The sequence below is a fragment of the Kitasatospora purpeofusca genome (assembly GCF_034043715.1).
In the GTDB taxonomy this organism is placed as follows: domain Bacteria; phylum Actinomycetota; class Actinomycetes; order Streptomycetales; family Streptomycetaceae; genus Kitasatospora; species Kitasatospora purpeofusca_A.
In genome coordinates this window covers 1-57004 of the sequence record NZ_JAXCLC010000032.1, presented here as the reverse complement: position 1 = coordinate 57004, position 57004 = coordinate 1, and the positions used below count along the sequence as shown (strand labels likewise).

Here is a 57004-nt window from a genome sequence, read left to right as displayed (position 1 = left end):
TCATCCCACAGAGTGAGATTCCCTTTCATTCCAAGGAGGTTGACATCATGAACGCTCGTATCGCAGCTCTGATGGTCGCGGCGGCAGGGATCATGGCGGCCACGGTCGCTCCGGCTTCGGCCGCGACGGTCACCGCCGGGAGCACGACCTCGGTCACGAACGGGGCGGGCGGCGTCTCCTGTACTACGGTGCTGAACCAGCCGTGCGTCTGGCAGGAAAAGGACGGCGGAGGAGTCGTCGGCGTCGCCCAGGTGTCCGCCGACCCCGGGCAGCTGACGATAGTCAAGGTCGAGGTGCGCACCCAGCGCGCCTGGGGCAGCCCGTGGCTGCCCGCCGCCTCGGCGACCACCGTCACCCAGGGCTCCGCCAAGGCCGTGACCCCCCGCGTGGTCACCGGCGACCTCAAGATGGTCTGCGCCACCGCCGGCCCGGCCCTGGAGGCCGCGCAGCAGGTGACCACCTGCACCTACCCCTTCTGAGGCCCCGTCGGGCGAGGAAGGGGTGACGCGGTCGGGGCCCCGCAGCCCCGGCCACGGCCGGCCGCCGGGTCCGCAACCGGCGGCCGGACCGCTTCCCTCGCAGCGGCACCCGTCCCCGCTCCCACCGGCAATCACCACCGGCAATCGCTCAGGATGCTCCCAGCCGTCGCACAGGCCGCCGGCGCGGAACCGAATTCGCCAACCTCTCACCGGAGCCCGTTCGCACCGCACAACCCGGTTCGGAGCATGGGTCTTTGCACTATCTTGGGAATTCGTGGACGGGGCGGGCCGCCCACCGGGCAGACCCTGTGCCGAACGGCCGGAACTGCCCGTGCGACGCGTTCCACCCCCGCCGCCGCAGCATCACACGGGGAGGAGGGGGGAGCGTGTCCATGCCCGAGGGGACGGCACGTTCGACCGGGACCGCGCACGGGCCGAGCGCCGGAACAGCCGGCGGAACAGCCGGCGGAACAGCCGGCGGAACAGGCACCGGAACAGCCGGCGGAACGGCCGGCGGAACGGCCACCAGACCGGTCCCGGCACCGACCGGGGCACCGGCAGCGCCACCGGCCACCGGCCCGCGCAGGGCACGGCTCGCCGGCCGTCGCGCCACCGTCGACGCCGTCCTGCGCAACTCGCCGCTCCAGCCGCTGTTCCGGCTCGCCGCCACCCGGCGGCTGGCCGTCCTCGCCTACCACGGGGTGGACGACCCCCGGGTGTTCGCGCTCCAGATGGAGCGCCTGGTCCGCGTCGCCCGCCCGGTCCCGTTCGCGGCCGTCGAGGAGGCCGTGCGCACCGGCCGGGCCCTGCCGCCCCGCAGCGTGCTGGTCACCTTCGACGACGGCGACCGCACCGTGCTCACCGAGGGCCTGCCCGTACTGACCCGGCTCGGCATCCCCGCCGCCGCCTTCGTGGTCACCGACCTCATCGGTGGTGACCAGCCCTTCTGGTGGGCCGAGGCCGCCTTCCTCGCCGCCCACGGCGGCACCGCCCGCAGCCTGGCCGACTGCCCGCCGGGCGAGGCCGTCCGCCGGATGAAGGCCCTCACCGACGGGGAGCGCCGGGCCGCACTGGCCGAACTCCGGGAGAGCGCCCGGGCCCGCGCCCCCCGCCAGGAACAGCTCACCCCCGCCGATCTGCTGACGCTCGTCCGGAACGGCGTGGCGGTAGGCAACCACACCGCCGGCCACCCGTGCCTCGACCGCTGCGAGGGCGGCACCGTACGGGAGGAGATCCGACGCGCGCACGACGCGCTCACCGGCTGGCTCGGCGGCACGGAACCCACCGCCTTCGCCTACCCCAACGGCAACGTGGACCCGCGCGCCGAGGCCGAGTTACGGCGCCTCGGCTACCGGACCGGCTTCCTCTTCGACCACCGCCACGACCGGCTGATGCCACCGCACCCACTGCGGATCAGCCGGCTGCGGGTCAACTCGACCACGGGCCGGGACCGGTTCGACACCATCCTGTCCGGGCTCCACCCCGCCGTGCACCACCTGCGCGGCGGCCACTGACCGCCTGCGGCCCTGCCCGCCAACTCCTGCGCCGGTGAAGCCCGGTAACGGCAGGGAGCAGACCGAACCGCGTCACCCGGGGCCGGGAATCCGGGAGAATACGGACCTGACCGCGACCGGAGCGCCGACCGGCGGCGCACCGGGGCGGCGGAGACCTGGAGGCACAGGCGTGCGGACAGGAGACTTGGGGGCAGGAGACTTGGGAGTCGAAGGGGTCGGGGCGGCGCATCGGAGGCCGGCCACGGCGCGCGCGGTGCCCGTCCGCCACCGGACGCCCGCGCTCCCGGCGGAGCTGGTCGACGGCTGGCGCGAACTGGCGGCGGGCGAGGCCGGCGGCGCGTGGTTCAGCACCCCGGAGTGGACGCTCGCCTGGTGGGAGACGCTGGGCGCGACCGCCGGTGACGGCGAGATCGTGGTGTGGCGGGACGGGGACGGCCGGATCGACGCCGTGCTGCCCCTGCTGCGCACCGTCCAACGGCTCCACCCGCGCGCGCCGCTGCCCGTCCCCTGCCTGACGGTGCTCGGCTCCGGCGCGGGCGCGGCCGACCACTGCGGCTTCGTCGTCGCACCGCACCGCCGCGCCGAGGTGGCCGACTGGCTCGCCCGGCGCGGGCGGCGGACGAGCCTGCTGCTCACCGACCTGGATCCCGGACAGGCCGACCTGCTGCCGCCCGGCGCGGTGCAGATCGGGCGCACCGCGTGCCCGCGCGCCGATCTGGCGGCCGGTCCGGAGGCGCTGGGGAGCCGCCGGTTCCGCGCCAATCTGCGCCGCTACGGCCGGAAGCTGGCGGCCGAGGGGATCACCTTCCGGTGGGTGCCGCCCGCCCTCGCGGCGGCCGAACTCCCGGAACGCTTCGAGCTCCTGCACACCGCCGTCCGGCTGCACCGGCTGCGCCGGGCCGCGCTGGGCCGGCCGACCACCTTCGACGAGGCCAGGGCGCCGCTGCACCTGCGGGTGATCGAACGGGCGGCCGACACCGGACGCGGCGAGGGCCCGGCGTTCCTGGTCGCGGAGCGGGCGGGCGAAGTGGTCGGCGTGCTCTACGGGTTCCAGTGGCGGGACACCTTCGCCTACTACCAGATCGGCTGGGACCAGAGCTGGGCGCCGCTGCGGCTCGGCACGGCGGTGATCGCCGAGGCGGTCCGGGCGGCCGCCGGGCAGGGGCTGAGCACCTTCGACTTCCTGCGCGGCACCGAGCCGTACAAGTACCGCTTCGACGCGGTGGACCGGGAGGACGTCTCCTGGCTGGTGCCGCACGGCCTGCCGGGGGCGCTGCTCGGGCTGAAGTACCGTGCCAAGGCCGCCCGTCGGGAGTCCTCGGCGGAAGCGGCCCCGGCCCCGTCACCGTCACCGGCGACAGAGGCGGAGGCGGAGGCCGAGGCGGGCCCGGCCGCGCGCTGACGACGTCCCAGGGACGAGGCCTCAGTACCGGCCCTTCAACCAGGCGGCGAAGGCGTCCAGCGCGGGGGCCGGGTCGCGGCGGCCGAGGCCGATCCGGAACCGGTCGGCGGGCGTCGGCGTCAGCTCCGAACGGAAGACGGAGGCCGGCAGCAGCAGGACGCCGGCCTCCTCGACCAGCCCGGTGCAGAACGCCTCGACGCCTTCCGCGCCCAGGTAGCGCGGATAGGCGACGCAGCCGCCGTCCGGGGCACGCCACTCGAACAGGCCGTCGAAGCGGGCGAAGAACTCGTCGAAGAGCGGCAGATTGGCCGCGAGGATCGCCCGGTTGCGGGCCAGGATCGACTCGCGTGCCTTGATCGCGATCCTGGCGAGGACCTCGCTGGGAGCGGCGTTGCAGATGGTGGTGTAGTGCTTGGCGCGCTCCAGCCGTCCGCGCAACTCCCGGTCGCGGCAGGCGATCCAGCCGATCCGCAGGCCGGGCAGGCCGAGCGACTTGGAGGTGACGTTGAGCGAGAGGCCGCGCTCGGACAGGTCGACGGCCTGGGGCAGCGCGCGGGCCGGGTCGCGCTCCAGGCCCCGGTAGACCTCGTCGCTGAAGAGGTGGATGCCGCGCTCGTCGCAGATCTCGGCCAGCCGGACGAAGTCGGCGGCGTCGATCACCGCCCCGGTGGGGTTGTTGGGGAAGTTGACGGACACCACCCGGGTGTTGGGGCGCAGCGCGGCGGTGAGTTCGTCGAGGTCGAGCGCCCAGTCGCGGCCGGGGTCGAGGGCGACCCCGGTGACCTCGCAGAGGGACATCGGGATGCTCTCGGCGGACTGGTAGTTCGGCGTGAGCACCACGGCGTGGTCCTCGGGGCCGAGCAGCACCTGCATCGCCAGGTTGAGCCCCTCCTGAGCGCCGCCGAAGCAGATCACGTCATCCGCGTCGGCCCGCTCGTAGAGTCCGGCGATCGCCTCGCGCAGGGCCGGGTCGCCGAAGGTCTCGGTGTAGCCGAGCGCGAGGGTGTCCCAGGCGTGGCGGTCCTCCGGGTCGGCGAGGGCGAGGAGTTCGGACATCGCCATGGTCTGCGCGTCGGAGGCCGTGAGGTGGTGGCGGGCGGTGAACTCCCAGCGCGAGAAGTACGTCTCCAGGCGGAAGTCGGGGAGCCGGGTCATGGCGGGTCTCCTTCGTCGGTGGGGGTCAGTCGGCCCGGCGGGCAGGCGGGCCGGAGGTCTCGGGTGCGCCGGGCACGCCCGGGTCGTCGGCCGGCCCGGAGGTCTCGGGTGCGTCGGGCACCCCTGAGCCGTCGGCTGCCCCAGGGGTCTCCCGCAATTCGGCGAGCAGGGTGTAGACGGTGGAGCGGGACACCCGCAGCGCCGTGGCGACGGCCGGGACCGCGCGCCGGACGGCGAGCACCCCGGCCCGGTCGAGCTCGCGGAGCACGGCGAGCCGGTCCTCGCGCCCGAGCCGCTCCAGGGGCCGGCCGTGGGCGCGCACATAGTCGCCGACGACCTCGTTCATCCGCTCGGTCCAGTCCTGCTCGAACAGCGGTTCGGGGCGGGGGGCGGTCGGCGCGGCGAAGGCGGCGAGCAGGGCGGCGGCGTGTTCGAGCGGTCCCCGGTCGAGGTTGACGCACAGGACGGCGGCGGGTCGGCCGTCCTCGTCGCGGAGCACCGCGCTGACCGAGGAGAGCCGCCGGCCGTCGGGCAGCAGCTTCGGGTAGGGGCCGTAGACGTCGGGGGCGGCCTGGTCCAGGGCGTCCAGTTCGCCGAGCAGCGAGGGGTCGCCCGGCCCGCGCCCGCCCATCGGGTTCCAGATGGCGAGGACCTCGTCGCGGGCGGCGTCGTGCAGCACCACTTCGGCATAGGGCCCGAGCAGCAGGGCCACCGCCTGGCAGGCGGGGGCCCAGGCGCGCAGGCGCGGGTCGGGGGTCTCGGAGGTCATGATTGGACTGTACGTCCAGACTGGACGTTCCGTCCAGTACGGGTCGTGGCTCGGGCCTGCCCCCTGGGTGCGGAACCCCGGGGGCAGGCCCGTAACGGATCAGGCGGGAGGGGGTCAGCCGCAGGTGATCTGGAGCAGCGCCACCTTGCAGCTACGGCTCGCCGAGTCGTTGCCGGGCACCGGGTCGGCCGGGGCGCCGGCGGTCCGGGCGGTGGTGACGGCGAAGGTCCGGCCGAGGTCGAACAGGCCCACCTGCACGGTGAAGTGCCGGGTGACGCTCGCACCGACGGCCAGCGGCCCGGCGATCGCGCAGGTCAGCCGGCCCGAGGCGATGACGCAGTCACCGCTGGTGGCGATCATGCCGCTCGGCAGCGCGGCCGTGACGGTGGCGGCGGTCACCGGGTCGGGGCCCCGGCCGGTCACCGTCAGCGTGTAGTCGACCCGGCCGCCCAACAGGCCGGACACCGGGGAGGCGGCGAGCGCGACGGCGGCGTCGGCGGTCGGCGCGAGGTAGCCGAAACGGTCGGCGGGCACGACGGCGCTGGTGCCGCCCGCCGTGGTGACCCGGACGTCGACCGTCCCGGCGACCGACGAGGCCGGCGCGGTGGCGGTGCAGGAGGTCGCGGTGCAGGAGAACGACGCGGCGTTGCCGGCGGCGCCGAAGCCCACCGCGGTCGCGCCGGCCAGGTCGGTGCCGGTCACGGTGACCGCCGTGCCACCGGCCTGCGGGCCCGTGGCCGGGCTGACGCCCGTGACCACCGGCGCGGGCGGCGGGAAGTCGAGGACGCTGACGGCGGACCCGTCGAAGTCGGCCAGGTAGCCGTGCCTGCTGTCGGGCGTGACGGCCAGGCCGAACGGGCTCGCGCCGACCTGGACGGTGCCGGTGACGGTGCCGGTGGCGGCGTCGATCGCGGTGAGCGTGCTGTCCGCGTAGTTGCTCGCGTAGAGGGACCGGCCGTCGGGGGCGGCGGCCACCGCGTACGGGTTGGTGCCGACCTGGACGGTGGCGGCGACGGTCCGGTGCGCGGTGTCCACCGCGCTGACGGTGGAGTCGCCGCCGTTGGCGGTCCACAGCCGGGAGCCGTCGGGAGCGAGGGCGAGGCCGAACACGCCGTGGCCCACCGGTATCGAGGCGCCGACCGTGGCGGTGGCGGTGTCGATCACGTCGACCCGCTGGTCACCGGAGGCGGCGACGTACACGGACGCGCCGTCCGGGGAGACGGCCACGCCGTGCGGCTCGGCGCCGACCGGGACGGTGGCGGTGACCGTCGCGCTCGCGGTGTCCAGCACGCTGACCGTCCCGGCCTCGGCGTTGGTCACATAGGCGTGGGCGCCGTCGGGGGCGACCGCCACGCCGAAGGCGCCGGCGCCGACCGGGACGGTGGCGGCGACCGTGCCGGTGGCGGTGTCGACCACGCTGACCGTGCCGTCGAGGTGGTGGGTGAGGTAGGCGTGCCGGCCGTCCGGCGCGACGGCGGCGGCGTAGGAGCCGGTGCCGGCGGTGAAGCTGCCGGCGACCGTGCCGGTGGCGGTGGCCAGGACGGTGACCGTGCCGCTGCCCTGGCTGGTCACGTACACCCGGGCGCCGTCCGGGGTCACCGCGACGCCCGCCGGGTACGGGGCGACGGTGACGGTGGCCGACACCGCGGGCGGCCGCCCGGCGGCCGCGGCGCCGCCCGTGGTGTCGGCGGACGCGGCACCGGGCTGGGCCAGCAAGGCGGCCGTGGCCGCGCCGACGGCGGCCACGGCCGTTAAGAACCGGCGCGGGGACGGGCGTGTTGTCACGGGATCTCCAGACTCGTCGGGATCGTCGGATCCGGACGCTTCACGGCCGCACCGGGCTTTCCGGGCGACCCGGGGGGACCGTCCGGATCGCCCGAAGCGTAGAAGGTCGATTGACGAACCGTCAGGAGATGACCGGGATTGTTGCCAACCGTTCAAGTCTGTTCAATTGGTCACTGTTCGAACCGTCCGGTTCCTTCACCCCCCGCCCTCGCCTCTCGACACCGTCCACCACAGGACCGACCGATCGTCACCAGGCGTCGAGAAGGTCGGTCAGGCAGGCGGCGGCCCGGGCGCCCCGGGCCTCCGGAGCCTCGGCGGGGACGGGGCCGTCCGAGCCGCGGACACCGCGCTCCCGGTGCGCGGCGGCCCGGTCGTGGACCCGCTCGGTGAGGGTGGTGACGACGGTCGTGTAGCGGTCGGGGTCGGCGTGGAACGCCAGGGCCGCGGCCGGGACGAGGAGCCCGGCGCCCGCCGCGGCCCCGGGCGGGAGGGGAGCACGGCGGAGCAGGGCGTCGGCCGTCGCGCGGAGCAGCGCGTCGGGGACGACGGGGAAGAGGCCGAGCAGGGTGCTGCCGCCGAGCCCGTCGAGCGGGGTGGTGAGCAGTGTGCGGACGGTCGGCCGCAGCACGTCGGGCGCGGCATCGCTCGCCGCCACCTGCCCGTTCCAGAGGGCGCGCAGTTCCGCCGCGGCGTCCTCGTGCCCGGCCTCGGCCAGGGTGTCCGCGACCAGCGCCACCCGGACCTTCGGCACCGGATAGCGGTCGCTCGGCGGACCGCCCGGGGTCAGCGCCACGAAATCGGCCAGGATGAAGGCGAATCCGGAGCCCGCGCAGAGCGTCCCCCAGAGGTCGGCGAACACCTCGTGCAGCCGGTCCGTCCACCACGTGGCACCCGCTGTGGTCCGCCGCAGCAGGTCGCCCAACTCATCGGCGAGACCGAAGGCGTCCAGGACGCAGTGCCCCACCTCGTGCGCCGTGAGCACGGCCTCGGGCAGGTGCCGCGACTGCGCGAACGGCAGTCCGACCAGCGGCACCGGAAGCGCCCGCTGCAACTGGCCGACCTTCGCCGGCCGCCCGTCGGCTGCCGGTCGGGGCAGCGCGAACGGCACGGCGTGCCGGGTGAGATGGACCAGCGGCGGTTCGGCGGCCGGCGGGTCGGCGGCGGCGACGGACCGGGCGGCGGTGAGCGCGGGCAGGTAGCAGGACCACGCGAAGTCGTCGGCGAGCGCGAGGAACGGCGCCGTGGAGGCGTCCCAGCGCTGGGCCAGCGCGTCGCGCAACCGGCACCACACCTCCTGGATCAGGCTCAACTCTACGTCGGAGCGGCGTGGTTCGCCGTCCCGGACGCGGGCGAGCAGCGGGCGCAGCGCGGCGTCGAGCGCGCGCACCTGGGTGTGGTGGTGGGGGAACGGCGCGGCGGCGTCGGCGGTGAGGCCGAGCCAGTGGTCGAGGTCGGCGGCCAGCCCGTCGGCCCGGGCGAGCAGCGCGGCACGGCGCCGCCGGTCGGCGGGAGTCATCGCACCTCCGCCCAGAGGGGGACGAGGAGATCGGTGGGCACGGCGCTGAACAGCGCGGGCAGCGCGATGCTCGGCGGGCCGGGCTGCTGCAGCAGTGCCTGCGTCAGCCCCCGGACGGCGTCCGCCGGATGCGCCCCGGTGACCAGCGATTCGACGAACTGTCGCCGGGCCCGTTCACTGTCCGGCGTGGGTCGCAGGAACGGGCCGATCGCCAACACGGCCGAGACCCTGCCGCAGGCGAGCAGATCGGCGGCGAACAGGTTCCGCAGCAGCAGCTGGCGCATGGCCTCGTGGTGCGAGCCGGGGTGCATCGCCTCCAGCACCACCAACGGGTTGGGGCCGGTCCTGGTGCCGAGGTACTCCCCCAGTCCGGCGGCGCTGCTCTTCCCCCGGGTATCCCAGCCAACACTCGGTTCGGACGCCTCCTTGTGGAAGCTGCCCTGGATGTGGAGGAGCTGGGGGACACCGCGACGGTCGACCCGCCGGGTCGGATCGACCATCCGCACGGAGCGGTGGTTCTCGTAGAGGGGGAGGACGGGCGGCAGCGCCGACCGGCCGCCGGTGTGCTCGGAGCTGTCACGGGACCGTCGCCGTGCGAGCACACCCACCCGGACCTGCTGGTGCGGACTCCTCCAGAGGTTCAGGGCGAACTCGCGGAGGTCCGTCGACGGGGAGGAGCTCGTCGTGTCCTGCTCCAGGGCCCGCAGCCGGCGAAGTGCGGCCGCCTCCGCAGGGTGGTCGACGAGCGCCCGGTAGACGTATTCCCGGTCGGGCCGGAGCACGGGAAGGACGCCGTCCTCGGTCGCGGCCTCCCACGGCGCCGCGAGCAGGGGCTGCTGACCGAGGGCAGCCTCCAGGCGGAGGTCCGTGGGCGCCGGCTCGTCCGCCGCCACCTGGCCGGTCCGGTCGGGCAGTACCGCCCCCAGCAGGACGCCGGCCTCCCGCGCCCACTCGGCCGCCGAACCGGACAGCGCGGCCTGGAGCGCGTCGAGACCGCCGGTCCAGTCCGAGGGAACCCCATGGGACTGGGCCAGCCTGCTCCGGCTTTCCGGACCGGTGGATTCGAAAAGTTGGAACGACAGGTGACCGGCGGGCCTCGACGTGAGTGGGTCACCGTCGATCCTGAGGACCGACTCGCGCCAGCTCACCGCCGGTTCCGCGGCTCCGGCGCAGAGGTACTCGGGGACGTAGCGGGATTCGGGCTCGCGGCCCAGCTCGCGGTACAACTCGTGGGCCAGGTCGGCCAGAACCCGGACCTCCGCCTGCGGCTGCCCCGCCCACACCGCGACCGTCGCCGTCACCCCCACGCACCGCGCCCTGGTCAGGCTCGCCGGGCGGTCCTCCACCAGGCTCCAAGCGCGCGGGGCCAGGTGCCGGGCGTCGGCTTCCCGTCCCTCCTCGAGCGCGTGCAGGGCCCGGTCCGTCAGCACCGCGGCGGCGGCCTCCGGGAACTCCCCGTAGTACCCCGCCAGCACGTCGGCGAGGTCCTCGGGGAGCCGGGCCGGGCCCCGGTCCTCGGGCGCGGTGCGGGCCAGGTACGGCAACCAGACTGCAGGCTCCGCCCGGGCCAGCGGCTCGGCGCACACGTGGGCCAGGTCGGCGGCCTCCCGGGTGCGGCCCAGGACCCGCAGGAGTTCCGCGAAGGTGAGCCCGAGCGCCGCCGCATCGGGGGTCTCGGTCCACCACACGTCCGGGGTGCAGAGCTCCGTCAGCCGGTCAGCCGTCCCCCGGGAGACCTGCAGCCTGCGGCGTACCCGATGCAGCCGTTCCAGGGCGACGAGCCGCGCCTCCGGGCTTCCCAACGGCCCGAGCGCGTCAACCAGTTCGCCCGTCAGTTCCTCGTCGGTGCCGGGGTTCGCCCGCGCCAGCGCGCCCAGCAGCCAGACGACCCGGACCGGTGGCGGTGCGTCCGCACGGCGGTCGGCGCCGGGCACGGTCAGCTCGGGCCACAAGGGCTCCGGCCACCAGACGAGTTCGGCAAGTACCTCGGGCGGTGCGTGGAGCACGACCTGGTTCCGCCGGGAGTCGGCCAGTTGCTCGACCTGGGAGAGCAGTCGGTCCACCTCCGCCTTGCTGCCTCCGGCCGTGTCGAGGAGTTGTGCCACTCGTGCCAGCAGCAACAGCGTCTCCGGACTCGGCGACATACGGGCGAGAACCAGCGACGTCAGTCGGGTCACCGCCGCCACGGGCGCGTGGAGCAGGGCGAGCGCGGCCGCGCGTGTCATCTGGACGTCGACCCACAGCTCACGGGGCTCCGAACCTTCGGGCCACTCCCCGCCCCACTCGGCCGTCAGCGCCAGTACCGCGCCGGGCCGGTGCAGCCGCAGTGCTGCCAACGTGGCCTGTTCCAATGGCAACTCACGGACGTCCGGTTCGTGGAGAAAGCGAACGGCCAGCTCCAGGGCCTCGGCGGGACGGCCCGTGGCGAGCAGCAGACGCAGGTACAGCCTGGGGGCGGCCCGTGCGGACAGGCGCGGGAGCCAGCGGGCCGCGTGGCCGACCCAGCCGGCGTCGAGGAGGCTCACCACGTCGGCCAGGGTCCCGGCCGTGAGCTCGCCCCCGTCGGGGCTCAGCACGCGGTCCGCGTGCTCGAACGCGTCCTGGGCCTCGTCCCCGCGCCCTTCGGCCAGGGCCAGAGCGCCGGTGATGCGGTGGTACTCGGCCACGACAACGGGGGCGGCGAGGTCGAGCTCCGGCGCCACGGCGTCGAGTCGTGGGCGGGCATCGGACGGGCTACCCCGGCGCAGCATCATGCGGGCACCGGTCAGCTCGATCGCGCGCCGTACCTCCGGGTCCCCCAGCTCGATCCCGGCCGTCCCCAAGTCCAGGACGGTGAGTTCTTCCTCGGAGAACCCGGACCCGTTGCCCGTACGCTCCCGGTAGGCGAGGAGGGCCGCCCGGGCCAGGGCGGTCGGGGGGACCGTCGACTCGCCGGTGCGGTTCAGCTCGATGATCCTGCGGGCCAGGTCGGCCAACGACGGGTCCGGCGCGTCGAAGCGGGGTTCACCGATCAGCCGGGCCCAGGCCTCCGCACCGTTCTCCTGATCCTCCGCGAAGCGGTGGTAGAACTCCTCCACCGTCCACCGGACCCACTCCGGGGGACTCTCGGCCTCGGACGCCCGGCGCGCGAAGTGCTCGGCCAGGTCCCGGTTGAGAAGCTTCGACACCGTGTGGTCGGCGAGCAGTGCGCGCAGCGGGTCGCGGACGGTCCGGTCAATCACCAGCACCTCCGGGTCGGCCGGGTCGCGGCCGACCCAGACCGAGTCACCGGCGTAGCGGGTGAGGGCGGCCCAGAGGTCCGGGAGTTCGGCGGCCCCGTCTGTGAACCCGGGAAAGGCCGGCTGGAAGATCTGGAGGCGCATGACTGGACGGTCGTCCCGGCTGGGGTCGTCGGCCGTGCCGGTGCCGCGGATGCCGTCGCGCAGGTGCGGGAGCATCACCTCGCGGACGATCCGCAGGGACAGCCGCCGGGGGATCACCCCGTACCGCAACAGCCAGCGGAGGCGGTCGTCGTGGACGCGTTCGAGGACGCGGTCGATGGCGTAGAGCAGCCCGGGCCCGGAGGCCGAGCGGATCTGCTCGGGGGTGAGGTCCTCGGCGAGATCGGCGAAGAGGGCGAGGGTGTAGGGCAGGCCCGCGCTGCTCTCGCTCATCGCCCGGCGCAGCTCCGGCTCGCCGACGGCGCGGACGTCGCGCAGATAGGCGTCGGACTCCTCCTCATCGAACGGGTCGAGCCGCAGGACGCGGGCCGGAAGCGGCAAGGCGTCGCCCAGGTCGTAGCGGCCGGAGAGGACGATTCGCAGGCCGTGGACCCGCCCCGCGAGCCCGTTGAGCATGGCCGTGAGCTCTCCGAGTCGTGCGCCGTCCCGGAGCAGGACCTCTTCCAAGGTGTCGAGCACCAGGACGGCACGTGTGGCTTGGCGGTCGAGGGTCTCGCTGAGGACGGCGGCGAAGTCGGCGACAACTGCCGTACGCCGTCCGACGATCTGGACCGACAGGAAGGCGTCGGCGGCCCGGCTGCGGTTGCGCGGGAGCGCGGCGAGTTCCTTCCGGTAGGTGGCGAGGAACGCGTCGAACGGCGATTCGAGCAGTTGGCCGTTGAGCTGCTCGGCGGCCTCCAGGACGAGCAGCCACGGATGGGTGACAGCAAGGGCCGGGTCGGTGTGGTCGAAGTCCAGGTAGGCACAGGGAACCGGCACCGGCCGGTCCTGGCAGTGCCGGGCCATGAACCAGCGCAGCAGCATGGACTTGCCGGAGCCGCCGGTGGCGTGGATGCGCAGTGGCCGACGGTCGTCGGACGTGAGCAGGGTCCGCAACGGCTCCTCCACCCGTGGCCGCGGGAAGTAGCCGGCGGACTGGTGGTAGGCCGGTCGCCACAGCGCGCGTGCCCTGGCCCTGGCGGCGGCCTCGGCGACGGTCCGGCCGAGGTCGGGCCGGAGCAACGGAGTTACCTGGGGGTCGGACACCGCGTTGACGAGGTCCTGGCAGCGGGCCAGGTCGAACCGTCGGTCGGCCGCGTCGAAGGCGGTGCGGAAGGCGTCGGCGTCGAGGTCGCCGGCGATGGCGAGGAGACGCAGCCGTCCCGGCTCGTCCTCGGCCGCCGCGTACGCACCGGCCAGCCGCACCGCGAGGTTCCGCAGCGGCTCCGGAGCGGTCGTGGCCGGGACGGGGCTGTCGTGCCACCAGGAGTCCCAGCAGGCGAAGCGCAGCAGCTCGGCGATACGGTAGTGCCCGGGGCGGGCGGTGTGTTCGAGCAGGCCGTGGTCGAGCAGTTCGGCGACGGTGGGTCCGCCGGGCGCGGGGCACAGGACGGCACCGTAGAGGTCCTGGGTGAAGTCGGGGACGACGCTGCAGTGGCGCAGGACCTCGCGCCACTCGGGTCCGATCCGGTCGAGCAGGATCCGCTCCAGTGGCTCGCCCCGCTCCAGGCGATCACCGAGCTCGAGGAACGAATCGGCCGGACGGTCCGTCATCGCCGCCCCACCCTGTCTCTAAAGCCCATCGCGGTCCTGAGCTGATCGGGCACCAGGCCTCCGTGCTGCTCCCGGTAGATGTCCGTGATCCTGGCGAACCTGAGCGCTTCGTCGTCGGACAGGTCGTGGGCCCTGCCGTAGTCGCCGACCGCCGCGTCGAGATCGTCGGCAGCGAAGGTCTTGAGGGTGATCCACCGTGCGGTGTCGGACAGCGGGAACGGCACCAGTTCTGCCTCCTCCTCGTTCGCGACCAGGACCACCTTGGCGCGTCCGCCGGCCTGGGCGGCCAGTGGTTCCACCAGGTGCGGGACCAGCAGTTGCTGAACGGTCAGGTGTTCCAGAGCACCGAGGCTCCTGAGCGCGAGGACGAGGCCGGTCTCCGAGCCGATCCGGAGGAGCGCGTCCGCCAGGTGGCGCAGTGCGGTGTGACGGCGGTCGGCGAGGTGGCCGACACTGTTGCCGGGAACGAAGTCCTGCCAGATCCGGTCGGGCCCGAGGGTGAGAAGGGGCTCCTTGTCGTCGGTGGCCCACTGGGTGTGCAACTGGGCCAGCCGGTGTTCCAGGAGGCGGAGTTGCGGGTGGCCGGGCGCGGCCTCGCCGAGCCGGTCGACCACCTTGAGCGCGAGGTCGAGCCAGGTGGCGGTGCGGCCGACCTCCTCCAGGTCGGTCCAGAGCGTCAGGGCGCCGTTGCGGTACCAGGTGTGCAGGACGGAGCGGACCAGGGTGGCCTTTCCGGTCCCGGGGCCGCCGGTGACGACGGTGACCGGGGCGTCCGGCCCGGTCGGCGCGAAGCCGTCGAAGAGCGCGCGCCGCTCGGTGACCCGGTCGACGGCGTACCGGAGGTTCCACCGCTTGTGCGCGAAGCGCTTGTCGGTCTCGTTCGCCACGCGCAACGCGGGCAGACGGGTGAGGACGGTGTCCCGGGTGTCCCGGACCACGAGCACCGGGCGGGCCCAGTCCACCCGGGCGAGGTCGGCGCGCAGCAGGGCCTGGCGGGCGGTGAGGACGGCGCGGTCGACGGTCTCGGCCCGGCCGAGGGCGGCGTAGAACTCCTCGGCGAAGCGCCCTGCCGGTCCGGACTCGATGCCGCCGCTCATCCCGACCACCGCAGCGACGCCGCTGCTCATCAGGCCGGTGAGCAGCGGTTCGGCGGCGTGGCCGGCGGTGTCGCAGGCGTTCAGCACGACCAGGCGAGGCACGTGGGCGGTGAGCACGCCGTGCACGGTAGCGCCGGTGATGTCCCACGGCTCCTGGTGGGGCGGGCGCACGGTGAGCACACCCGCGCCCGTACCGTCACGCTGCTGGTGGCCGATGAAGTGAAGGACGTGCGGAGTCAGATCCGCGAGCCGCGAGGCGAGTTCGTCCGAGGTCGGGGTCCGCACCACCTCGACGTGCCATTCCCCGAACGGCTCGGTCAACCCGGCGCGGATCCGTCCTGCCTCCTTCTCCGCACCGAGCCGGGGATCGGTGTCGCCGATCACCACGAGCAGGCGCAGCGGCAGGTGGAGCGGGTCGAGCCGGGTGTTCAGGAGGGCGGACGCGGGCCGCAGCAGCCGGGCGAACGTGAGCCCGGGGCCGACGCCGACGCAGAGCGGGACGGGGTCCCCGGGGGCGGCGACCAACTCCCAGGGGAGGGTGCGCAGGCGCGGGCACCGAATGTCAAGCAGGGTGTGGGCGGGGCGGCCGTCGGCGTGGCACTTTCGGATCGCGTCGAACCAGGGATCCAGCAGGTCGGCCGCGAGGAGCGCGTCGCCGAGCAGCCCGCCGGCCGTACGGACGGCTTCGGACATCGGGGTGTCCGGGTCGAACAGCTCCCGGCAGGCGCGGAGCTGATTCTGGTCGAGGAAGCCGTCCGGGAGCGGGCGGCCGTGGTGGACAGCGCCCGACGGGTCGCCGCCACCGAGGGCGAGCAGGGTCGGATGGCCGCTGCCGTCGGCCGCCGGGGTGCCGATCCGGATCAGCGCCGTGCGGGGCGGGAGCCGGGCAGGGGCGTGCTGGTCGGGCACCGTCAGGATGTCCGTCGGCCGGCCGCCTTGCGTTCCTGCAGGGTGCGGGCGAACTGCTCCAGTTCGACCATGCTCCAGCTCCGCGCCGGTGCGGCGAGCGGGCGGGCGCCGTGGGCGCCGGGCGGCAGCTCGGCGGTGCGGGCGGCGTCGCCCCCGTCGGTGCCCGCACCGCCTTCGGCACCCGCACGTTCGGCGGCGGCGCCGAGCTCGATCGTGCTGAGCAGGGTGTCGAGGACGTCGTTGTTGTCGCGCCCCGCCTCGGCGGCCTCGGCCTGGCGGCCGGCCTCCGCCCGCGCGGCCGCCGCGTCCTCCCGGGCCGCGTTGAGCGCGCCGCGCTGGACGGAGCCGCCGAAGGCCAGACCGGCGGCGGCGAAGACGATGGCCTCCAGGCCGGAGAAGAGGAAGACCAGGCGGTCCCAGTTGGCGTCGCCGCGCTTGAGCGCCAGGAAGGTCATCATCGCCGCGTAGCCGACGAGGACCGCGCAGATCAGAACGTAGATGCTCCAGTGGATCGGCGGCGGGGACGACGACGCCGGTCCCGGTGAGCGGGAGGAATCCCCGCCCGGCTCCGCCACAGGCTCCACTGCCGACATCGCGCGCCCCCCTGTCGTCCGTACCACGATGTGCAGGGGCGAGTATGCCAGAGCTTGAGTGATCGTCTTCCTGCTTCGCGGACAGGGGAGTTGGGCGGACGGCGGGACCGTCCCGGCTCAGCGCTTGACGGCCACGCCGCCGTACATCGCGATGTCCTGGTCCCGGATCGGCGCGGCGTCCGGGTCGGGGTTCCACTGGTGGACCAGGGTGACCCCGGGGTCCAGCAGCTCGTAGCCGTCGAAGAAGGCCAGGGTCTCGGCCCGGTCGCGGATCTGCAGCGGGATGCCCCGGGCGTTGTACTCGCGGCCCACCCCGCCGACGCCCACCGGGTCGGTGTCACCGGTGAAGACGGTCAGCGCGAGGAAGCTCCCCGGCGCCAGCCGGTCCATCAGCCGCCGCACGAGGCCCTGCGGGTCGTCCGCGTCGAGGACGAAGTGCACGATCGCGATCAGCGACAGCGCCACCGGCCGGGAGAGGTCGATCACCTCGCGCAGCGCCGGCGAGTCCAGGATCGAATCGACGTCGCGCAGGTCGGCGTCCAGGTAGGCGGTGCGGCCCGCCGGCCCGCTGGACATCAGCGCACGGGCGTGGGTCAGCACGATCGGGTCGTTGTCGACGTACACCACCCGGGACTCCGGGGCCACCGCCTGGGCGATCTCGTGCACGTTCGGCGAGGTGGGGATGCCCGTGCCGATGTCCAGGAACTGCCGCACCCCGTGCTTCTCGGCGAGGTGGCGGACCACCCGCTCCATGAAGGTGCGGGTCGTCCGCATCGAGGTCGGGAGGGCCGGCCAGGCCTGCACGGAGGCGTGGGCGGCGACCCGGTCCGGCGCGAAGTTGGTCTTGCCGCCGATGAGGTAGTCGTACACCCGGGCCGAGTGCGGGACGTCCATCCGGAGGTCCACCCCCGTCCAGGACTCCCGGCCCGGCTCGCCCGGCCGCTCCCCCGACACCCAGTCAGCGCGTCCCATGTCGCTCTCCCGCTCTTCCCCGTCCGACGTTCAAGTCCGGCCCCCGCCGGCGGCCCGCCGCGTCAACTCGGCGGTGGGCACGCCTTCGTGCGCACGGTAACCGACCGTACACCAGGCGGCCGGGCGGTGCCTGAACGGACGGCGCGATCGGGCAGCGGCTCAGATCTGCCCGAACAGCGCCGCGAAGGCCGCCTCCAGACCGGTCACCGCCGCCGCCAGCACCGCGACCGTGCGCAGCGCGTCGACCACCGTGCCGACCCGTCGGCGCAGCGGGCCTTCGCGGGGCTCGTCGAGTGCCGTCTCGGCGAGGATGCCGGCCAGGGCGGCGTCCGCGTCCTCGGCGTCGGCGTCCGCGACGGTGCCCGGCCGTTCGGCCCGCAGCCGGGCGAGCGCGGCGCGCAGCGCCTCGGCCGCCGCCCGCAGGGCCTCGGGCCCGGCCGGGGCCGGCCGGGCCGCGTCCGCGCCGATCCGCACGGTCGCGCCCTGGCCGCCGGCCACCGGGCCGTGCACGGTGGAGCCCACCACCTGGACCCCGCCGGTGTTCCAGTTGGCCCCGGCGGGCGGCTGGTCCGCCTCCGGCCCGGCGGCGTTCGCGTCCTCGGTCACTTGCCCTTCCCCTTCTCCTTGCCGATGTCGACCTTGGCCCCGGCACCGCCCGCGACCGGGCCGTGCACGGTGGAACCCACCACCTGGACACCACCGTTGTTGATGTTGGTGATGCTCTGCGACTGCTCCTCGAAGGCCGCGCTGTCGTAGCCGCGCGCCTTCAGCTCGCCGCCGACCGCGCTGAACACCCGCTCGGTCACGGTGCTCAGGAAGCGCTGCACGTCGTGCTCCTGGAAGATGTTCTGGTACGCCGCGCCGCCGCCGAGTTCACGGACGCTCGACCGGGGCGCGTAGTCGACGGCGTAGCCGGCCCGGGTCAGATGGCGGTACCGGCGGGCGAGCCGGGCGGTCCGGCGGCGCGACTGCCAGACCTGCCGGACCTGGCCGACGGCGATCGCCGTGTCGCCGCCGAGCCGGCGCGCGGACCAGCCGAGCGCGTTCATCCCGTGCATGAAGCCGGAGCGGTGGCCCAGCAGGTCGACCACGTGGTACTCCTGCGCCACCGGGCCCAGCACGTACGGCAGCCACTCCAGGTACAGCAGGCCGCCGCGGGTACTGGCCCGGACCAGCACGGTGACCACGACCTCCTCCTGCCAGGAGCCGACCCGGATCGCCAGGTAGTGCCGGAGCCGCTCGTGGCCGGACCGGCTCAGCAGGTCGGCCCAGGCCGGTTCGAGCAGGACCTGCTCCCCGGCCCGGCCGGACATCGCGCCCAGCCAGCTGTCCGGGGCGTCGTCGCGCAGACTGGGGCGGAACACCCGGTCGGTGACGGAGAGTCCGCGCAGGGAGTCCTCCGGGTAGCGCTGGTCCTGGGCGAGCGCGCGGACCCGCGCCGCGACGGAGCGGTAGAGCGTAGTGCTGTCGATCACGTCCGGCGCCCGGCCCTGCGCGGCCCGTTCGGCGGAGGGGCGCAGCTCGAAGGTCATCCGCCAGATCCGGCCGGCCGTGCCCAGGCCGACCAGGGGGGCCTGGCGGCGGTAGAGCAGCTCCGGTCCGGCCTGCTGCTCGCCCAGCCGCTCGTACACCCGGGCGGCCCGCGAGCCGCGGGGGCTCGGCGGCGGCACGGGGGTGGGGTCCATCCCCGCGAGGGCGGACAGCCGGCGCCGCAGCCGGTAGCGCAGCAGGGCGGCGGCGAGCCAGAGCAGGGCCAGTTCGACGAGCAGGCCGGCGCCGGTCGGGCCGGACAGGTCGGGGACGAACACCCGGTTCAGGTCGGACTCCTGGAGCGGGCCGTAGAGGTAGCCGGCGACGGTGGCCACCAGGGCCAGGGTGGCGAGCAGCCGGCCGAGGCCGGCGACGGTCCCGCGCCAGCCGGTGGCGCGCGGCGACCGGGGGGTGATCATCAGCCGCTCGATCTCCAGGCCGAGCCGGTGGTCCATCCGGCCGGACCCGAGGCCGCCGCCGGCCAGGGTGAGCAGCAGGAGCAGCGCCAGGGCCGCGAGTCCGGCGCCGAGGCCGAGCACCGGGAAGGCCAGGACGATGACGAGGACGCAGAACAGGCCGGTCCTGGCCTCCCAGCGGCGGGCGGTCAGGGCCTCGTGCAGCACCCGGACGAGGTCGGTGCCGGGCGAGGGGGCGGGGATCCGGAAGGACTGCTCGACCAGTTCCTCGATCAGCGTGGCGCGGAAGCGCCGGTCCAGCCAGGCGGCGGCGCACAGGTAGCGGGTGGCGTCGCCGGGGACGGTGCCCGCCTGGTGGTGCAGGTTCTCGGGCGTCGCCGGGACGGCGGGGCCGGGTGCGAAGGCGGAAGCGGGAGCGGATGCGGGGCCGGGAACGGGGGCGGGAGTGGGACCGGACGCGGGGCCGGGCGCCCCGGGGCCGCCGGACGCGGGACCGGGCGTACCGGCGGAGGTGAACGAGGGGCCCAGGTACGTCGGGGTGTCGTACTGCTCCGGCGGCTCGGCGGGCACCGGCTCGGGTGGTACCTGCCGGGGGCGCACCGGTTCCGGCTGCGGCGGCACCCGCCTCGGCGGGAGGACCGGTCCGGTCCGGACCGGCGGGAGTGGCGGAGGCGACGGCGGCGGATACCCCTGTGGCGGGGCGGGCGGGCGCGGCGGCGGGTAGGGCGAGGGCGGCGGGTAGGGCGGTGGTGTCCGCGAGGGTTCCTGCGGCGGAGGTGACGGTGGGGTGCCACTGTCCATGCTGTCCCCATTCCCCAGGTCGAATTCCGGCGAACGAGCTTGGCCAGTAAAGCAGTTGACCTGCCCGACGGACAGCGTGCCGGACGCTTCGGCGGGTAACGGTTCGGCTCCGCCGGGTGGCGCGTGCAGGAAATTGGAGTCGTGGAGTCGTATTCGCTAGCCTTTCGAACGTGAGGCTGACCAAGAGCACCGACATCGCCCTCCGCATCGCCATGCGGCTGGCCGTCCTCGACGAGGAGGCCAACCCGACCACCCGCGAGGTGGCCGAGGCGGTCGGCGTGCCCTACACCCACGCCGCCAAGGTGGTCAGCCGACTGCGGCACCTCGGCGTGGTGGAGGCGCGGCGCGGCCACGGCGGGGGCCTGTCCCTCACCACCGCCGGCCGCACCGGCTCGCTCGGCCCGCTGCTGCGCGAGCTGGAAGGTGTGGGCGACGTGGTCGGCTGCGAGGAGGAACCACCGTGCCCGCTGCGGGCGGCCTGCCGACTGCGCGGGGCACTGCGCACCGCGCAGGAGGCGTTCTTCGCCACTCTGGACCCGCTCTCGATCGGCGATCTGGTGGCCGCGCCGACCGGACCGGTCCTGCTCGGCCTCACCACTCGACCGGACCCCGGCCCGGGCCCCGGCCCCTCCGGCTGAGCCACCCCGGCCGACCCCACCGCACCACCACCCCACCGCCCACCGGTCCGCGCAGCCGCACGGCCGTGAATACGACTCTCAGATACCAATTTGGAGCGCCTCCGATGCTGTCCGCCAAGTCCGCCGAGGTCGTCGAAGCCACCCTGCCCGTCGTGGGTGGCGCGATCGGCGACATCACGCCGCTGTTCTACGACCGGATGTTCGCCGCCCACCCGGAGCTGCTGCGCGACCTGTTCAACCGCGGCAACCAGTCCAACGGCAGCCAGCGACAGGCGCTCGCGGGCTCGATAGCCGCCTTCGCGACCGCCCTGATCGCCGCCCCGGACACCCGCCCGGACGCCCTGCTCGCCCGCATCGCGCACAAGCACGTGTCGGTCGGCATCAGCGACGACCAGTACCGGATCGTCCACGAGCACCTGTTCGCCGCCATCGTGGAGGTGCTCGGCGAGGCCGTCACCCCCGAGGTCGCGGCCGCCTGGGACGAGGTCTACTGGCTGATGGCGAACGCCCTGATCGCCATCGAGGGCCGGCTGCGCGCCGAGGCCGCCGCCGCCCAGCACCTCGACCCCGCCGACCTCTGGCGCCCGTACACCGTGGTCGCCCGCTACCCGGAGACCGACGACGTCACCACCTACCTGGTCCGCCCGGCCGACGGCCGCCCGATGCCGGCCGCCAGGCCCGGCCAGTACCTCTCGGTGCGCGCCGAACTCCCGGACGGCGCCCGGCAGATCCGGCAGTACAGCCTCTCCGGGGTGGCGGACGGCGCCTTCCGGTTCACCGTCAAGCGGGCCACCGCCGAGGCCGCCGGCGGCCCGGTCGGCGAGGTCTCCAACCACCTGCACGAGCACCTGCGCGCCGGGGACGTCCTCGAAGTCTCCCCGCCGTTCGGCGATGTCGCGCTCGCCGAGGGCGAGGGTCCGGTGCTGCTCGCCTCGGCCGGCATCGGCAACACGCCGATCACCGCCATGCTGGCCCATCTCGCCGCCACCGGCTCCACCCGCCGGGTCGTCACCGTGCACGGCGACCGCGACCAGCTGTCGCACGCCTTCCGGGCCGACCTCGCCCAGCTGACCGCCAAGCTGCCCGACGCCGACGCCCACGTCTTCTACGAGCGTCCGCTCGGCGACTGGCCGGCCGACCGGACCGGCCTGGTCGACCTGTCCACGGTCGACGTCCCCGCGGGCGCCACCGCCTACCTCTGCGGCCCGCTGCCCTTCCTGCGCTCGGTCCGGGCCCAGCTCCTCGCGGCGGGCGTCCCGGCCGCCGACATCCACTACGAGGTGTTCGGCCCCGACCTCTGGCTCGGCCAGGACGCCTGACGCCGGCCCCTGACCGCGCCCCCGCCCCGTACGCCGGGCTGTCCGACCGTCACCGCTGCTCAGTGCGGCCCGACGAACGGTGGCCCGGCGTTGAGGGTCACCATCGGCACCTTGCCGGTCTGGGTGCAGAAGAACGGCGTCCCCGTCGTCCCGGAGCACGTGTTCCACAGGTAGATCCACACTTCACAGGTGTCCCCCGGGTTGATGTCGAAGACGACCGGGAACAGGCGGCTCCCGGGGAAAGGTCCGCCGGAGAGCCCGACGAGATCGGTGATCCCCAACCGCACCGTCTCCCCCGAGACGGGCGACATCCCGACGCGGTTCCAGAGCGTGATCTCGGTCTTCACGTCCTGCACCGTATTGCGGAAGACGATCGCCCCGGCTCCGCCGCGGGTCTGCAGGTTGGGGTGGGTCTGGAGGTCGAAGAAGGAGTGCTCGTACGTCCCCTGCGGAGTGACGACGACCGAGGCACGCGCCGTGGCCTGGACGAAGAAGCTGAAGCCGGCGCCGGAGAACGTGTCGCCCCCGATCAGCGTCATGTGTCCGTCGAGGCGTGACAGCGGAAGCCCGAGGCCGGTCTGCCAGCTGTTGTCGTAGGGAGCGGCAACCACCTGGCTGCCGGGCTGGAGGTTGACCGTGAGCTCGGCGAGTTCCGGTCGGACGCGGTCGGCGTAGCTCTCCAGCAGATCGCGCTTGAAGTCCTCCACCAGCTCGCCGCCGCCCTGCGGCGGCGTAATCGCGGCCGCGAGGTCGTCGGGATACCGGCGGCGGCCGCGCAGCTCGGCCAGCTGGGCCGCACCGAATTCCGTGAGGAGACGCTCGAATTCCTCGGCCGAGGAGTACTGAGGTAAGTCGTCGGGGACGACCCGGCCGACCGGCCGGGAGAGCTCCCGGTCCAATGCCCTGGTCATGGTGCCACCTCTGATCTGAAAAATGCGCGCCCGCGGTCCGGGGAGTGACGGCGATGTTCCGTTCCGCCGTTGTTCGGACCACCTGGCGGCGTGCAATCCCTGTTCCCAGCCTGCGCGCATCCCAAGGCGATTGCCAGTAGCATCCGGCACGAATCGGCCCGGCTTCGGCGCCGGGAGCACGGGGTGGCGCCGTCCGGCCCCTGCGTGGCGGCGGTGCGCACCGCCCACCTGCGGACCGCCGCCCGGGCCGGCGGCGGACTGGCGGCCTCCGTCGGCGAGTTGACGCTCCGGGTGTACGAGCCGAGCGAGTCCCTGGTCGACGTCCTGGGCGTCGAGGAGTGCAGCGGCTTCGGCGGCACCTCCACGGTGAAGGACCAGGCGGTCCCGGCCGCGACGGCCGCCGCCACCTGTGCGCTCGACCGCCCCGGTCCGCTGCGGGCCGGGGCGGTCGAGTCGGCGCCCGCACCCGGCGGCTCGACCCGCGCCGGCTCCCCGGCCCGTCGGCCACCAGCGACATCGAACTCACCCGGGGTGGAGGGCGTGCACGGCCCCCGCATCCTGGAGGTCGTGCCGGTGCGGGACCGACCTCCGGCGGGGGCGCGGGGGCGTGGGGGCGCCGAAGCGGGACCTCAGGGCCGGAGTTCGAGCGTGCAGCACTTGGGGCCGCCGCCGCCCTTGAACAGCTCGGAGAGGTCGACCGGTATCGGCTCGAAGCCCTCGTCGGCGAGGCGGGCGGCCAGCGCCTTCGCGGCCTCCGGCAGCAGCACCCGGCGGCCGTCGGAGACGGCGTTCAGGCCGAACACCTCGGCGTCCTCGCGATCGGCGAGGACGGCGTCCGGGTAGAGGCTGCGCAGCAGCGCCTGGCTGTCCGGGGTGAACGCCTCCGGGTAGTACATGACCAGGTCCTCGTCGAGGACGGCGAGCGCGGTGTCCAGGTGGTAGAAGCGCGGGTCCACCAGAGCCAGGGTCAGCACCTGGAGGCCGAAGAGCTCACGGGCCTCGGCGTGCGCGGCCGGGTCGGTGCGGAAGCCGCTCCCGGCCAGCACCCGGCGGCCGGCCACCAGGTGGTCGCCCTCGCCCTCGTTGACGTGCGCGGCCCGCCGCACCTCGCGGTAGCCGCCGGCCCGGAACCAGGCCTGGTGGGCGTCGGACTCGCCGGCCCGCTCGGGGTGGCGGAAGTTCGCGACCAGCACCCGGCCGTCGATCACGGTGGCGCCGTTGGCCGTGTAGACCATGTCCGGCAGGCCCGGCACCGGATCGATCAGCTCCACGGTGTGGCCGAGCTGCCCGTACAGCGCGTACAGCCGCTCCCACTGCCGGACGGCGAGCGCGGTGTCGGTCGGCCGCCCCGGGTCCATCCAGGGGTTGATCGCGTACTCGACCGTGAAGTGCGTCGGCCGACACATGAGGTAGCGCCTCGGCCTCGCGGTGCGCTCCGGGATTAGGTACGGCATACGGCGACCTCCGCGGTCGGGAAGCGGTCGGGAACGGGACGGGGCAGGGGCGGGGCAGGGGCGGAGCGGAAGAGGCGGACGGAGCCGGACCGGGGGCACACCGACGCGGGCTCCCGGTACGGGGCACGGGCGCCGCCCACCGCCTACGTCCGTACGGTCCAGAAAGCGGCTGCCCCGGCCGCGCCGTCCCCACACCCGGGTGGGCGCGCCGGATGGCGCAGTACCCCGCGCATCCGGCGCGCCCGCCCGCGCGCCCCTGGCGCACAAGGGCGCTCGCGAGCCGTTCCGGAACGTCCGAACCCGTCGTTCCCGCTCCGGCGGGACTCCCCCCGGCTCCTCCCGGCCCTTCCGACCCTTCCCTCCCGGGCTGTCCGACCGGACGTGGCCGATCTCACGTCCCGCTACCGGCCACCTACGGTGGCGTAGGTCACTTGAGACAGTGAACTATCTCCTTCATGTCGTACCTCCAGGAGACTCTTGACCTCAATTCGTACGTCGCCCTCGGGGACAGCTTCACCGAGGGCCTGAACGACCCCGGCGCCGGCGGTGCTTTCGCCGGCTGGGCCGACCGGCTGGCGGGGCTGCTCGCCGGCGACCGGCCGCCGGGCGGGTTCCAGTACGCGAACCTCGCGGTGCGCGGCCGGCTGCTGGACCAGATCATGGCCGAGCAGGTGCCGGAGGTCCGCCGGATCCAGCCCGACCTGGTCAGCTTCTGCGCGGGCGGCAACGACATCCTGCGCCCGGGCAGCGATCCGGACGAGGTGGCCGAGCGCTTCGAGGCCGCCGTCGCCCAACTCGTCGACGCGGCCGGAACGGTGCTGATCTGCACCGGCTTCGACACGCGCGGCGTGCCGCTGTTCAAGCACCTGCGCGGGAAGATCGCCACCTACAACGGCCACATGCGCGCCGTCGCCGACCGGCACGGCTGCAAGGTGGCCGACCTCTGGTCGCTGCGGGCCGTCCAGGACCGCCGTGCCTGGAGCGAGGACCGCCTGCACCTCTCCCCCGAGGGCCACCAGCGGGTCGCCCTGCTCGCCGCCCGCTCGCTGGGGCTGCGCACCGAGCAGGACCCGGAGGCGCCCTGGCCGTCCACCCCGGCGCTCTCCCCCGCCGAGCAGCGCCGGGAGAACCTCCAGTGGGCCCGCGAGTTCCTGCTGCCGTGGGTCGGCCGCCGGCTGCGCGGGGAGTCCTCCGGTGACAATGTCGAGCCCAAGCGCCCCGAGCTGATGCCGCTCTGACGGACCGTCACCTGACGGATCGTCGGACGGCGGCCGGTCGTCCGGTCGCCCTCGTGCCCGCGCGGACCCCCGCGTGCGCGAGGGCGGCCAGACCGGCCCCGACCAGGTACCAGAGCAGATCCGGCGGGTTGAAGGTGGAGCCGAGCACCAGCCGGGCGAGCGCGCTGCGCCGGGCCAGACCGTCCGGGACACCGGTGAGCTGGAACAGCTCGACCGCCCAGCTCAGGCCCGCCGCCCAGGCGGCCGCGACCGGCGGCCTCAGCCGCGGCGCGACCAGCACCGCGAGCGCGTACAGCAGCACCGTGTAGAGGGCGTCGCCCGCGTACTTGGCCGCCTCGCCGCCCGCCACCGTCCGCATCGCGAGCCCCGCACCGACCGTCAGCACCGCCGCCACCGCGGCCGCGCCCCGGACCGCCCACCGCCCCCGAAGATCGTCCATCCCCGCACCCTACGGCCGGCCGGCGCCCTCGCCGACCGTCCACGACCCGCCCCCCGACCCGCCGACCCGCTACGACCGGCCCACTTGCCACGACACGACCCGCCGACCCCGGTGGGAACCGCGGTCGCCCCCGGCGCGTCCCTCCCTGCCGGAAGACCGGACGGACGGACGGTACCCTGCTGGCCGGCCCGGTTCCGGGCCGGCGCCCGCGCAGGCCGCGGACGGGAACGACAGAGACAGGGCGGGGCGCAGTGACGCAGCTGACCGAGACGGTGAACGGGTCCGGGATACCGGTGGACGTGGCGGGGGCCGGGCAGGGGCCCGGACGGCGGTTCACCGTCGAGGGCTTCGCGCCGCGCCAGGACGGCGAGGCGCGCGAGCGCGGCAAGGCCCTGCGCACCCGCACCCCGCGCGAGCGGCACGCCGAGTTCCCGGCCGTCACCGACCGCCCGACCGCCGTCCAGGCGATCGAGGCCTCCAACGACGGCCGGCTGGCCGAGCTGGTGCCGATCCGGCTGGGCCGGATGGCCGCCACGCCGTTCGCCTTCCTGCGCGGTTCGGCCGGGCTGATGGCCACCGACCTCGCCGCCACACCGGCCAGCGGCACCGTCGCCCAGCTGTGCGGCGACGCCCATGCCGCCAACTTCGGCCTGTACGGCGACGCGCGCGGCCGGCTCGTGATGGACATCAACGACTTCGACGAGACCGTCCCCGGCCCGTGGGAGTGGGACCTCAAGCGCCTCGCCACGAGCCTGGTCCTGGCCGGCCGGGAGATCGGCGCCGACGGGACGACCGCCCGGCAGGCCGCCTTCGACGCGGCCGGCGCCTACCGCCGGACCATGCGCACCCTGGCCAAGCTGCCCGCGCTGGACGCCTGGAACGCCGTCGCGGACGAGCAGTTGGTCTCCTTCGCCCAGGCGCACGACCTGACCGAGCTGCTGGAGAAGGTCGGCGCGAAGGCGCTCGGCAACACCAGCGCCCGGTTCGCCGCCAAGTCCGCCGTCCGCTCGGAGGACGGCGCCTGGCGCTTCACCGCGGCACCGCCGGTACTCCGCGAGGTGACGGACGCCACGGCCACCGCGGTCGCCACCGCGCTCGGCGACTACGTGCGGACCGTGCCCACCGAGCTGCACCCGCTGCTGTCCCGCTACCGGGTGCAGGACGTGGCGTTCCGCGTCGTGGGTACCGGCAGCGTCGGCACCCGCTCCTACGTCGTCCTGCTCACCGACCACCGTGAGCAGCCGCTGGTGCTCCAGGTGAAGGAGGCGCGCCCGTCCGTGCTGCTGCCGCACCTGGCCCGGGCCGGGCACCCGGTCGCCGCGGCGGACGGCCACGAGGGCCGCCGGGTGGTGCTCGGGCAGAAGCGGATGCAGGTGGTCAGCGACACCCTGCTCGGCTGGACCACGGTCGACGGGCTCCCCTACCAGGTGCGCCAGTTCCGCAACCGCAAGGGCAGCGTGGACCCGGCCGCCCTGCTGCCCGCGCAGCTGGACGACTACGCCCGGATCACCGGCGCGCTGCTCGCCCGCGCCCACGCCCACACCGCCGACCCGGGGGTGATCAGCGGCTACTGCGGCAAGAACGAGGCCCTGGACGAGGCGGTGGCCACCTTCGCGGTCGCCTACGCCGACCGCACCGAGGCCGACCACGCCGATCTGCTCACCGCCATCCGCGCCGGCCGCCTCCCGGCCGAGCACGGCGTCTGAGGCCCCTCCCGGATCCCGACCCCGGCCGTCGGCCGGGGTCGGCGGCCTGGGCGGTCGGCCGGGGCGTCAGGGTGCGAGGAACGGGGCCACGGCCGCGACGAACTCCGCGGGGCGGGTGCGGTGGACGAGGTGGCCGGCGTCCACGGTGACCAGCCGGCAGTCCCCGATCAGTCCGGCCAGTTCGGCCGGTCCGTCCTGCGGGACGTGGCTGGTCGGGCCGCCCGCGACCAGGAGGGTGGGCGCGGTGATCGTGCTCATCCGCTCCAGCCACCGCGGGTCCGGCCGGTCGATCTGGCCCTTGACCGCCCGGACCACCCCCCAGTCGAAGTCGACGGGCTCCTCGGGGGCGTCCGCCACCTGGCTGGCCGGGCGGGGACGCGGGGCGGGGACGTCCTCCAGGACCAGCCGGCCGACCCGCTCCGGCCGCTCCTGGGCGACCAGGTAGGCGACCACGCCGCCCATCGAGTGGCCGACCAGGTCCACCCGGTCCAGGCCGTGGGCGTCCAGCAGGGCGAGCACGTCGTCCCGCATCGCCTCCAGGCTGTACCGGCCGGGACGGCCGCTGTCACCGTGGCCGCGCAGGTCGAGGGCGTGGACGCGGTGGTGCGGGGCGAGGCCGGGGAGCACCACGTCCCAGTCGGTGGCCCGCTCGCCGAGGGCGTGCAGCAGGACCAGCGGCGGGCCGCCGGCCGGGCCGCTCTCCCGGCAGGCGAGGGAGAGGCCCGGTAGTTCGACCGTCAGATGTTCCGTCATGCCTCCCACGCTAGGACGTGCGCCCCGGATCGCGCCCGGCGTTCGCGCAGCGCTCAACGCTCAACGCTCAACGGGCCGGCGTCGTCTCGCGGACGGGGCCGCCGCCCGGCGCGCCCTCCCCGGCCACCGCCGTCTCCCGCGCCGCTTCGCGCGCCGACACCCGCCCCGCCAGCACCGAGGCGACCACCGCCAGCGCCGCCAGCGCCGCGCAGACACCGCTCGCCCACGCGTACGCCGCCCGGTGCCCGCCGCCCCCGCCGGTCGCCCGCAGATAGACGCCGGACAGCGCCGAGACGCTGACCGCCGCCGCGATCCGCTGTGCCATCTGCAGGATTGCCCCGCTCACCCCGGCCGCCTCGGCCGGCGCGTGCCGCAGCACGAACGCCTGGTTGGAGGCCGCCATCAGCCCGACCGAGGCGCCGCCCAGCAACTGGAGCAGCGCGAGCAGCCAGGGCAGCGGACCGGTCGGCGCCCAGCGCGCGACCAGGCCGCCCGCGAGCATCACCAGCGCCGAACCCGCCATGCCCGCGGTGACGGTCCGCCGGCCGAAACGCTGGACGACCCGCCAGGCGAAGGCCGAGGCGAAGCCCATCGCGACCGCCGACGGCAGCGCGACCAGGGCCGCGCCCATCGGCGAGAGGCCCAGCCCGTCCTGGAGGAACATCGTCAGCACCAGCCCGGCGGCCAGCGAGGAGCCGAACTGCGCCATCGCCACCGCCGTCCCCAGCGCGTAAGGCGCGGAGCGGGTCAGCGCCGGGTGGATCAGCGGGTGGCCGCCGGACCGGGCGTAGCGGTGCTGCCACCGGGTCAGCGCGCCGAGCAGCGCGGCCGCCGCGGCGGCGAACCCGAGCCAGCCGGCCCAGCCGGGAGGCTGGACGAACGGCAGCATCAGCGCCAGGGTCAGCGCGGCGACGAGCAGCAGTCCGACCAGGTCGAGGTCGGCGTGCCGGGCGCTGGGGCGCGGGCGCGGCAGGTGGCGGACCGCCAGCAGCAGGGTGGCCAGCCCGAACGGCACGTTGAGCAGGAAGGTCAGCCGCCAGCCCTGCTCCGGTCCGACGGCGGCGAGCACCGCGCCGCCGATCGGCGGGCCGAGGGCGAAGGCGAGGCCGCCGGTCACGGCGTACATCCCGAGCGCGCGGGCCCGCAGCTGGCCCTGGAAGACGTCCTGGAGGGTGCCGATCATCTGGGAGTTCACCAGTCCGGCGCCGGCGCCCTGGAGCAGCCGGGCGGCGACCAGCACCCCGGGCTCGGTGGCGGTCGCGGAGAGCAGGCTGACGAGGGTGAACAGGGCGAGGCCGCCGACGAAGAACCACTTGCGGCCGCGCACGTCGCCGAGCCGCCCGCCGGGTATCAGGGCCAGTCCGAAGGCCAGCGAGTAGCCGGCGACGATCCACTGCAGGTGCGCGGGCTGGGCGTGCAGCGACTCGCGCAGCGCGGGGATCGCGGTGTTGAGCACCGACTGGTCGATGAGGGTGGTGAAGCCGCCCGCCACGCAGACCAGCAGCACCCGCCGCCCGGCCGCGTCGAACCGCTCCTTGACCGGCGGTGCCGGTATCGCGCCGGTCGCGCTCACGGTTCGACCACCACCAGCGCGTACCGGGCGCCGGCCGGGCCGGGGCAGTGGAAGCGGCTGGTCTCGGCGGTGAACCGCAGGCAGTCACCGGCCTCCAGCAGGTGTTCCGTGCCGTCGACGGTCATCGACAGCAGGCCGTCCAGTACCCAGAGGTGGTGCTCCCGGCCGGTGTCGCAGGGCTTGTCGTAGGCGATGTCGGCGCCGGCCGGCAGCCGCCCCTCGATCACCTCGGCGCGCAGCGAACCGTGCGGCGGCGAGACGGAGCGCCGGACGTACCCGGTCGCCTCGTCCCGCCAGACCCGCTGGTCCCCGGCCCGCACCAGCCGGGCGGGCGCCGCCTCGACCTCGGCGAGCAGCCGCGACATGCTCCGCCCGTACACGGCGCAGAGCCGCCCGAGCAGCGCCGCCGTGGGGCTCACCTCGGCCCGTTCCACGCGTGACAGGGTCGAGCGGCTGACCTCCGCCCGCCCGGCCAACTCCTCCAGCGTCCAACCGCGTTCGACCCGCAATTCGGCGAGCCGTTCCGCCAGCCGCTCGTCGGCGGCCGTGTCGATTCCCATATCCGTGATGCTATCCCGAATATGGGACGCCCTTGGGTGGGGCCGACCGGCCGCCCTTCCGCGGCGGCCGTCAGGCCAGGGCCTCCAGGCGGGCGCGCGGCTTGTCGAGGTCCGGCCGCCGGTCCGGGTAGGCGTTGGTGATGTGCAGGGCCGCCTCCTTCAGGGTGGCGGCCAGCTCCCTGCGGACGTCCGGCGGCACCGGTGTGCGGCCGTGGACGGTGCGCAGCAGCTCGACGTCCTCCGCGAAGTACTCGGCGAGGCCGGCCAGGACCTTCCGGTCCACCTCGTCCGGCAGTTTGGCCACCGCGGGGATGTCCTTCGCCAGGCGCTCCCAGCGGGACCGCAGGTCGGCGAGGACGGCGGCATCGAGTTCGACGGCCAGGGCGGCCCACCGGTCGGCGCTCGGCTGGACGGCCGGTACCGCCGCGAAGATGCTTCGCAGCGTGGCGACGCCCTGCCGCTCCACGTCCCGGTCCTGGTCGACCAGGGCGCGGACGAGTTCCCGCGCCCGCTGGGCGAAGGGCTTCGCCGCCGGCAGGGCGCCCGTGCCCTCGATCAGGGCGTCCAGCAGGAGTTCGGCGAGTGCCAGCGGCGCGCGGTCGACCGTGCCGCGCGGGACCCGCAGGGCGCCGGAGGCCGGGTCGAAGGTGATCCGGTCGCCGCGCTCGACCAGGACCGGGTCGATCCGGTCCACCGCGTACTTGAGCTCTCTCAGGTAGGGGAGGAGCTGGGCCACCACGGCCTGGTCCCTGGGGAGCAGGCCGGCGACGCCGCCGCGGACGGTCCGCTCGGTGATGTACCCCCAGGAGGCCAGCTGGTTCTCCAGGGCGAGCAGGCGGGCGTGGCGCTTCCAGACGGACCACTCCGGCGTCTTCCACTTGGCCTCGGTGAAGGTCTTCCGGGCGAAGCCCTCACAGTCGTCGGCGCGGACCCAGGCCCGGTTGACCATGACGTCCAGCCAGGCCAGCGCGCCGCCGAGGGTGGTGGTGCCCGACCGCCGGGCCAGCTGCCCGCGCCGGGCCGCGAGCCGCCCGAACACCTGGTACTGGCCCCAGGCGTTCTCGCTCCGCTCGACGAGCAGTGCGGCGGCCTCCGCGTAGGTGTCGGCGTTGCTCCGGGCCACCTCGGCGGACAGGTACGTCCAGGCCCAGCCGGTGCGGTACGCGTAGTCCTTGACCGGGTGGCCCCCGACGCCCTCCGCGAGGCTGTGGGACAGCTCGTGCACCAGGGTGAGGGCGCGGTCGGTGAGGCCCCGGGTGCCCGGGCCGACCAGGCCCGGACGGAGCTGGACCTCCAGGACCTCGGGGAGTTCCTCGTCGGTGATCACCGTGTTCGCCCCCATCGTGGCGGGCAGGTCCTCCCGGACCACGAACCGCACCTCGCGCGTCCGGCGGCCCAGCCGGGCGAAACGCTGCTGGAAGGCCGGGTAGTCGGGGGCGGCTCCCGGGCCGTTCAGGACCGCGGTCGCGGTCAGCTCCGCCACGGTGCCGAGGGCGACGATCGCGTCGATCCGGGCGGTGATCGTGGCCAGCACCTTCTGCTCGGCCGGGGACAGGTCTCGGGTCAAGGGTGGTACCTCCGCGGCTCGGTTCGCCAACCGGCTTTCCTGGCGGGCCGGTTCACTCGGCGACGTGCGGACGGAATGATGACGGGCGGGAATGGACAACGAATAAACACCGGACACCCGGTTTTCGTCCGCACCCCGACGGACCGGGCCGGGCGGGGTCCGGGGCCGGTCCTCGGTTCCGGAAGAACGGGCCGCCGATCATATGATATCCGCGATCGAGGGCCTGGTGGCCCATGCACAACACGGGGGAACCACATGTTCGGCATCATCAGACCGTGCCGCCACCGGCTGTCGGAGCGGCTCCAGGCGAGCTGGATGGCCCATCTCTGCGGCCTCTGCCTGGCCCTGCGCGACGACCACGGGCAACTGGCGCGCACGGCCACCAACTACGACGGGCTGATCATCTCCGTCCTGGTCGAGGCCCAGGCCGCCGCCGGGCACACCGCCGCCGGGGCCGGGCGGCGGACCGCCGGACCGTGCCCGCTGCGCGGCATGCGGACGGCCTCGGTCGCGCGGGGCGAGGGTGCCCGGCTGGCGGCCGCCGTCTCGCTGGCGCTCGCCTCGGTGAAGATACGTGACCACGTCGAGGACCAGGACGGCGTGTTCGCCCGGCGTCCGGTGGCGGCCGGCGCGCGGGCGGTCACCCGGCGCTGGGACCGCAAGAGCTCGGGCAGCGCCTCGGTGGTCGGCTTCGACACCTCGGTCCTGCTGGACGCGGCCGCCCGCCAGGGCGAGTTGGAGCGCGAGCTGCCGGCCGGCGGCTCGGTACTGCTGGTCACCGAGCCCACCGAGACCGCCACCGCCGCCGCGTTCGCACACACCGCCGTGCTGGCCGGACGGCCGGGGAACGAGGCGCCGCTGGCCGAGGCCGGGCGGCTGTTCGGACGGCTGGCGCACCTGCTGGACGCCGCCGAGGACCAGGAGGCCGACGCCGCGAGCGGCGCCTGGAACCCGCTCGACGCCACCGGCACCGAGCGTGCCGAGGCCGAACGGCTGTGCCGGGACGCCGTGCACGGCATCCGGCTGGCGCTGCGGGACGTCGAGCTCACGGACCGGGCGCTGGTGCACATCCTGCTCGCCCATGAGACCGAGCGGGCCGTCGAGCGGGTCTTCGGGCGGCCCGGCCACGCCGCCTGCCGGGTCGGGCACGAGCCCGGCGCGACGCCTGCCGACCAGCAGCAGCACGGGCAGCCGCACCAGGACCAGGGCCACCCGGACGGGGGCGCGACCGGCTCCAACCCCTACCAGGCCCCGCCGCGGCACGATCCCGGCCAGGTCCCGCCACCGGGCCCGGGCGCACCCGTCCCGCCCTGGGTGCCGCAGGGCCCCGGCTTCACCCCGCCCGGCGCACCGCCGCCCAACCGCCGTAATCTGCTGGCCGGTTGCGCCGCCTGGGCACTGATGGGCTGCACCTGCCAGCTGCTCTGCTGCGAGCACGACCACCCGTTCTCCGGCGAGCGCCGCGAGGGCTTCTGCGCCCGCAACGACTGCTGCGACTGCGGCGACTGCTGCGACGGCTGCCAGTGCTGCGGCGAGAACGCCCAGTGCTGCAACGACTGCGGCTGCTGCGACGGTTGTGACGGCTGCGACTGCGGCTGCGACTGCTGAGTCCGCACCGCCCGGGGCACGCCCGCGGGCGGAGCCGGACCCGGTCCGACGGCGTGCACCGGACCCGGCCGGCTCCGCCTCGCGGCGTATCCGCCGTCCCCCCGTGGAGTGACGCGCCGGAGCGTGGCATTCACCTAACGTAGCGTCATGTCGAAGACCGCCCGGTGGCGTTCCGCCGCCCTGCCGATCGCCTCCACCGCCCTGGTGCTCGCCCTCGCCCTCGCCGGCCCGGCCGCCGCCTCCGCCCCGGCTGCCGCCGCCACCACGACCGCTCCTGAGGCCGCCACCGCTCAGGACGGCGCGCCGAACGCCGCCACGGCTCAGGACACCGCCGGCCCCCGGGTGCCGGCCACCAGCACCCGTCGGCCGGTCGGAACGACCTCGGCCCGCCTGGTCGACCGGGACCGGCCCGACCCCTGGCGCCCGGACACGCCGTCCCGCGAGCTGATGGTCACCTTCTGGTATCCGACCGAATCCGCCCGGGGCGCCCACGCGCCCTACCTGTCACCGGAGTTGTCCACCGCCCTGTACGGCACCGACGCACCGGCCGGGGTACGGACCGGCGCCGTGGCCGGGGGCCGCCCCGTCCCGGGGCGCCATCCGCTGGTCCTGCTCTCCCCCGGCTTCGGCCTGAGCCGCACCACGCTCACCGCGCTCGGCGAGGAACTCGCCGCCCGGGGCTACGCGGTGGCGGCCGTCGACCACACCTACGAGACCCTGGTGGAGTTCCCGGGCGGGCGGATCGAGCCCTGCCTGGTCTGCGGGCGGGAGGGGACCGACCCGGACTTCGGCGCGACGGCCTCCCGCGCCCGCGCGGCCGACCTGCGCTTCGTGATCGACCGGCTCACCGCCCCCGGGGCCCGGGGCCCGGTCCGCGGGCTCACCGTCGACCCGGGCCGGATCGGCGTGGCGGGCCATTCGCTCGGCGGCGCCGCCGCCCTGGAGGCGATGGGCGAGGACCGCCGGATCCGCGCCGCCGCGAACCTGGACGGCACCGTCTGGATCCCGCCGACCGGCCTCCGCTCCCGCCCCGTGCTGCTGTTCAGCGCCCAGCTCGGCGGCTCCCCGGGCGCCACCGGGAACTGGGAGGACAGCTGGAAGCGGCTCACCGGCCCCCGGTACTGGGTGGACCTGCCGACCGCCGGGCATCTCTCGTTCTCCGACGAGCACTGGGTGGTGGACGCCCTCGGCAGCCGCGACCAGCTACCGGCCGACTCGGGGCCCGACGTCTTCGGCACCGTCCGGGGCGACCGCGCCCTCGCCGCCACCCGCGCCTACCTCGGCGCGTTCCTCGACCGGCACCTGCTGGGCCGTCCGGCCCCGCTGCTCGACCGGCCCTCGCGCGCCTTCCCCGAGGTCCGCTTCGCCAAGTAGCGCTCCGGGCACGGCGCTCCGGGCGGGCTCACCCGTCCGGGCGCCGCGCTGCCACAGCGGCAGCACCTCGACCCGAGCGGCCGGGCGGCGGTCCACCGGGCGGTGGTCGGCCGGACGGCGCTCACCCATCGCGGCCCACCGCCGGTCTCGGGGCCGGTACCGCCGCCGATGCCGCCGTGCCGCGGCGGTCGGCCGCCAGCGAGTCCTCCAGCCGGGCCAGCAGCACCCGGAAGCGGTCCGTGTCCTCGGCCGTCATCCGGCCGCCCTCGGCCGGGGTCCGCATGCCCCGGCCGCCCCTCGTTCCCTCGATCATGCCCCGACGCTAGGCGATGACGATCAACGCCGGATAAACGGAGCGGGCCCGGCCGAACGGAATCCCGCCCGCCGGAGGCTTGGGCCCCAGCGGTCGAGAGGGGTGCTCAGGCCCGCCCGAGCACCCGGTCCACGGCGATCTCGACGACCACCCGGTCCGGGTTCACCCGGGGCTCGCGGTAGCGCTCGGCGTACCGGCGCTCCGCATCGGCCACCGCCGCCGGCTCCTGCCGGACCACGGCCACGCCCTCCAGCGTCGACCAGCGCGCCCGGTCCACCTGGCAGACCGCGACCCGCTGGCCCTCCGCCCCGGCCTCCAGGACGTTCCGCACCTTCCGGCTGGTCCGACTGCTGATCACCCGCGCGATCCCGGTCCCCGGGTCGAAGGTCACCCCCACCGGCACCACGTGCGGCGACCCGTCCGGGCGCAGGGTGGTCAGGGTGGCGATGTGCCGCTCCCGCCAGAAGGCGAGGAAGGCGTCGTCGAGCGCGCGGGGATCATGGGCCATGCCCGCGATGGTACGTCGCCGGGCCCGGCGGACGGCCGCCGGGCCCGGGTGGGGGCAGGGGTACGGGCCCCGACGCGCGTGCGTGCCAGTGCCCCCGACGCGCCCGCGTGTCAGTGCCCGCGGGCGATCCACTCCGGCAGGGCCGGGCTCTCGGCGCCGATGGTGGTCGGGTCGCCGTGGCCGGTGCGGACCACCGTCTCCGGGGGCAGCGTCAGCAGGCGCTCCCGGATCGAGTCGATGATGGTCGGGAAGTGGGAGAACGACCGGCCGGTGGCGCCGGGGCCGCCGTGGAACAGGGTGTCACCGGTGAAGACGGTGCCCAGCTCCGGGGCGTACAGGCAGACCGCGCCCGGCGCGTGGCCCGGGGTGTGCAGGACGGTCAGCGCCGTACCGGCGACCTCGATCCGCTGCCCGTCGGCGAGTTCGCCGTCCGGCAGCCGGTCGGGGTGGGTGAGCTTCCACAGCGGCAGGTCGTCCGGGTGCAGCAGGATCGGCGCGCCGGTGCGCTCGGCGAGCGCGGGGGCGGCGTCGATGTGGTCGTTGTGGGCGTGGGTGGAGACGACGGCGAGCAGCCTGCGCCCGCCGAGGGCCGCCTCGATCGCCGCGGCGTCGTGGGCCGCGTCGATCACCACGGCCTCCGCGTCGTCGCCGACGATCCAGACGTTGTTCTCCACCTCCCAGCTGCCGCCGTCGAGTTCGAAGGTGCCGGCGGTGACGAGCCGGTCGATCCGGACGGTACCGGTGCTCACAGGACCACCACCGAACGGAGCACGTCGCCGTGGTGCATGCGCTCGAACGCCTGCTCCACCGCGTCGAGTTCGATGGTCTCGCTGACGAACGCGCCGAGGTCCAGACGGCCCTGGAGGTAGAGGTCGATCAGCATCGGGAAGTCCCGCGAGGGCAGGCAGTCGCCGTACCAGGAGGACTTCAGCGCGCCGCCGCGCCCGAACACGTCGAGCAGCGGGAGTTCCAGCCGCATCTCCGGCGTCGGGACGCCGACCAGGACGACGGTGCCGGCCAGGTCGCGGGCGTAGAAGGCCTGCTTGTAGGTCTCCGGGCGGCCGACCGCCTCGACCACGACGTCCGCACCGTTCCCGCCGGTCAGCTCGCGGATCGCCTCGACGGCGTCGGTGCTGGTCGAGTTGACGGTGTGGGTGGCACCGAGCTTCCGGGCGGTGGCGAGCTTGCGGTCGTCGATGTCCACCGCGATGATCTTCGCCGCGCCGGCCAGCCGGGAGCCCAGTACGGCCGCCCCGCCGACCCCGCCGCAGCCGATCACGGCGACCGAGTCGCCCCGGCCGACGTTGCCGGTGTTGATCGCGGCGCCGATACCCGCCATCACGCCGCAGCCGAGCAGACCGGCGACGGCCGGGTCGGCGGCCGGGTCCACCTTGGTGCACTGGCCGGCGGCGACCAGGGTCTTCTCGGCGAACGCGCCGATGCCCAGGGCCGGGGACAGCTCGGTGCCGTCCAGCAGCGTCATCTTCTGCTTGGCGTTGTGGGTGTCGAAGCAGTACTGCGGGCGTCCGCGCCGGCACGACCGGCACTGGCCGCAGACGGCGCGCCAGTTGAGGACCACGAAGTCGCCGGGAGCGACCTCGGTGACGCCCTCGCCGACCGTCTCCACGAGGCCCGCGGCCTCGTGGCCCAGCAGGAACGGGAACTCGTCGTTGATCCCGCCCTCGCGGTAGTGCAGATCGGTGTGGCACACACCGCAGGCCTGGATCCGCACCACCACCTCGCCCGGCCCGGGGTCGGGCACGACGATCGTCGTCACCTCCACGGGCGCGCCCTTGGCGCGTGCGACGACTGCCTTGACCTGCTGGGCCATCCGGTTCTCCTCCGTCGGCCGGTACCCCTGCGCACCGGCGTGACCTGCGTCGACGCGAGTCGGACGACTCGCCCACGCAGCCTAGCGCCCGTCACGGCGGGCGGCCGGGGAACGCCCCTGGTGATCCGTCCCACCGGTCGGCCCGGCCCGCCCGCAGTACGCGGTCGCGCCCCACCGGGGCCCCTCCAGGGCGCGAGGTGGGCCCCTCCGGGGCGCGAGGTGGGGCGCACGGCCACCGCTGAGCGCCTGTCAGTACCGCCGCACCCTCACCGCCCCGCCCCGGCCCCGGCGTTGGCTGGAATCGTCGCTGACTGTGGCCCGTCGCCCACGTACGGTCGTAGCGAACCCGGCCCACTCGGCACGCCGTCGACCACGCCGCCCGTCCCCGCGCACCGCCCGGATCCACCCCCCGTCGGCCGCCCGCCGCGCGGCCACCGCCCTGGAGTCTGGAGTACGGATGTCCGCCGAGAACAGTGCCACCCGTGCCCGTACCGGCACCGCCCCCGACCCCGGTCCCCCCGCCCGGGCCGCCCAGGCCGCCCAGGCCGTCCTGCCGCCGCTGCACTGCCTACGGCTGCTCGAGCCCGGCCCGCCCCGGCTGGCCGCCCTGCCCACCGGCACGCCCGTCTGGCTGGTCAGCCGGCACGCCGACGTCCGGCAGGTGCTGACCGACCCGCGCCTGGGGCGCGCGCCGCTCCACGCCCCCGGCGCCCCGCCCGTCTCGCTCACCCCGAACCTGCTCGACGACCCGTCCTCGATGCTCAACATCGACGGCGTCGAGCACCAGCGGCTGCGCCGCACCGTGCAGCGCGCCTTCACCCCGCGCGCGATCGCCCGGTGGCGCCCCTGGGTCGCCTCGGTCGTCGAGGGACTGATCGACGAGCTGATCGACCGGGGCTCGCCCACCGACATCGTCGCCGGCTACACCCGTCAGTTGCCGATCGCCGTGATCAGCCGGCTGATGGGCCTGGACGGCCTCGACAGCAAGCGCCTGGAGCACTGGAGCGACCACGCCCTGTCCGCCACCGCGTACTCGGCGGAGGCCATCCGCGCCGCGATGACCGAGTTCGCCGGCTTCGGCGCCGAGGTGATCGCCGAACGCCGTGCCGCGCCCGGCGACGACCTCGTCAGCAGCCTGCTGGCGGCCGCCGCCGACACCCCGGGGATCACCGAGCAGCAGATCGTCACGCTCGTCATCGGCCTGGTGGTGGCCGGGCACGAGACCACCATGACCTCGCTCGGCAACGCCCTGGTCTACCTGCTCAGCGACGGACACGACGCCTGGCAGCAGCTGGCCTCGGACGAGCAGAGCGCCGCCGCCGCCACCGAACAGCTGCTGCGCGCCGTCCCGCTGGGGGACTCCGACGTCCTGCCCGGACTGCTGCGGCGGGCCGTCGAGGACCTCGACATCGGCGGAGTGCGGATCCCGGCCGGGAGCGTGGTCGCCGCCGACACCGACGCCGCCAACACCGACCCCGCGGTGTTCACCGGCGACCTGCTGACCGAACTGTTCTCCCCGCTCGCCGCGCCGATGTACACCTTCGGCGCCGGGCCGCACCACTGCCTGGGGGCCTGGCTGGCCCGGATGGAACTGGAGCTCGCCCTGCACCGGCTGGCCCGCCGGCTGCCCTCGCTGCGGCTCACCGGGACGGTGGAGGCCATCGACTGGCGGCGCGGCCTGCTCACCCGCAGCCCGCAGCACCTGCCGGTCGCCTGGTGACGGGCCGCGAGGCGACGGGCCGGGAGACGAGCGGCCGGGAGACGACCGATGCGGCGCCGGCGGTCATCGTCCAGGTGGACCGGGACCGCTGCATCGGCTCCGGCATGTGCGCGGCCACCGCGCCCGGCTCGCTGGCGCTCGGCGCCGACGGGCTCGCCCGCCCGGTGCGGGAACAGCCGACCGGCGCCGCCGGCGAACCGCTGACCTCGGAACTGGCCGACGCGGTCGACTACTGCCCGGTCGAGGCGCTCTCCCTGTACGGGGTACGGGACGGGCGCCGGATCGACCCGACGGGCTGACCCGCTCTCGGCGCCGCGCCCGTCCGGCGCGGCGCCGACGGCGGCCCGACGGCGGCCCGGTGGCCACCGGAGGCCCACACGGGTCAGCCCGCCGCCGCCAGCGCGCTCCGGACCTCGCCCGCCGGATCGCCCTCGTGGTACGGGCGCTCACTGTCCTCGATGTGGTCCAGGAACTCCTGGTACCGCAGCGCGCACCCGAAGTGCACCAGCGGCCCGGCCAGCTCCAGCGCCCGTTCCGGCAGGCACCCCGGCACCCGCTCGCGCCAGGCCCGTGCCCACTCCTCGGCCACCTGCGCCCAGCGCTCCCCGTCCAGGAACCCGCGCGGCCGCAGCCCGTCCGTCACCGGGTGGCCGAAACAGGTGTCGGCGAAGTCGATGACCACCAGTCCGGAACCGTCGGAGCGCCAGTTGCCGGGGTGGAAGTCGCCGTGCACCACGGTCTCCGGCAGCCCGCAGGCGGCGAGTTCCGCGGCCAGCTCCGGCAGTCGCGCGGCCAGCGCCCGGGCGGCGGCCAGCTCCTCGCCCGTCAGCTCGGCCGTCGCGGCCAGCCGGTCCAGCAGCCCCGGGGCGGCGGCGGCCACCGCACCCGGGCTGCGGTCGGGCAGTCCGGCCGAGGCGGCCCGCCCGTCGGCGGCCAGCGCGGCCTGAGCGGCGACCAGCCCCGGCACGGCCAGTGCCACCTCCTCGGCCGAGGGGCCCCAGCAGTCCCTCCCCGGGACGTCGTCGAGCAGCACCCGCCCGTGCGCCGGGTCGGCGGCGAGCACCGTCGGCACCAGTGCCGGGGCGACGGCGCCGAACAGCGCGATCGCCTCCGCCTCGGCGGCGTTGAAGGCCGGATTGATCACCTTCAGCCAGGCCGGTCCGGCGGCGGTGGGCAGCCGGAACACCCCGGACAGGTTCCACGTCCGCACCTGCTCGGCCCGCCCGGTGACCGGTCGTCCGGCGGCGGCCAACGCCCCGTCCGCCCAGTCGAGGGCCGCCCGGACCCCGGCGGGCGTGGCCCACCCGGCCCGCCGCTCGGCCGGGCCGAGCAGCGCTTCCACCTCCGGACCCGCCGGCCTCGGCGCCCGGTCCACCGGCCGCTCCAGCGCCTCGGCGTGGTACACCGTGTGCCCGCCCCGGCCGCCCTCACCGCCCGTCACCCCGGCCAGCCGGACCACCGCCACCGGCACCCCGGCCTCCGCCGAGGCGCGCTCGGTCAGCGCCCCGACCGACGACCACCAAGGTTCCGCCAGCTCGAACGGGCCGAGCTGCCCCAGGTGGTCGCCGTCATGGGTGAGGTGGACGGCAGCCGTCCGACCGGTTCCTTGGTCCATCCGCGTAGCGTCCACCATCCGCCCGCGTCCGCGCGACCCATTTTCCGACCGGTCGGGGCCACCGACGCGCGACCCCCGGCCACCTGTGCGGCGGCCGGGGGTCGGGTACTGCTGCTGAGGCTCGGGACCGTCAGCCCTCGGCGGAGCGACGGCGGCGGGACACCACGACCAGCGCCGCACCGGCGGCGAGCGCCGCGGCGGCGCCGCCGGCCTCCAGGCCGAGGCCCTCGGTGCCGGTGGCCGCGAGCTGGCCGGAGCCGACGGCCGCGGTGGCGGTGGTACCGGTGGTGCCAGTGGTGCCGGTGCTCGTCCGGGTGACGGCGGCGGTGCCGGTGCCGGTGCCCGAGGTGGTACGGGCGGCGGCCTGGACGGCCTGGCCGCCGGTGGCGGCGCTCTGGGCCGCCGGTGCGGCCGGGGCGGTGGTCGGCTGCTCGGTCGGCCGGACCGTCGGCTCGGCGGAGCCCGGCTCGGCCGCGGCCTCGTCCTCGGCCCGCGCCTTGGCCCAGCCCTCGAGGAGGAACGTCGCCACGGCCTGCTCGTTGCCGTCCAGCGCGGCGAGCGCGGCCTTCTTGACGGCCGGTCCGCCGGTCTCGGCGATCTGCGCGACCTGCGCCCGGTTGTCCTTGGCGCGGGCCGTGTACTGGCCCTCCTGGAGGAACTTGACCACGTCCGTGTACGAGCCGTCCATCGCGGTGTTCGCGGCGGCCCGCACCTCGGGACCGCCCTTGGCCATGATCTGGCTGAGCGCAACCCGGGCGTCGTTCTCACGCTGGACGGGGAGTTCGGCCTCCACGAAGTGCCGCAGCGCGGCGGGCGTGCCGGTGTCCAGCGCCTTCTGGGCCGTCTCCCGCACCCCCGGTCCGGTCGCCGGGTCGGCGAGCAGCCGCTCGACCTCCGCCCGGTCGTCCTGCGCGCGGGCCGTGTACTGGCCCTCCTCCAGGAACTTCACGACGTCCGCGTAGGTACCGTCCATCGCCTTGCTCGCGGCCTCCTGCACCGCGGGACCGCCCTTGGCCATGATCTGCACGAGCTTGACCCGGTCGTCGCTCTCGCGCCGGTTGGGAAGCTCGGCCTCCAGGAAGTGCCGGAGGGCGGCGGGCGTACCGGCGTCCAGCGCCTTCTGCGCCCCCTCCCGCACGCTGCGTCCGGTGGCCGGATCGGCCAGCAGCCGCTCAATCTCGGCCCGGTCGTCCTGCCCGCGGGCCGTGTACTGGCCCTCCTCCAGGAACTTGACGAGGTCCGCGTACGAGCCCAGCAGCGCGGCCTTGGCGGCCTTCTTGACGGCCGGGCCGCCGACGCCGAGGATCTGGACGGCCTCCACCCGCTGGTCGATGTGGCGGGCGTTCTGGAGGCCGGTGGTCAGGAACTCCCGCAGCGCGGCGGCGGTCCCGGCGGCCAGCGCCTTCTCGGCGGCCTCGCGCACGGACACGCCGCTGGCCTTGTCGGCGAGGATCCGCCGGACCTCGGCCCGGTCCAGGTCCTCCTGGCCCGCGTCGGCCGGCGCCGCGTCGGGGGTGCCGGCGGAACCGGTGTCGGGCCCGGAGGCCCCGGCGGGCCGGGGTGCGTCGGCTGCGGAGGCCGAGTAGGGGAAGAGGACGGCGGGGGCCAGGACGGCGGCCGCGACCACGGCGGACACCTTGGGAAGCTTCATCCGGCAGACCTTGCTTCGTGCGAAGACATCGTGAACGCACGAAGCATAGGGCCTTCAAACCGATCTTCACACCACCATATTTGCGGCTCCCGAGCACCGGGCATCGCGGCCCCAACGCCCCCGCTCGCCCACCCCCGCCTGACCCTCCCTCAACAGTCAGGAAGCAGGCTCATCCTGGCCGATGGCGACCGCCGCGCCGGAGACCCGGACCCGTGGGGCCTCGGTGCCCAGGTCGACGTGGAGAGTGCCCGGGCGGCCCAGGTCCTCGCCCTGGTGGAGCGTGAGGACGGCCGGGGCGGCGGCCGGATCGAGGGCGCGGAGGTAGGCGCCGAAGGCGGCTGCCGCGGCCCCAGTGGCCGGGTCCTCGACCACGCCGCCGACCGGGAACGGGTCGCGGACGTGGAAGACGTCGGGTGCGGCCCGCCACACCAGTTGGACGGTGGTGAGGTCCCGGGCCGTCATGAAAGCCGCGAGCCCGTGGAAGTCGTAGTCGAGCCGGGCCAGCCGGTCGCGGGTCCCGGCGGCGAGGACGAGGTGGCGGGCGCCCGCGTAGGCGTACCGGGGCGGCAGCGCGGGGTCGAGGTCCCCGGCGGCCCAGCCGAGCAGGGCGAGCGCCTCGCCGACGTCCGCCGCGTCGGCCTCCTCCACCCTGGGTTCGACGCTGGTGAGGGTGGCTCGCAGGCCGCCGTCCACGCCCTCCGCCACCTCGACCGGGACCTCGCCCGCCGGGGTGCGGTAGAGGTAGCGGCCGGGGCCGGTCCGCTCGGCGAGCGCCACGGCGGAGGCGACGGTGGCGTGGCCGCAGAACGGCACCTCGGCCAGCGGGCTGAAATAGCGGACGGTGTACTCCCCGGCCGGGCCGGGGAACAGGAACGCCGTCTCCGAGTAGCCGACCTCGGCCGCGATCGCCAGCATCCGATCGGCGGTCAGGCCGGAGGCGTCGAGGACCACGCCCGCCGGGTTCCCACCGGCCGGGTCGGTGGCGAAGGCGGCGTAGCGGAGGATCTCGGGAGTGGCAGGAGTGGCGGGAGTGGCCTCAGTGGTCATGCCCGCTCGAACGCGCTCCGCCCGGCCGGTGTTCCCTGTGTATGCAGCCCCTGTGTATGCAGCCCCTGTGTATGCAGCCCCTGTCGATGCAGCCCTGTGGAGGCAGCACCGTCACCGCAGCACAGCCTCCAGCAGATCGGCGCCCAGCCGGGCGCTGCCCGCCAGGTCCAGCTGGTACAGCATGTAGCGCCCGCGCCGATGGGTGGTCAGCAGCCCGGCCCGGCGCAGCACCGCCAGGTGCCGGGACACCTCCGGCGCGGTCAGCTGCCAGGCGGCCGCCAGCTCGCCGGTGGTGTGCGGGCCTCGCGCGATGGTGCGGGCGAGCCGGAGCCGGACGGGGTGGGCGAGCGCCTCCAGCCGCTGCTGGACCACCGCGAGCGAGACCGGCTCGGGCACGCCCGGGGCGGCCACGGGGTACTGCACCACCGGGCGCCAGCCGGCCGCGGACACCACCAGCAGGTGCGGCCGGCCGAACGCGGTCGGGATGAAGGTGGCACCGCCCGCGCCGGTCGCGCTGGTGGTGTTGTCCTGGAGCTTGTCGACGACGATCCGGCGCCCTCCCTCGCCCGCGTCCTCCAGGACGATCGAGGAGGAGACGGCGGCCAGCGCCCCGACCGCGCCGTGCCGCACCAGCAGGTCCGTCTTGCGGCGGGCGTCGGCGGCCAGTTCGGGCAGCACCCGGCGCCAGGCGTCGGCGAAGAACGCGTCCGCGCAGTCCTCCAGCAGCCGCCGGACCAGGGCCCGGACGGCGGGCGGGTCCGTGAGCAGCCGGTCGGCGAAGTCCGCCTGCCGGGGGCCGCGGGCGAGCGCCAGCTCCCGGGCCCGTTCCTGCGCCTGCGGGTCGGTGAGCGGCGAGGCGGTCCGGTGCGCCAGCCGGGAGACGCCGCAGGCCGTCACGAGCGCGGCCCGGACGTACTGCTCGTCGTCGATCCGGTCGACGGCGTCGAGCTCCTCGGCGAGGGTGGCGCCGGGGATGCCGGGGACGAGGAAGTCGGCGCGCGAGGAGCGCCAGAGGAACTCCGCCTCGGTCAGTCGCTCGGCGAGCGCGGGCGGCACGGTGGCCGTGGTGCTCGCCGCCCAGCCGTGCAGGTCGGGGTGGTGCGCCGGTTCGGCGAGCACGTGCAGCATGGCGCTGAGTTCGGCCAGCGGCGAGGGCGTGAAGAGCAGCCGCTCGTCGGGCAGGCCGGTGATGTCGATGGTCAGGCTCACGCCCCGATCCTGTCACCTGCGGCGGCCCGGTCCGGCGTCGATTGACGGGACTCGTCAATCGACGTGCGTGCGGGCCGGGTGCGGGCGGACGGTACCGGCCATGAGCCTGATCCAGAGCCCGAAGCGGCGGCCCGACTCCCCCGCCGCTGCTCCCTCCCCCACCTCTACCACCGTCGAACGGCCCCGGAGCGGACCGGCCGCGCTGCTCGGCCTGCTGACCGCCGCCGGCGGGCCCCGCTACGCCGCCGCCCTGCTGGTGGACGCCCTCGGCACCGGGCTGCTGCGGCCGTTCCTGCTCCTCTACGGCATCGGTGTGCTCGCCCTGGACCCCGGGGCGGCGGGCCTCGCGATGTCCGCCGGCATGGTCGCCGGGCTGCTGGTGCTCCCGCTGACCGGCCGGTGGATCGACCGCGGCGCGCGCAGCCTGCCCGCCGCGGCGACGCTGGTGGTCCGGGCGGCCGGGTCGGTGACGCTGCTGCTGGCGGACGGGATGGCCGGGTTCACGGCCGCGGCGGTGCTGCTCGGCGTGGGCAGCCAGTCCTGGCCCGCCACCCACGCGGCCGTGGTGTCGACGCTCACCGAGGGCCGTACCCGGGACGCCGCCCTGGCCGCCGGCCGGACACTGCGCAACGCCGGGCTGGGCGCGGGCGCCCTGCTGGCGACGCTCGCGGTGGCCGGCGGCGCGGGGGCGCTCCAGCTGCTCGCCGGAGTCACCGCGGCGGCCTGCCTGCTGGCGGCGGGGCTGGTGCACTCGCTCCGGGTGTCCGCAGCACCGGCGGAGGTCCTGCGGCCGTCCGCGGCGACCACCCTTCCCGCCCCGGCGCCCGCCCCCGCCCCGGCACCCGCGCCCGATCCCGCGCTGCGCCGGATCACCCTGCTCAGCGTCGCCAGCCTGCCCTTCGCCTTCACCTTCGACGTCCTGGAGGTGGCCCTGCCGGCCCTGCTGGTGCTGCACCTGCACGCCTCCGCCGCCTGGTCCTCCGGCATCTTCGTCGGCAACACCGTGCTGGTGATCGCCCTCCAGCTGGCCGTGGTGCTCCGGCTCGGCGAGCGGTCGCGGCACACCGTGCTGGCCGCGGGCGGGATCGTGCTCACCCTCTCCTACCTGGGCTTCTGGGCGGCCGGAGCGCTCGGCGGCACGGCCGCGGCCGGCGCGGTGGCGGCGGTGTCGGTGCTGTACACGTTCGGCGAGATCCTCTACACCGGCTCGGGGACGGCGCTGGTGGCCGCGACCGCCCCGCCGCACCTGCTGGGCCGGGCGCTGGCGCGCTGGGAGCTGTCGACGGGCGTCGGCCGCGCCCTGGCCCCGGCGGCGCTGACCGCACTGCTGGCCGCCGGTCCCGGCGTGCTCTGGCCCGCGCTGGCCGGTGCCACCCTGGTGTCCTCGGTCGCCGTGGCCCGGCTGCGCCCGCGCGGGTGAGCCACAGGCCGCCGTCCCGGGGTGCGGGCCGGCATCGTCCCGGGGTGCGGGCGTGCGCCGGGTCGCCGATGCTGGGCGTCGAGGCGTGCGCAACCCGGCACGCGAGGCGTGCACACCCGGCACGCGGCACGACGCGCCCGGCCGCGAGGAAGGACACGTTCATGAGCGCCCTCGACTTCGAGGTCATCGACAGCCCGGACAGCTCGCTCAACAAGACCTCCGTGCTGGTCACCGGCCCCCAGGACGCGCTGCTGGTGGATGCCGGGTTCACCCGGTCCGACGGCCGGCGGCTGGTGGAGCGGATCCGGGCCACCGGCAAGCAGCTGACCACGGTCTTCGTCAGCCACGGCGACCCGGACTTCTACTTCGGCGCCCAGGAGGTGCAGGACGCCTTCCCGAAGGCCCGGTTCCTGGCCACCGCGTCGACCGTCGGACACATCCAGGAGACCTTCGAGGCCAAGCTCCGCGCCTGGGAGCACCTCGGCCCCGAGCTGCCGACCCGACTGGTCCGCCCGGAGGTGCTGCCCGGCGACGAGCTGGTCTTCGAGGGCCACCGCTTCGAGCTGCGCGGTGCCGACTTCCACCTGCCGGACCGGCACTACCTCTGGCAGCACCACCACCGCGCGCTGTTCGGCGGGGTGCTGCTCTTCCAGGGCCTGCACGTGTGGACGGCCGACACGCCGACGCCGGAGCAGCGCTCGGCCTGGATCGACCTGCTCGACGGCATGGCGGCGCTGGAGCCGGACTTCGTGGTGGCCGGGCACCGGACGGCCGACGCGCCCACCGACCCCTCCTCGATCGACCACACCCGCGAGTACCTGCGGGCCTTCGAGACCGAGGTCGGCCGGGCGCCGGACGCGGCCTCGGCCCGGGAGGCGCTGGAGCGGCGGTTCCCCGGGCTGGGCATGCCGCTGGCGGTCGACCTCGGGACGAAGGTCGCCAAGGGCGAACTGGTCTGGGGCTGAGCGCGATGATCGAGATTCCGAGGGGCACGGCCGCGTTCGCCGAGTCGGACGCCCCGGCCGACGTGGTCCGCCGCCAGTACCTGGCCTCGGCGCGGGGCGACCTGGCCGCGCTGCGGGCGACGCTCGCCGAGGACGTGGAGTGGACGGAGATGGCGGGCTTCCCGCTGGGCGGCACCTACCGGACGCCGAAGGGCGTCACGGGCGGGGTGATGGACCGGCTGGCCGCCGAGTGGGACGACTGGACGGCGCACGACGACCGGTACGTGGTGGACGGCGAGGACGTGGTGGTGCTGGCCCGCTACACGGCGGTGCACCGGACCACCCGGCGGCCGCTGAACGTGCGGGTGGCGCACCACTTCACGGTGCGTGGGGGGCGGATCGTGCGGTTCGAGCAGTTCACGGACACCGCCCTGGTCCGGGACGCGATGATGCCCTGAACCTCCCCCACGCCCTGAACGCTCCCCCCACGCCCTGAACCCTCCCCCGCCCCCGCGCCGCGTCACCCGTTCGGGGGAGCCGAGGCGGCGCGCCGGACGCCGTCTCGACAGGCCCGACGGCCGGCGGCAGGCTGTCCGTGGTTTCCGCCGCAGAGCGAGGAGTTCAGTATGGCCACGGACAGTACGGGTACCGACGGCGCCGGGCGGCAGCGTCCCATCGTGATCGTCGGCGCCTCCCTCGGCGGCGCGAAGGCGGCGCAGGCGCTGCGCGAGGCCGGGTACACCGGCGGAATCGTGCTGATCGGCGAGGAGCACGAGCGCCCGTACGAGCGGCCGCCGCTCTCCAAGGGCTATCTGCTGGGCAAGAGTTCCCGGGAGAAGATCTACGTCCACCCGCCGCAGTGGTACGCGGAGCACGACGTCACGCTGCGGCTCGGCACCCGGGTGGTGTCGATCGATCCGGCCGCGCACACGGTGAAGCTGGCCGACGACGGGCGGGTGGAGTACGCCAAGCTGCTGCTGACCACCGGCTCGGTGCCGCGCCGACTGCCGGTGCCGGGCGGGGACTTCGGCGGTGTGCACTACCTGCGCCGGGTGGAGGACAGCGAGCGGATCCGCAAGGAGTTCCGCCCCGGCGCCCGGATCGTGGTGGTCGGCGCGGGCTGGATCGGCCTGGAGACGGCGGCGGCGGCCCGCGCGGCGGGCGCGGAGGTGACCGTACTGGAGGCCGCCGAGCTGCCGCTGCTGCGGGTGCTGGGTCGCGAGGTGGCCCAGGTCTTCGCCGATCTGCACCGCGACCACGGCGTGGACCTACGGTTCGAGGTGAAGGTCGCCGAACTGACCGGCGCGGACGGCCGGGTCACCGGCGTCCGGCTGGCGGACGGCACGACGGTGCCCGCGGACGCGGTGGTGGTCGGGGTCGGCATCGCCCCGGACACCGGACTCGCCGAGGCCGCCGGGCTGGAGGTGGAGAACGGCATCAAGACCGACGAGCACCTGCGCACCTCGGACCCGGACATCCACGCGGCCGGCGACGTCGCCAACGCCTACCACCCCTTGCTGGGGCGGCACATCCGCGTCGAGCACTGGGCCAACGCCGTCAACCAGCCCCAGACGGCGGCCCGCGCGATGCTCGGCGAGGAGGCGGTGTACGACCGTGTCCCCTATTTCTTCTCCGACCAGTACGACCTCGGCATGGAGTACGTCGGCTGGGTCGAGCCCGGCGGCTACGACCGGGTGGTGTTCCGCGGCGACCCGGCCACCCGCGAGTTCATCGCCTTCTGGCTGGCCGAGGGGAAGGTCCTGGCCGGCATGAACGTGAACATCTGGGACGTCACCGACCCGATCCGCTCCCTGATCCGCTCAGGACGAGTGGTCGACCCGGCCCGCCTGGCGGACCCCGAGGTGCCTCTCGGCGACATCTGATCCGAAACGGGCCCCGGTCGACGCAGTCCCGACCGGGGCCCGCGGACTACCCGACCACGTCGCCCGGGCCGTCCAGCCAGGCACGGCGCTGACCGTCCACAGAGACGGTGAGACCGAACCGGTCGAGCCCTGGCGCGCCCTGACGCTGCCACCACCGGTACTCGGCCGTCACCTCGTCCCACAGGTTCCGCGGGCCGGACTGGGAGACGGCGTGCTTCCCCTCCCGGTCGGCCAGTCGACAGTGGGCGTAGGAGATGCCGTCCCAGACCTCCAACCGGCCGGTGCCGAGCCGGTCGTAGGGTGCCGCGACGCTCTGACGGAACACGTCCGGCAGGCGCAGCCCGACCGCGAACGCCGCGTCGGTGGAGTCCGCGACGTCCGCGGGGTCGATCTCCGACGGGCCGTAGCGGACGTCGTCGATGTCGAACTCCCCACTGTCTGGCTGCTGGTCGCGCACCCACATGAAGGCGACGTCCTCGACGAACGGGCCGGTCGCCGACTCGCCGTCGTCGGCGACTGTCAGCCGCGCCAGCGCTCCGTTGCAGAACGCCGTCCCGTAGGGCACGAGAATCACGCCGCCCGGTCTCGTCTGCTCGATCAGCGCCCCGGGCAGCCTCTGCACGGCGGCCGTCAGGTGGACGCGATCGTACGGGGCCCCGGCGGGGTGACCGAGCATGCCGTCCGCCGCCACCACCGTGGGCGTGCGTCCCATGGTGGCGAGCTGTGCGCGGGCGTCGATCGCGAGACCGGGGTCCGCTTCGATGGTGACCACGTTCTCCGCACCGACCCTGCTGGCCAGAAGGCCGGCCGTCCATCCGGTGCCGGTACCGACCTCCAGGACCCGCATCCCGGGGGCCACGTCCAGGTGCCGGAGCATCGTCGCGACCACGGTGGGCATGGAGCTGGAGGACGACGGGGTGCTGGTCCCGTCGTAGACCTGCGTCACGAGCGGCAGATCGGAGGCCACGGCCGCCGCCCAGCGGTCAGGGTGCGCCGTCCGATCGATCCACTCCCCGTCCACCCGGATCCGGTCCGGGGTGAACCGATCGCGCGGGGTGGTACGGAAGATCTGTTCCCAGTCGGCCGACAGGGCCCCGGACTCCAGGAGCGTGTCGGTCAGCTTGTCCCACGTCATGATGTCCCCTACGGCTTCTCGGGCTTGGGCAGGTTCTTCGGCGGCGCGTCCCGCCGGCCGTCGTGCGGCGCGGTGTCCGGCGCCCCCGAGTGCCCGCCGCCCTGGCCCCCGCCGGCCTTGCCGGGGCCGTCGTTGCCCGATCCTCCACCGTGCTTCGCCATGGTGGTGTTCCCTCCTGTGCAGTGTGCGATCGCGAGCGGGAGAGGGCCGGCTCCGCTGCCTGCGCGGAGCCGGCTCTCTGGTGGTCTAGCTGACGTCCGGGGCCGTACCGGGCTCCGGCGCGGTCGGTCCGGGCGGTCGGTCGGGGTCGACGGTCGGTTCGGCCGCACTTGGTGTCTCCTCACGCTGTGACGGTCCCAATCACCGGTGGGTGTCGGGTCGTTCGGTGTTGCGGACCCGCTCCGTCCGCTGCTCCCTGCCAGGACTCGGCGGCCGGAGCGGGGGCTCAGGAGCCCGTGTACTTCCGCCGGGCGCGTTCGTTCGCCCGGCGGACGCGCGCCAGCATGTCGGCTCGTCGCTCCCGCTTTTCAGGGGGCAGCGGAGCCGGGGCATGGTCTTCCGGGCTCAGCACCGGGCGCGGTCCGCGCCACTCCGGCGGTATCGACTGCGGCTGCTCCGCCAACTTCGCAGTGGGATCAGCCACTTCATCCACTGTGAGCCTCCTCCGAGTGCCGCGCCGCGCGCGCCCTGGCATCCAGGGCGCGGGAGTGGTCACCGGACTCGGCAGACAGACGCTCCAGTGCCTGCCATGCCGCGCACATGAGGCAGATGACAGGCTCGGCGGGCACTTCCACCGCGATCGGCGCGCTCACGGTTCCTCCTCCGGCACCGCGACCCAGGGCGTGTGCGTGACGTGCTCCTAGGAGCGGTGGTCCTGCTCCACTCGCAGGTGGTCCGCCATCCATTTCCGCGCAGCCGCGAAGTCACCGCCCTCCGGGCCCTCTGCGCCGCAGGGAGTGCCGTCCTCGGATTCACCGAGGCATCGGAACCGCTGCGTCCGCGACGGCCGGTCGGGCTCGATGTCGGTCCGGAGCGTCCACTCCAGGAAGCGGTAGATCTGCCGGGGCGGCTGGAGGCCGCCGACCGGACAGCCGCCTGCCGACCGTCCACCGAAGCCCGCGCGGATCACCTGTGCGCGTGCACGGCGGGGGTCAAGACGCTGCCACGCGGCTGTCTTCGTGACGGGGCCTCACTGGAAGAAACCGTGGATCGCATCCTCACTGCCTGCCCTCAGGTGCACCCGCTGGAAGCGCACAGATGGGCGCACGGCTGGAGCCGTCCGGAACTGTCCGCTCGCATCGACCGTGAGTACGAGGCCGACGGACTGCTTCCTCCCGCGATGTCGGACGCTGAGCTGTGTCGCTACGAGCACGGTCAGCGGCGACCCTCGGACGACCGGATCGATTACCTGTGTCGCACCTACAGCACGCGGCCCGATCGCCTCGGCTTCGGCCGTGACTACAGTGGACGCATGTTGGGACATCTGGAGTCGTCCGGACTCCAAGACCTCTTTCCGCTCACCAACTCCGACTCGAAGACCGATCTGATCCAGCGCGTCCGCGACGCCCGGTCGAGGATCACCATGTTCGGTCTGACGCGGAACTTCTACGGCACGGACGAGCTCCGGGAGCTCTTCGTCGCCAAGTCGCACGAGGTGCCCGTCCGCGTCTTCATCATGGATCCCTTCTGCGAGTCGCGGAAGGACAGGTACCGACTGGAGCCCTCCGAGGCTGCCATGGAGGACCCGGCCCGGTACCTGCGCGAGGTCCTCACCCCTCTTGCGGAGGCTGCTCGCACGGGTGGCGGCGACTTCAAGGTCTACTTGTTCAACTTCCCGTGCAGCTTTGCCCTGGAGATGATCGACGACACGATGCGCGTCATGCTCTACGGGCACGGCAAGCGCGGCACGGACGGGCCGATCCTCGTGTTCGACCGAGGCTCGGCCGAGACGGGTCCAACCCCCTACTGGCAGTACTTCGAGGACCAGTTGGCGTGGATTCAGCGGCTGGCGGACGCCGACGAAGTACCCGAGCCGTGGCGCTCGAAGGGAATCCGCGTTGTGCCGTGCTGAGGACTGTCCCGTAACTGGGTGCGGCAGGGCATCCCTGCCTGGCATCATGGTTCCCGTGATCATGTGTCGAAAGGCCGATGCCGCGTAGACGGCCGCGCGCGCTTCGCGCTGAACGACCGGTCTCCCGCGTCTGGGGGCCGGCCCCTCCGCTCCGGATTCACGGACTCTCCGCCGGGGCTAGCCTGGCTGTGCACCGGGTCGAGTACCTGAGCGCCAGCTTCTACATACACCTGGGTGCCACCGACCGGGCATTGCGGCGATACCGCGAGTTCCTGAACCCGCCCGGAAGACGTCCGCTGTACCCGCAGAAGTCGCATTGCTCGTGCTCCGGGTGTTCCTTCGACGACGTCAGGCACGCGCGTGATGTGCTGGAGGAGATCCTGGAGAGACTGCCGGAACGGGCGCGTGCCGAGCTCGGCCGGCTTGTGGAGCCTCTGGATACGGCGTTCTTGCGCCGCACCCTGCCTGACCCGTTCGCCCACCGGCGCCAGTGGCGCACGGAGTTCTGGTGGTACCGCCGCCTGGCTGACAGATCGGAGTGGGGGTGAAGGAACCCGCGGCCGGCCCCGTACCGAGATGGGATGATCACGGCCATGGCTGTGATCACGGCGTCGGACCCGTCCTGGATAGCCCCCTTCACGGGGCTGAGCCCGCGCGTCTTCCGCAAGTTGATGACAGTTCTCCGTCGAGAGGGCGCTGACACCGTGCGGCCGGGCCGGCCCTGGAGTATTCCGCTGGAAGACCGGGTCCTGCTGGTTGCGGCCTACTGGCGGACGCGTCCCCACTCACGACCACACCATCGCGGAGAAGTCGAAGAACTACAGGTACTCCACCAACCATCAGGTCGTCGTCGACGCCCACACCCGGCTGGTCGTCGTGGTCGGCACCCCAGTCCCGGGCAACCGGAATGACTGCAAGGCCTGGGCCGAGTCCGGCGCCAAGGCCGCCGTCGGCCGGACCACCACCACCGCCGACGGCGGCTACCCCGGCACCGGTCTCGTGATCCCGCATCGCCGGCCCAAGGGCGGCGAACTCACCGAATGGCAGACCGAGCACAACCGAGACCACAAGCGGGTCCGCGCCCGCGTCGAGCACGTCTTCGCCCGGATGAAGACCTGGAGGATCCTCCGCGACTGCCGCCTCAAAGGAGACGGCGTCCACCACGCCATGCTCGGCATCGCCCGCCTCCACAACCTTCTCCAGGCCGCATAGTCCGGGTCTGCTGCCGATGGGCGACGCCTGCCCAGCCACCGCCAAAGATCAATTACGGGACAGCCCTCAGACAGAGCAGCTCGAACCTTCCCGACTCCCGCCGTCCCGCGTCACGGCTGACGGAGCCGGAAGCCATGACGTGACGTGACGTGACGAGGAACCAGCCCACGGAGTGGTCCGCGCAGCCGAACGGCCCGCTCCCGGGAGGCTGTTTCCGGGGGCGGGCCGTTCGGCTGCGGGGTGGGTCAGGCGACGGGCGGGAACGCCTCGGCGTCCGGCTTCAGGAGCTGGCCGGGGGCCGGGGCCTTCTGGTTCACCAGGTAGTCGGTGACCAGCTTGCCCAGCTCCTTGCTGCGGCCGACGGCGCAGTGCTCGACCACGTCGACCGAGACCAGCACCGCGTTGCCCAGCTGGCGCTGCATGCGCTGCGCGAAGCCGTAGTTGGTCGCCGGGTCGTAGAGGTTGCCGATGACCATCACCGGGGCGGCGGTCTTCCCGTTCCACGGGCCGGTGAAGCGCTCGGCGTCGCGGGCCGGGGCCGGCCAGGAGGCGCAGGTCGGGCCGTCGAAGGCCTGGTAGCGGCCGAAGGTCGGCGACTCCTTCTCCCACGGCTTGGCCAGGTTGGCCAGGGTCCACGGGTTGGACGGGTACGGCTTGTCCTGGCAGTTGACGCCGTAGTAGGAGTCGTCGGCGGAGTACGGGGTCTCCGGCAGCGCCTCGCGCAGGGCGTTCGGCACGGTCTTGGCCAGCACCTTGGCGTTCTCGACGACCGCCGGGTCGACGGCGGGCGCGGCGGCCAGGCCCTGCGCGGCGACGGCCGGGGCGTTGAACACCTGGTAGGCGGCCTGCAGCGACACCGCGAGCGGCGCCTGGAGGCGCTGCGCGTAGAGGGAGCTGGCGACCTGGCTGGTGAAGCTGGACAGCGTGACCTGGGTGCCGTCCGGCAGGGTGAGCGGGCTGGTGCGCAGGTGGTCGCGGAGGGCGTCGAACTTGGCCCGGGTGTCGCCCTCGCCGAAGGCGCAGCGCGGGGCGCCCGCGGTCTGGCAGCGCTTGAGGAACTCGGTCAGGGCGACCTCGAAGCCGGTGGCGCGCTGGCGGTCGTACTCGACGCCGTTGTGCATCCGCAGGTTGGGGTCGACGTTGCCGTCGACGATCAGGGCGCGCACCTTGTCCGGGTACATGCCCGCATAGGTGGCGCCGATCAGGGTGCCGTAGGAGAAGCCGGCGAAGTTCAGCTTGCTGTCGCCGACGGCGCGCCGCATCCGGTCGAGGTCACGGACCACGTTGATGGTCGACATGTGCTCGATGAGCGGGCCGGCGTTGCGCGAGCAGGCGTCGCTGTAGTCCTCGGTGGCGTCGATGGTCTGCGCTATCTCGGCCCTGGTCACCGGGACGCCGATCATGCGGTCGTTGACGCCCGCGGCCTCTTCGTCGGTGGTGAAGCACTTCAGCGGGTTGCTGCGGGCCACGCCTCGCGGGTCGAAGCCGACCAGGTCGAAGCGGTCCTGGACGTCCTTGCCGAAGCGGGCGGTGGTCGCCCAGAGGTAGCCGCTGCCGCCCGGGCCGCCGGGGTTGAGGAACAGCGAGCCGATCCGCTTCGCCGGGTCGCCCGCGCGACGGCGCATCATCGCGATGCCGGTGGTCTCACCCTTGGGGTGGTCGTAGTCGAGCGGCACCTGGTAGACGGCGCAGTCGTAGATCTTGGGGTCCGGCTGGCTCGGATCGGGGTTGCACGGCTTCCAGTCGACCGCTGCCACCTTGGCCTCGGCGGCTGCGCCGGGGGCCGGTGCTGCGACGGCCGCCGCGGCCGAGCCTGCGACGAGGGCGAGGGCACTGGTGACCGCCAGTACCGTGCCGGTGAATCGGGACACGAAACCTCCTCCGGTTCTGCAAACCCGCACAGCCTGTCAGCCCGCCCCCAGCAGGGGAAGACAGAAGTGGCCGCAGATTCTTGCGGGGAGTGACCGAATGGCCGTCAATTCCGCTCATGAACGGCATATTGACGGGAAACAGCGCGACCGATGGCCGAAGATCATTATTAACCGTATGGTCTGGCGGCCCGAGGGCGCGCCGCGAGCGGCGGACGCCGGGTCGTGCGTCCGCACTCCGTTGACCGTGTACAGCCCCGACTCGATACTCGGCGTTGCGCAACCCCGACCGAGCCGTTCCTGAGGATTCGCCGGCCACGACCGGCGGAGAGGTGGACACTCATGGGCTTCCTGACCGCACCCGACGACGATCCCGGACTCCCGCCACGGCCGGACCGACGCACGGTGCTGACCCGGGCACTGGGCCTCACGGCGGTGGCCGGCCTCGGCGCCGTGGCCTCGATCGGAGCGACGGCCGGACCGGCGACGGCCGATGGCTCCACGGACGCGGCGAAGGCCAAGGACGCGAGAATCCTCGCCAGCCAGGCGGACTGGCGGTTCTGCACCAAGTGCTACGGCATGTTCTTCCGCGGCTACCCCACCGACGGCGCCTGCCCGGCGGGCGGGGGCCACGACTCGGCCGGCTACAACTTCAACCTCCCGCACGACATCCCCGAGACCCCGACCGCCCAGCACAACTGGCGCTTCTGCACCAAGTGCTACGGCATGTTCTTCTGGGGCTACCCCGACAACGGCCGCTGTCCCGCCGGCAACGCCCACGCGGCGGCCGGCTACGACTTCGTCCTCCCCCACGACATCCCGGAACCCCCCGGCTCGCAGCGCAACTGGCGGTTCTGCCCCAAGTGCTACGGCCTCTACTTCTACGGCTACCCCACCAACGGCCGCTGCCCGGCCGGGAACGCCCACTCGGTGGCCGGGTACGACTTCGTCCTCCCGCACCTGTAGGAGACCGACCGGGTGCGGTGCGGCGCCGCCGCACCGCACCCGGTCGCCCCGGGCTACGACGGCTGGGGCTTGTGCAGTTCCCAGTCGTCGCGGACGCCCTGTACCCCGCAGAGGTGCTTCCGGGCGGCGGCGACGACCGTCGCCCCGCGCTCGGTGCCGAGGGTCTGGTTCGCCGAGGCGACCAACTGGTCCTCCGTCCGGCCGGCGAAGGAGTAGTAGCAGAGGTGGATCCCCTCGGTCCACGCGTCGACGTCATTGGCCGCAAGGGCCGGGTCGGCGGCCCGCAGATCCGCGAGGTACGCGTCCAGGACGGCCTGCGGCACGGGCTCGAAGCCTCGGGCCACCGACCTGTTCTCACCGGTCGGGGTGGCACTGCTCGGGCCGCTCGGACTGCTCTCCGCGGCGGTCGCCGACGGTGCTCCCCCACCGCCGCACGCCGTCAGCACGGAGACCAGAGCCACGGCAACGGCCAGCAGAGCGGCTGCGCCTCGGGTGTTGTTCATCGTTCCCTCAGGTGTCGGTCGGGGGGGGCCGGGGGGGGGCCCGCGGCCCCGCCCGGG

At 74.5% G+C, this 57004-nt stretch carries 48 protein-coding genes and 1 pseudogene; 19 read left to right on the top strand and 30 right to left on the bottom strand.

What is annotated here, in order from left to right; translation table 11 throughout:
- Nucleotides 1-47 precede the first annotated feature (47 nt).
- From SM793_RS18265 to SM793_RS18255, 3 genes are all read left to right on the top strand, one after another.
- Nucleotides 48-479 carry a hypothetical protein gene (locus SM793_RS18265; RefSeq protein WP_320439264.1) on the top strand — a complete coding sequence of 144 codons (432 nt, stop codon included), beginning with the start codon at nt 48-50 and terminating at the stop codon, nt 477-479.
- 392 nt (nt 480-871) lie between these two features.
- On the top strand, nt 872-1993 hold the full coding sequence (locus SM793_RS18260; RefSeq protein WP_320439296.1) for a polysaccharide deacetylase family protein: 1122 nt from the start codon (nt 872-874) through the stop codon (nt 1991-1993).
- A gap of 253 nt (nt 1994-2246) precedes the next feature.
- Complete coding sequence (locus SM793_RS18255) at nt 2247-3395, top strand: GNAT family N-acetyltransferase (protein ID WP_320439263.1); 1149 nt, start codon at nt 2247-2249, stop codon at nt 3393-3395.
- A 21-nt stretch (nt 3396-3416) separates the two neighbouring features.
- On the opposite strand, the gene SM793_RS18250 is transcribed toward SM793_RS18255, so the two are convergent.
- The 10 genes from SM793_RS18250 to SM793_RS18205 all read right to left on the bottom strand — a co-directional run bounded on the left by SM793_RS18250 (nt 3417) and on the right by SM793_RS18205 (nt 19680).
- A complete protein-coding gene (locus SM793_RS18250) occupies nt 3417-4550 on the bottom strand; it encodes an aminotransferase class I/II-fold pyridoxal phosphate-dependent enzyme (RefSeq protein WP_320439262.1) in 1134 nt (377 codons plus the stop codon).
- A 25-nt stretch (nt 4551-4575) separates the two neighbouring features.
- Nucleotides 4576-5319, bottom strand: coding sequence for a transcriptional regulator (locus SM793_RS18245; protein WP_320439261.1), 744 nt, complete (start codon nt 5317-5319; stop codon nt 4576-4578).
- A gap of 114 nt (nt 5320-5433) precedes the next feature.
- The gene (locus SM793_RS18240) at nt 5434-7104 is read right to left on the bottom strand and encodes a beta-propeller fold lactonase family protein (protein WP_320439260.1); all 1671 of its coding nucleotides are present in this window, start codon (nt 7102-7104) and stop codon (nt 5434-5436) included.
- A 247-nt stretch (nt 7105-7351) separates the two neighbouring features.
- A complete protein-coding gene (locus tag SM793_RS18235; RefSeq protein ID WP_320439259.1) occupies nt 7352-8620 on the bottom strand; it encodes a hypothetical protein in 1269 nt (422 codons plus the stop codon).
- A complete protein-coding gene (locus SM793_RS18230; protein WP_320439258.1) occupies nt 8617-13593 on the bottom strand; it encodes a hypothetical protein in 4977 nt (1658 codons plus the stop codon). Before SM793_RS18230 ends, SM793_RS18235 begins: the two co-directional genes overlap by 4 nt.
- The gene (locus tag SM793_RS18225; protein ID WP_320439257.1) at nt 13590-15599 is read right to left on the bottom strand and encodes a CHAT domain-containing protein; all 2010 of its coding nucleotides are present in this window, start codon (nt 15597-15599) and stop codon (nt 13590-13592) included. The genes SM793_RS18230 and SM793_RS18225 overlap by 4 nt, the downstream gene beginning before the upstream one ends.
- A 2-nt stretch (nt 15600-15601) precedes the next feature.
- Nucleotides 15602-16192, bottom strand: a complete 591-nt coding sequence (locus tag SM793_RS18220; RefSeq protein ID WP_320439256.1) for a hypothetical protein — start codon at nt 16190-16192, stop codon at nt 15602-15604.
- A 117-nt stretch (nt 16193-16309) separates the two neighbouring features.
- Nucleotides 16310-17164, bottom strand: coding sequence for an SAM-dependent methyltransferase (locus SM793_RS18215; protein ID WP_413815985.1), 855 nt, complete (start codon nt 17162-17164; stop codon nt 16310-16312).
- Nucleotides 17165-17323: 159 nt separating this feature from the next.
- Complete coding sequence (locus SM793_RS18210; RefSeq protein ID WP_320439255.1) at nt 17324-17770, bottom strand: hypothetical protein; 447 nt, start codon at nt 17768-17770, stop codon at nt 17324-17326.
- Nucleotides 17767-19680, bottom strand: coding sequence for a hypothetical protein (locus SM793_RS18205; RefSeq protein WP_320439254.1), 1914 nt, complete (start codon nt 19678-19680; stop codon nt 17767-17769). Before SM793_RS18205 ends, SM793_RS18210 begins: the two co-directional genes overlap by 4 nt.
- Before the next feature lie 401 nt (nt 19681-20081).
- Between SM793_RS18205 and SM793_RS18200 the strand changes: the two genes are divergently transcribed.
- Both SM793_RS18200 and SM793_RS18195 read left to right on the top strand, forming a co-directional pair.
- Nucleotides 20082-20549 carry an Rrf2 family transcriptional regulator gene (locus SM793_RS18200; protein WP_320439253.1) on the top strand — a complete coding sequence of 156 codons (468 nt, stop codon included), beginning with the start codon at nt 20082-20084 and terminating at the stop codon, nt 20547-20549.
- A gap of 104 nt (nt 20550-20653) precedes the next feature.
- Entirely contained in the window at nt 20654-21868 is a 1215-nt protein-coding gene (locus SM793_RS18195; protein ID WP_320439252.1) for a globin domain-containing protein, read from the top strand.
- Between the two features lie 59 nt (nt 21869-21927).
- On the opposite strand, the gene SM793_RS18190 is transcribed toward SM793_RS18195, so the two are convergent.
- Both SM793_RS18190 and ddaH read right to left on the bottom strand, forming a co-directional pair.
- The gene (locus SM793_RS18190; protein ID WP_320439251.1) at nt 21928-22779 is read right to left on the bottom strand and encodes a hypothetical protein; all 852 of its coding nucleotides are present in this window, start codon (nt 22777-22779) and stop codon (nt 21928-21930) included.
- A gap of 629 nt (nt 22780-23408) precedes the next feature.
- Nucleotides 23409-24233, bottom strand: a complete 825-nt coding sequence (ddaH, locus tag SM793_RS18185; RefSeq protein WP_320439250.1) for a dimethylargininase — start codon at nt 24231-24233, stop codon at nt 23409-23411.
- Nucleotides 24234-24688: 455 nt separating this feature from the next.
- On the opposite strand from ddaH, the gene SM793_RS18180 reads away from it, so the two are divergent.
- Complete coding sequence (locus tag SM793_RS18180) at nt 24689-25471, top strand: SGNH/GDSL hydrolase family protein (RefSeq protein ID WP_320439249.1); 783 nt, start codon at nt 24689-24691, stop codon at nt 25469-25471.
- Between the two features lie 7 nt (nt 25472-25478).
- Here SM793_RS18180 and SM793_RS18175 read toward each other — a convergent pair whose 3' ends face one another.
- Nucleotides 25479-25910: a DUF2809 domain-containing protein gene (locus SM793_RS18175; protein WP_320439248.1), complete on the bottom strand. Its 432-nt coding sequence runs from the start codon at nt 25908-25910 to the stop codon at nt 25479-25481.
- Between the two features lie 251 nt (nt 25911-26161).
- Here SM793_RS18175 and SM793_RS18170 point away from each other — a divergent pair, with 251 nt between their 5' ends.
- Entirely contained in the window at nt 26162-27616 is a 1455-nt protein-coding gene (locus tag SM793_RS18170; RefSeq protein WP_320439247.1) for a DUF2252 domain-containing protein, read from the top strand.
- Nucleotides 27617-27682: 66 nt separating this feature from the next.
- On the opposite strand, the gene SM793_RS18165 is transcribed toward SM793_RS18170, so the two are convergent.
- The 4 genes from SM793_RS18165 to SM793_RS18150 all read right to left on the bottom strand — a co-directional run bounded on the left by SM793_RS18165 (nt 27683) and on the right by SM793_RS18150 (nt 32069).
- On the bottom strand, nt 27683-28369 hold the full coding sequence (locus SM793_RS18165; RefSeq protein WP_320439246.1) for an alpha/beta fold hydrolase: 687 nt from the start codon (nt 28367-28369) through the stop codon (nt 27683-27685).
- A 67-nt stretch (nt 28370-28436) separates the two neighbouring features.
- A complete protein-coding gene (locus SM793_RS18160; RefSeq protein ID WP_320439245.1) occupies nt 28437-29942 on the bottom strand; it encodes an MFS transporter in 1506 nt (501 codons plus the stop codon).
- Nucleotides 29939-30502 (bottom strand): XRE family transcriptional regulator, encoded by a 564-nt coding sequence (locus SM793_RS18155; protein WP_320439244.1) that lies wholly within the window; start codon nt 30500-30502, stop codon nt 29939-29941. The genes SM793_RS18160 and SM793_RS18155 overlap by 4 nt, the downstream gene beginning before the upstream one ends.
- A 70-nt stretch (nt 30503-30572) precedes the next feature.
- Nucleotides 30573-32069, bottom strand: a complete 1497-nt coding sequence (locus SM793_RS18150; protein WP_320439243.1) for a hypothetical protein — start codon at nt 32067-32069, stop codon at nt 30573-30575.
- Between the two features lie 255 nt (nt 32070-32324).
- Between SM793_RS18150 and SM793_RS18145 the strand changes: the two genes are divergently transcribed.
- Both SM793_RS18145 and SM793_RS18140 read left to right on the top strand, forming a co-directional pair.
- Complete coding sequence (locus SM793_RS18145) at nt 32325-33677, top strand: DUF5685 family protein (protein WP_320439242.1); 1353 nt, start codon at nt 32325-32327, stop codon at nt 33675-33677.
- Nucleotides 33678-33824: 147 nt separating this feature from the next.
- Nucleotides 33825-35051 carry an alpha/beta hydrolase family protein gene (locus SM793_RS18140; protein WP_320439241.1) on the top strand — a complete coding sequence of 409 codons (1227 nt, stop codon included), beginning with the start codon at nt 33825-33827 and terminating at the stop codon, nt 35049-35051.
- Nucleotides 35052-35172: 121 nt separating this feature from the next.
- Here SM793_RS18140 and SM793_RS18135 read toward each other — a convergent pair whose 3' ends face one another.
- From SM793_RS18135 to SM793_RS18120, 4 genes are all read right to left on the bottom strand, one after another.
- Nucleotides 35173-35364, bottom strand: a complete 192-nt coding sequence (locus tag SM793_RS18135) for a hypothetical protein (protein ID WP_320439240.1) — start codon at nt 35362-35364, stop codon at nt 35173-35175.
- 106 nt (nt 35365-35470) lie between these two features.
- Nucleotides 35471-35872: a pyridoxamine 5'-phosphate oxidase family protein gene (locus tag SM793_RS18130; RefSeq protein ID WP_320439239.1), complete on the bottom strand. Its 402-nt coding sequence runs from the start codon at nt 35870-35872 to the stop codon at nt 35471-35473.
- 110 nt (nt 35873-35982) lie between these two features.
- A complete protein-coding gene (locus SM793_RS18125) occupies nt 35983-36621 on the bottom strand; it encodes an MBL fold metallo-hydrolase (protein ID WP_320439238.1) in 639 nt (212 codons plus the stop codon).
- Complete coding sequence (locus tag SM793_RS18120; RefSeq protein ID WP_320439237.1) at nt 36618-37703, bottom strand: S-(hydroxymethyl)mycothiol dehydrogenase; 1086 nt, start codon at nt 37701-37703, stop codon at nt 36618-36620. The genes SM793_RS18125 and SM793_RS18120 overlap by 4 nt, the downstream gene beginning before the upstream one ends.
- 457 nt (nt 37704-38160) lie before the next feature.
- On the opposite strand from SM793_RS18120, the gene SM793_RS18115 reads away from it, so the two are divergent.
- Nucleotides 38161-39423 carry a cytochrome P450 gene (locus tag SM793_RS18115; RefSeq protein WP_320439236.1) on the top strand — a complete coding sequence of 421 codons (1263 nt, stop codon included), beginning with the start codon at nt 38161-38163 and terminating at the stop codon, nt 39421-39423.
- Nucleotides 39420-39722 (top strand): ferredoxin, encoded by a 303-nt coding sequence (locus SM793_RS18110; RefSeq protein ID WP_320439235.1) that lies wholly within the window; start codon nt 39420-39422, stop codon nt 39720-39722. Before SM793_RS18115 ends, SM793_RS18110 begins: the two co-directional genes overlap by 4 nt.
- Nucleotides 39723-39805: 83 nt before the next feature.
- On the opposite strand, the gene SM793_RS18105 is transcribed toward SM793_RS18110, so the two are convergent.
- The 4 genes from SM793_RS18105 to SM793_RS18090 all read right to left on the bottom strand — a co-directional run bounded on the left by SM793_RS18105 (nt 39806) and on the right by SM793_RS18090 (nt 44945).
- Nucleotides 39806-41038 (bottom strand): aminoglycoside phosphotransferase family protein, encoded by a 1233-nt coding sequence (locus SM793_RS18105; protein WP_320439234.1) that lies wholly within the window; start codon nt 41036-41038, stop codon nt 39806-39808.
- Between the two features lie 130 nt (nt 41039-41168).
- Nucleotides 41169-42689 (bottom strand): ALF repeat-containing protein, encoded by a 1521-nt coding sequence (locus SM793_RS18100; RefSeq protein ID WP_320439233.1) that lies wholly within the window; start codon nt 42687-42689, stop codon nt 41169-41171.
- A gap of 156 nt (nt 42690-42845) precedes the next feature.
- Entirely contained in the window at nt 42846-43736 is an 891-nt protein-coding gene (locus SM793_RS18095; RefSeq protein ID WP_320439232.1) for a PhzF family phenazine biosynthesis isomerase, read from the bottom strand.
- Between the two features lie 111 nt (nt 43737-43847).
- A complete protein-coding gene (locus SM793_RS18090) occupies nt 43848-44945 on the bottom strand; it encodes a DUF5937 family protein (protein ID WP_320439231.1) in 1098 nt (365 codons plus the stop codon).
- 100 nt (nt 44946-45045) lie between these two features.
- Here SM793_RS18090 and SM793_RS18085 point away from each other — a divergent pair, with 100 nt between their 5' ends.
- The 4 genes from SM793_RS18085 (at nt 45046) to SM793_RS18070 (ending at nt 49192) form a co-directional block, all read left to right on the top strand.
- Entirely contained in the window at nt 45046-46365 is a 1320-nt protein-coding gene (locus tag SM793_RS18085) for an MFS transporter (RefSeq protein ID WP_320439230.1), read from the top strand.
- Between the two features lie 161 nt (nt 46366-46526).
- Entirely contained in the window at nt 46527-47330 is an 804-nt protein-coding gene (locus SM793_RS18080; protein WP_320439229.1) for an MBL fold metallo-hydrolase, read from the top strand.
- 5 nt (nt 47331-47335) lie between these two features.
- Entirely contained in the window at nt 47336-47767 is a 432-nt protein-coding gene (locus SM793_RS18075) for a nuclear transport factor 2 family protein (protein WP_320439228.1), read from the top strand.
- A gap of 168 nt (nt 47768-47935) precedes the next feature.
- Nucleotides 47936-49192: an NAD(P)/FAD-dependent oxidoreductase gene (locus tag SM793_RS18070; RefSeq protein WP_320439227.1), complete on the top strand. Its 1257-nt coding sequence runs from the start codon at nt 47936-47938 to the stop codon at nt 49190-49192.
- 46 nt (nt 49193-49238) lie between these two features.
- Here SM793_RS18070 and SM793_RS18065 read toward each other — a convergent pair whose 3' ends face one another.
- From SM793_RS18065 to SM793_RS18055, 3 genes are all read right to left on the bottom strand, one after another.
- A complete protein-coding gene (locus tag SM793_RS18065; protein WP_320439226.1) occupies nt 49239-50327 on the bottom strand; it encodes an rRNA adenine N-6-methyltransferase family protein in 1089 nt (362 codons plus the stop codon).
- A gap of 8 nt (nt 50328-50335) precedes the next feature.
- A complete protein-coding gene (locus SM793_RS18060; protein ID WP_320439225.1) occupies nt 50336-50488 on the bottom strand; it encodes a hypothetical protein in 153 nt (50 codons plus the stop codon).
- Nucleotides 50489-50971: 483 nt separating this feature from the next.
- Nucleotides 50972-51139, bottom strand: coding sequence for a hypothetical protein (locus tag SM793_RS18055; RefSeq protein ID WP_320439224.1), 168 nt, complete (start codon nt 51137-51139; stop codon nt 50972-50974).
- A 56-nt stretch (nt 51140-51195) separates the two neighbouring features.
- Between SM793_RS18055 and SM793_RS18050 the strand changes: the two genes are divergently transcribed.
- The 3 genes and pseudogenes from SM793_RS18050 to SM793_RS18040 all read left to right on the top strand — a co-directional run bounded on the left by SM793_RS18050 (nt 51196) and on the right by SM793_RS18040 (nt 53610).
- On the top strand, nt 51196-52398 hold the full coding sequence (locus tag SM793_RS18050) for a hypothetical protein (protein WP_320439223.1): 1203 nt from the start codon (nt 51196-51198) through the stop codon (nt 52396-52398).
- Between the two features lie 188 nt (nt 52399-52586).
- The gene (locus tag SM793_RS18045) at nt 52587-52946 is read left to right on the top strand and encodes a hypothetical protein (RefSeq protein ID WP_320439222.1); all 360 of its coding nucleotides are present in this window, start codon (nt 52587-52589) and stop codon (nt 52944-52946) included.
- Between the two features lie 45 nt (nt 52947-52991).
- Nucleotides 52992-53610, top strand: a pseudogene (locus tag SM793_RS18040) (transposase).
- A gap of 245 nt (nt 53611-53855) precedes the next feature.
- On the opposite strand, the gene SM793_RS18035 reads toward SM793_RS18040, so the two are convergent.
- A complete protein-coding gene (locus tag SM793_RS18035; RefSeq protein ID WP_320439221.1) occupies nt 53856-55481 on the bottom strand; it encodes an alpha/beta hydrolase in 1626 nt (541 codons plus the stop codon).
- Nucleotides 55482-55820: 339 nt separating this feature from the next.
- Between SM793_RS18035 and SM793_RS18030 the strand changes: the two genes are divergently transcribed.
- Nucleotides 55821-56444, top strand: a complete 624-nt coding sequence (locus SM793_RS18030) for a hypothetical protein (protein ID WP_320439220.1) — start codon at nt 55821-55823, stop codon at nt 56442-56444.
- 53 nt (nt 56445-56497) lie between these two features.
- Here the strand turns inward: SM793_RS18030 and SM793_RS18025 are convergent, their stop codons facing one another.
- A complete protein-coding gene (locus SM793_RS18025; RefSeq protein ID WP_320439219.1) occupies nt 56498-56947 on the bottom strand; it encodes a hypothetical protein in 450 nt (149 codons plus the stop codon).
- Nucleotides 56948-57004 lie beyond the last annotated feature (57 nt).

What these genes read in the sequence shown, in the direction of transcription:
- SM793_RS18235 (WP_320439259.1), bottom strand. Translation starts at nt 8,620, where the DNA reads ATGACTCCCGCCGACCGGCGGCGCCGTGCCGCGCTGCTCGCCCGGGCC.
- SM793_RS18030 (WP_320439220.1), top strand. Translation starts at nt 55,821, where the DNA reads ATGGGCTTCCTGACCGCACCCGACGACGATCCCGGACTCCCGCCACGG.
- SM793_RS18190 (WP_320439251.1), bottom strand. Translation starts at nt 22,779, where the DNA reads ATGACCAGGGCATTGGACCGGGAGCTCTCCCGGCCGGTCGGCCGGGTC.
- SM793_RS18120 (WP_320439237.1), bottom strand. Translation starts at nt 37,703, where the DNA reads ATGGCCCAGCAGGTCAAGGCAGTCGTCGCACGCGCCAAGGGCGCGCCC.
- SM793_RS18165 (WP_320439246.1), bottom strand. Translation starts at nt 28,369, where the DNA reads ATGACGGAACATCTGACGGTCGAACTACCGGGCCTCTCCCTCGCCTGC.
- SM793_RS18195 (WP_320439252.1), top strand. Translation starts at nt 20,654, where the DNA reads ATGCTGTCCGCCAAGTCCGCCGAGGTCGTCGAAGCCACCCTGCCCGTC.
- SM793_RS18260 (WP_320439296.1), top strand. Translation starts at nt 872, where the DNA reads ATGCCCGAGGGGACGGCACGTTCGACCGGGACCGCGCACGGGCCGAGC.
- SM793_RS18075 (WP_320439228.1), top strand. Translation starts at nt 47,336, where the DNA reads ATGATCGAGATTCCGAGGGGCACGGCCGCGTTCGCCGAGTCGGACGCC.
- SM793_RS18115 (WP_320439236.1), top strand. Translation starts at nt 38,161, where the DNA reads ATGTCCGCCGAGAACAGTGCCACCCGTGCCCGTACCGGCACCGCCCCC.
- SM793_RS18130 (WP_320439239.1), bottom strand. Translation starts at nt 35,872, where the DNA reads ATGGCCCATGATCCCCGCGCGCTCGACGACGCCTTCCTCGCCTTCTGG.
- ddaH (WP_320439250.1), bottom strand. Translation starts at nt 24,233, where the DNA reads ATGCCGTACCTAATCCCGGAGCGCACCGCGAGGCCGAGGCGCTACCTC.
- SM793_RS18140 (WP_320439241.1), top strand. Translation starts at nt 33,825, where the DNA reads ATGTCGAAGACCGCCCGGTGGCGTTCCGCCGCCCTGCCGATCGCCTCC.
- SM793_RS18245 (WP_320439261.1), bottom strand. Translation starts at nt 5,319, where the DNA reads ATGACCTCCGAGACCCCCGACCCGCGCCTGCGCGCCTGGGCCCCCGCC.
- SM793_RS18265 (WP_320439264.1), top strand. Translation starts at nt 48, where the DNA reads ATGAACGCTCGTATCGCAGCTCTGATGGTCGCGGCGGCAGGGATCATG.
- SM793_RS18080 (WP_320439229.1), top strand. Translation starts at nt 46,527, where the DNA reads ATGAGCGCCCTCGACTTCGAGGTCATCGACAGCCCGGACAGCTCGCTC.
- SM793_RS18095 (WP_320439232.1), bottom strand. Translation starts at nt 43,736, where the DNA reads ATGACCACTGAGGCCACTCCCGCCACTCCTGCCACTCCCGAGATCCTC.
- SM793_RS18250 (WP_320439262.1), bottom strand. Translation starts at nt 4,550, where the DNA reads ATGACCCGGCTCCCCGACTTCCGCCTGGAGACGTACTTCTCGCGCTGG.
- SM793_RS18145 (WP_320439242.1), top strand. Translation starts at nt 32,325, where the DNA reads ATGTTCGGCATCATCAGACCGTGCCGCCACCGGCTGTCGGAGCGGCTC.
- SM793_RS18230 (WP_320439258.1), bottom strand. Translation starts at nt 13,593, where the DNA reads ATGACGGACCGTCCGGCCGATTCGTTCCTCGAGCTCGGTGATCGCCTG.
- SM793_RS18135 (WP_320439240.1), bottom strand. Translation starts at nt 35,364, where the DNA reads ATGATCGAGGGAACGAGGGGCGGCCGGGGCATGCGGACCCCGGCCGAG.
- SM793_RS18070 (WP_320439227.1), top strand. Translation starts at nt 47,936, where the DNA reads ATGGCCACGGACAGTACGGGTACCGACGGCGCCGGGCGGCAGCGTCCC.
- SM793_RS18100 (WP_320439233.1), bottom strand. Translation starts at nt 42,689, where the DNA reads ATGAAGCTTCCCAAGGTGTCCGCCGTGGTCGCGGCCGCCGTCCTGGCC.
- SM793_RS18175 (WP_320439248.1), bottom strand. Translation starts at nt 25,910, where the DNA reads ATGGACGATCTTCGGGGGCGGTGGGCGGTCCGGGGCGCGGCCGCGGTG.
- SM793_RS18180 (WP_320439249.1), top strand. Translation starts at nt 24,689, where the DNA reads ATGTCGTACCTCCAGGAGACTCTTGACCTCAATTCGTACGTCGCCCTC.
- SM793_RS18060 (WP_320439225.1), bottom strand. Translation starts at nt 50,488, where the DNA reads ATGGCGAAGCACGGTGGAGGATCGGGCAACGACGGCCCCGGCAAGGCC.
- SM793_RS18220 (WP_320439256.1), bottom strand. Translation starts at nt 16,192, where the DNA reads ATGTCGGCAGTGGAGCCTGTGGCGGAGCCGGGCGGGGATTCCTCCCGC.
- SM793_RS18085 (WP_320439230.1), top strand. Translation starts at nt 45,046, where the DNA reads ATGAGCCTGATCCAGAGCCCGAAGCGGCGGCCCGACTCCCCCGCCGCT.
- SM793_RS18065 (WP_320439226.1), bottom strand. Translation starts at nt 50,327, where the DNA reads ATGACGTGGGACAAGCTGACCGACACGCTCCTGGAGTCCGGGGCCCTG.
- SM793_RS18215 (WP_413815985.1), bottom strand. Translation starts at nt 17,164, where the DNA reads ATGGGACGCGCTGACTGGGTGTCGGGGGAGCGGCCGGGCGAGCCGGGC.
- SM793_RS18025 (WP_320439219.1), bottom strand. Translation starts at nt 56,947, where the DNA reads ATGAACAACACCCGAGGCGCAGCCGCTCTGCTGGCCGTTGCCGTGGCT.
- SM793_RS18155 (WP_320439244.1), bottom strand. Translation starts at nt 30,502, where the DNA reads ATGGGAATCGACACGGCCGCCGACGAGCGGCTGGCGGAACGGCTCGCC.
- SM793_RS18105 (WP_320439234.1), bottom strand. Translation starts at nt 41,038, where the DNA reads ATGGACCAAGGAACCGGTCGGACGGCTGCCGTCCACCTCACCCATGAC.